Source organism: Sphingomonas phyllosphaerae (genome assembly GCF_036946485.1).
GTDB lineage: Bacteria > Pseudomonadota > Alphaproteobacteria > Sphingomonadales > Sphingomonadaceae > Sphingomonas > Sphingomonas phyllosphaerae_E.
Map to the genome: position 1 here is coordinate 975,001 of NZ_JAQIJA010000005.1, position 57,671 is coordinate 1,032,671.

A 57,671-nucleotide genomic window follows, 5' to 3' on the forward strand; every position below is an offset into this window, starting at 1 on the left:
GAGTATCTCGTTACTGAATACATAGGTTTCGAGAAGCGAACCCGGGGAACTGAAACATCTCAGTACCTGGAGGAAAAGACATCAACCGAGATTCCGTTAGTAGTGGCGAGCGAACGCGGACCAGGCCAGTGCCATTCATTCAAGTAGCAGAACACTCTGGAAAGTGTGGCCGTAGCGGGTGACAGCCCCGTATGCGAAACTGATGTGAATGGACTCGAGTAGGGCGGGACACGTGTAATCCTGTCTGAACATGGGGGGACCACCCTCCAAGCCTAAATACTCGTATGCGACCGATAGCGAACTAGTACCGTGAGGGAAAGGTGAAAAGCACCCCGATGAGGGGAGTGAAACAGTACCTGAAACGGATTGCCTACAAGCAGTTGGAGGGTCCTTGAGGCCTGACAGCGTACCTCTTGCATAATGGGTCTGTGACTTAATGTTTCAAGCGAGCTTAAGCCGATAGGTGTAGGCGCAGCGAAAGCGAGTCTGAATAGGGCGACATAGTTTGAAGTATTAGACCCGAAACCCGGCGATCTATGCATGACCAGGATGAAGGTGTGGTAACACACACTGGAGGTCCGAACCGATTAACGTTGAAAAGTTACCGGATGAGTTGTGCTTAGGGGTGAAAGGCCAATCAAGCCGGGAAATAGCTGGTTCTCCGCGAAAACTATTGAGGTAGTGCCTCGGATGGACACCCTAGGGGGTAGAGCACTGGATGGATGCGGGGGTCGCGAGATCTACCAACTCTAACCAAACTCCGAATACCTAGGAGTGATATCCGGGAGACAGACGGCGGGTGCTAAGGTCCGTCGTCAAAAGGGAAACAGCCCTGACCTACAGCTAAGGTCCCCAAGTCACGTCTAAGTGGGAAAGCATGTGGGAATCCCAAAACAACCAGGAGGTTGGCTTAGAAGCAGCCATCCTTTAAAGAAAGCGTAACAGCTCACTGGTCTAGCTAAGGGTTCCTGCGGCGAAGATGTAACGGGGCTCAAGACGTGCACCGAAGCTTAGGGTGTGGATTTATCCACGCGGTAGCGGAGCGTTCCGTAAGCCTGCGAAGCGATCTGGTAATGGGTCGTGGAGGTATCGGAAGTGCGAATGCAGACATGAGTAGCGATAAAGAGGGTGAGATGCCCTCTCGCCGAAAGACCAAGGGTTCCTGCGCAAGGCTAATCCGCGCAGGGTGAGCCGGCCCCTAAGACGAGCCCGAAGGGGGTAGTCGATGGGAATGCGGTTAATATTCCGCAGCCTGGTGGTGTGTGACGGATGGCGTGTGTTGTCAGCTCTTAACGGATTGAGCTGGCTTCGAAGCTGTCCCGGGAAATAGCCCCACCGTATAGACCGTACCCGAAACCGACACAGGTGGTCTGGTAGAGTATACCAAGGCGCTTGAGAGAAGTGTCCTGAAGGAACTCGGCAAATTGCCTCCGTACCTTCGGAAGAAGGAGGCCCCATGTCAGCGCAAGCTCTCATGGGGGGCACAGGCCAGGGGGTAGCGACTGTTTAGCAAAAACACAGGGCTCTGCTAAGTCGGCTTCAAGACGACGTATAGGGCCTGACGCCTGCCCGGTGCCTGAAGGTTAAGTGGAGGGGTGCAAGCTCTGAAATGAAGCCCAGGTAAACGGCGGCCGTAACTATAACGGTCCTAAGGTAGCGAAATTCCTTGTCGGGTAAGTTCCGACCTGCACGAATGGCGTAACGACTTCCCCACTGTCTCCAGGACATGCTCAGCGAAATTGAATTCTCCGTGAAGATGCGGAGTACCCGCGGTTAGACGGAAAGACCCCGTGCACCTTTACTGCAGCTTCAGAGTGGCAGTGGACAAGAACTGTGTAGCATAGGTGGGAGGCTTTGAAGCATTGGCGCCAGCCGGTGTGGAGCCATAGGTGAAATACCACCCTGTTGTTGTCTACTGTCTAACCTCGTACCGTGAAACCGGTACAGGGACCCTCTGTGGCGGGTAGTTTGACTGGGGCGGTCGCCTCCTAAAGAGTAACGGAGGCGCGCGAAGGTGGGCTCAGGCCGGTTGGAAACCGGCTGTTAGAGTGCAATGGCATAAGCCCGCCTGACTGCGAGACTGACAAGTCGAGCAGAGACGAAAGTCGGTCATAGTGATCCGGTGGTCCCTCGTGGAAGGGCCATCGCTCAACGGATAAAAGGTACGCCGGGGATAACAGGCTGATAACCCCCAAGAGCTCATATCGACGGGGTTGTTTGGCACCTCGATGTCGGCTCATCACATCCTGGGGCTGGAGCAGGTCCCAAGGGTTTGGCTGTTCGCCAATTAAAGTGGTACGTGAGCTGGGTTCAGAACGTCGCGAGACAGTTTGGTCCCTATCTGCCGTGGGCGTCGAAATTTGAGAGGAGTTGACCCTAGTACGAGAGGACCGGGTTGAACGTACCTCTGGTGTACCTGTCGTCGTGCCAACGGCGCAGCAGGGTAGCTATGTACGGACGGGATAACCGCTGAAAGCATCTAAGCGGGAAGCCTCCCTCGAGATAAGATTTCTCAGGACGGTCGAAGACCACGACCTTGATAGATCGGATGTGGAAGCGCGGTAACGCGTGAAGCTAACCGATACTAATCGTCCTATTCGCGCTTGAGAGCACACACCCCCAACAACAGCGTTGGAACGCAGGTGATGACACCTCAACCAGACATGAAAGTGCATCGATTTGAACCAGATCCTCCCGGCCACAAAGCCGGGCAGGACACATGTGCAGGCTCCATTGCCTGGTGGCCATAGCGTCGGTGAACCACCCGATCCCATCCCGAACTCGGACGTGAAACCCCTCTGCGCCAATGGTACTATCGCTCAAGCGATGGAAGAGTAGGTCGCCGCCAGGCATTGCAGCTCGCACACACAAAGAACCCATCCACAAACCCTCAACACCTCGGCGCGGGGTGGAGCAGCCCGGTAGCTCGTCAGGCTCATAACCTGAAGGTCACAGGTTCAAATCCTGTCCCCGCAACCAACACACACCAACAGCCGCGTCTCGACAGAGACGGGGCTAACGGCGTTCGGAGGGATAGCCGCAGCTCGATCCCCCGCCACCCGCTCCGGCCGTAAAATGGGGGGAGGCTCCACGCTCAGCCTTCCCCACAGCCGCCTCAGCGGTAATGACCCATCGTCACCTTGAGTACCTGCGGGCGGTCCGTCAGGTTGATCCCGTAATCCGTCTGGTCGCCGTTCCACACCCGCGACGTCACCCAGCGACCCTTGTCGAAGCCGCCCTCTTCCACCCGCAGCATCATCGCCCCGGGCGCCTTGTCGTTCGCCTCGATCTGAACGCGGACATGATCCCCGACGATCAGGAATTCGTCGGCGGAGAGCTGCGCCACCGCCATCCCGCCGACCGGCTCATTTGCCCACGGCGCGGGATCTGCCTTGAGCCACGTCCAATCGCGCATCCCGAATTGCCACTCGCCCCACGACGCCTTGATCGTCCACGCGCCCATGCGGGTCGACTGCGCCGCCCCGTCGTCGGGCTTCGCAACGCCCCAGGTCGGGCGCTCATAGGCAATCCGCGCCCAGTCGCGCATGATCGAGCCGAACATCGCGTAGGTCAGCGTGAGCGGCGCGACCGTCGCTTCGCTCAGGTCGCGCGCGCCGAGCGGAAAGTTGAAATAGCCGCTCTCGTCCATGCCGAACGGTGCGTAACCGATCGCACCGCGGCCGAGCGCGGCATAGGCGTACCGGTGAAAGTCGCGCGCATTGCCGACTTCGGGTACCATCAACGCATTGTCGGGTCGCGCATATTGGTCGAGATACGCCGTCGCGTTGGCGCTCTTGCGGTCATAGATGTCCGGCGCGGCGAAATCGACATGCGGCGCGGCGGCCTTCCAGATGTCGAGCACGTCCTGCTGCGGTCCGCCGCTCGCCACGCCGTCCGGGTCGGGGACGTTCGACGGTCCGGCGAGTGCGGCATTGACGTACATCGGCAACGGTTTGACGGCCTTGCCCGCGGCCGCGATCGCGTCGACGTAGGATGCCACGTACCAGGTGTTGAAGGCGCGGTCGGCCTGCGCGCCGAAGACCTGCGACCACGTTCCGCTGCGACCGACCCGCTTGGCGAGCGGCGCGGGAATGGCCTTGGCGAACAGCGCGTTCGCGGCCGGGGCGTAATCGCGCGGGTTGCGGTAGCTGCCGGTTTCGTTTTCGGGCTGGACCATGATCACCGTGTGCTGCGCATCATGGTCGCGCAGATATTCCATGACCTTGACGAACGCCGCGCGATCCGCCGCCAGCGTCGCCGCGCCGTGAGGGCTGAGTACGCCGTGATCGCTACCATCGCGCTTCTTCATCCGCGGGAAGCGGCGGTTGTCGAGCTTCACCCAATCGGGCGTGTAGCTGGGCGACGTGTTCTTCCACGTTCCGAACCACAGGAGGACGACGCGCTTGTCGTGCGCCCGGGCCTGATCGAGCAATTGCTGGAGGAAGGACAGGTCGAAGCGCCCCTCCTGCGGTTCGACCTGTTGCCAGGCGATCGGCACCTCTACGGTATTGGCGTGAATGCGATCGAGAACCGGCCACGCGCTCTTCAACACCTCCGGGTAATTGCTCGAATTGTTCACCTGACCGCCGAGGATCGTGAACGGCGCGCCATCGACAATCAGCGCGTGACGACCGTTGCGGCTCTCCAGCCGCGGCAGCTGCGCGGCAGCGACATTCGCGGTCGCGAGCAGCAGCCCCGCGGCGATGGTGGTACGTCCGATCATTCCCTCTCCCCCGCCACCTCGGTCGAGGTCGGCTTGTGCGGCGGATCATCCTGCCGCAAAGGAATGGTAGCGCTACGAACGCTGAACGCAACGGGGAGTGGGTGATGATCGAGCAAGCGGATCGAGTCGGGAGCGGGCGGGCGTGGCGCGCGGCGCTGTTGGGGGCCGCTGCGCTCGTCGCGTCCCCGGCGGTGGCTGCGCCGCTTGCCACCGTCGATCGCAACGGCGCGCTGGTCGCGGTCGAACCCTATGCGCCGAACATCGTCCGTGTCACGATCGCGCTGGAGCGCAAGCTGGCCGACGCCCCGCCGGGCGATGGGCCGAACGCGAGCGCAGACTTCGCCGGCTGGCAGCATCGCAGTGACGCGAGTGGCGACGTTTTTGCCTCCTCCGCGATGACCGTCACCGTCAAGGCGCAGCCGTGGCCGGGCGCGCCGTCGCAGATGCAGCGTTATTTCGCGCCGTCGTTGCCGCCGGTTTCGATCAGCTTCGCGGATGCCGGGGGGCGTGCGCTGACCGAGATGAAGGGGTGGGAGCGTGCGCCGCATACCGTGACGGGTGAGCAGACGTTCAAGGTCGGCGCCAGCTTCTCGGTGCAGCCCGATGAGCATTTCTATGGGCTTGGGCAGAATCAGGAAGGTATTCTGGACCTTAAGGGGCGCACGATCGATTGCCGGCACAATTACGATGCGCCCGCTGGCGAGACGGTGTGCGTGCCGTTCATGGTCACGAACAAGGGCTATGGGATCGTCTGGGACAATCCTTCGGCACTCACGGTGTCGGCTGGTCTCAACAATGCCACCCATTTCCAGTCGAACGTGGGCGAACGGGTCTCGTTTTTCGTCATCACGGGCGCGACGACGGACCAATTGTACGCAGGCTATGCAAAACTGACGGGCACGACCCCGCTGCCGCCCAAGGCCGCGTTCGGGCTGATCCAGTCCAAGGCGCGTTACGAGACGCAGAAGGAGCTGCTCGATATCGCCGACGGCTATCGGCGGCGTGGCTATCCGCTCGACGTGATGGTGCTCGACTGGTTCTACTGGACGCGCATGGGGCAGCTGGACATCGACCGGAACTTCTTCCCCGACCCGAAGGGAATGAACGACGCGCTGAAGGCCAAGGGGATGCGCTCGATCATCAGCGTGTGGCCGCGGTTCGAGAAGGAGTCGCGCTATTACGACATGCTGGCGGCGAAGGGGTGGTTGCTCCAGCATAAGGACGGCACGCCCGTCGACGGGCTGGCGGTCCGCTCCGACCGCGCCGGGGCGCTGATCGATTCGACGAACCCGGAGGCGCGCGCGTGGTTCTGGGAGAAGATCCGCGACAACCTCGGCTCGCAGGGGTTCGAATGGTATTGGCTCGACGAGACCGAACCCGATCTCGTGCCCGACGGCTATCATTATTCGATCGGGACCGGTGACCGGTTTCACAACCTGTTCCCGCTGGTCCACACCGGCGGCGTGGCGCAGGGCAGCGCGCGCGATCGGCCGAACCTGCGCAACCTGATCCTGTCGCGGGCGGCCTATCTGGGCGTGCAGCGGACCGGGGCGTTGTTCTGGTCGTCGGACGTGCAGTCGACGTGGGAAGTGCTGAAGCGGCAAGTGCCGGCCGGGCTCGGCTTCACCGCGAGCGGCATGGCCTATTGGAGCAGTGATACCGGCGGCTGGCAGTGGCCGAACGGCCCGGTCGCGCCGCGCCCGGTGCTGCTCGATCCGGCCGGCGCGACCGCGATGGGAGCGAACTATCCTGATTATCCGGAGCTGTTCGCCCGCTGGTTCGCGTATAACAGCTTCACGCCGACGTTGCGTATCCACGGGCAACGCCCGGCGACCGCAATATGGGAATATGGCGCGGCGGCCGAGCCGGTGCTCGCGAAGTTCCTGAAGCTGCGCTACGCCCTGATGCCGTATCTCTATTCGCTGGGGTACGGCACCTACAAGACCGGTGCGCCGTTCATGCGCGCGCTTTTCATGGACTTCCCCAACGACCCGAGCGTGGCGACGATCGGCGATCAATATATGTTCGGACCGGCGTTCCTCGTCGCGCCGGTGACCGATCAGGGGATCACCGAGCGCAAGGTGTATCTGCCGGCGGGCGCGGACTGGTACGATTACTGGACGAACCGGCGCTACACCGGCGGGCAGACGATCACGGCTGCGGCACCGATCGACCAGATCCCGCTGTTCGTCCGCGCCGGGTCGATCGTGCCGTTCGGCGCGGCGGTGCCGAGCACCGCGACCGACCAGAAGCTGGAGCAGATCCGCGTCTATCCGGGGCGCAGCACCAGCTTCACGCTGTACGACGACGACGGGACGACCAACGATTACCGCACCAAGGGTGGGCGTAGCGCGACGCTGACATGGGACGACGCCGCGGGTCGGCTGAGTGCGTCGGGGAAGCTGCCGAGCGGGCAGGATGCGGCGGGGTTGGTGCAGGTGGTGAAGTAGGGCGTTGCCTTTGCTGGAGAAGAAGAAGCGGGGCCCCGGATCAAGTCCGGGGCGACGGAAACGAAAATACGTCATTGCTTCGCTACGCTCGCAATGACGGAGGGATCATGCCCTTTCAGCCGTTCCCCGGCGGAGGCCGGGGTCCAGTTGGGAAGGTTTTTCTGATAGTTGCAGGCGTCCCCCAACTGGGCCCCGGCCTTCGCCGGGGAACGGGATGCGGGTTTTGGGAAGGTTTGCCTTCGCGGGGGAGGCGAGGGCGGAGCGGTTAGCGGCGTCGCGCCGCTTCGCCATCGATCGACCATTCCCACAGGGCGGCGCCGGGCGTCGCGACGGTCAGGCGCAGATAGCGGGTTGTGACGGGGTGGCGCAGCGTTACCGGGGAACCCTGATGCTCGCCCGGCGCGAGCAGCGGCGTCCAGCGTTTGCCGTCGCGCGAGGCGTCGAGGGCGTAGCGGTAGCGGCGGGTCGCGAACTCCGGGCGGAGGCGGCTGCCCGCGATCTGACGGATCGCGCCCAGATCGGCGACGATCGTGCCCGCCTCGTTCGCGGGGGCGCGCCACAGCGTCGCGTAATTGTCGTCGGCTGCCTTGACCGCCTCACCGCCACCGACCGGCGTCCACGTCAGGCCGCGGTCGCGCGTCGCGGCGAAGCCCGCGACCGCGCCGCCGTGCGTCGGACGGACCGGCGCGAAGGTGCCGTCAGCGGCGATCGTGAGCGGATCGACGGCCACCTGTCGCAGTACCGTATCGCCCGATTGCGGCCAGGGCAGCGCCTGACGGTGGTAGAGGATGTAGCTCCTGCCCTGCGAGCGGAACACGGCGTGGTGCCCGGGGCTGACGACGTCGCGCGCGGCGTCGGTCTGGAGCAGCGGACTATTCGAAGCCTCGTGGAACGGGCCGAATGGCGTCGCGCCGATCGCGTAGCGGACCTTGTAGGTGTCCTTGGTGGTGTTGCCGTCGCTGTAGGTCAGCAGGTAGCGACCCCGAACCTTCACCATGAACGGACCTTCGAAGTAATTCTCCGGGGTGACATCGCGCGGGGTGCCGTCGAAGGTGACCATGTCGGGCTTGAGCCTGACCACGAAGCAATGGCCGTTGGTCCAGTTCAGCCCCGATCCCCAATAGAGATAGGCGCGACCATCGTCGTCAATGAACGCCTCTGCGTCGATCATGTGATAGGCGGGGGCGAAGTCGCGCGCGATCAGCGGTTTGCCGCCGTTGGCGTCGCGCCACGGGCCGGCGGGCGACGCGGCGGTGCCGACCCACACCTCGCTGCCGACTGAGACGTACATATACCAGCGGCCGTTCTTCGCCCGGACGACCGACGGTGCCCAGACCTTCGAATCGCCCGAGGTCGGGCTGGTCGCCGCTGCCTTGGTCGGCCAGTTCGGGGTGGAGAAGCGCCAGTCGCGGCCGTTCTCAGACGTCCACAGCCCGAGCCGGTCGTCGCCCCATGGATCGATGGTCGCAAAAATGTACCAGCGGTTGCCGTCGCGGACGATCGAGGGGTCGGCGAAATAACCGGGGAGCAGCGGATTGCCGGCGCCCGGTGCGTTCCAGCGCGCGGGTTCGTCGGCGGCGAGCGTCAGCGGGGTGGCGAGCAGCAGCAGCGCGGGCGCGAAACGGTGCAGGCGGCCGGTCAGGCGGGGCATGGCAGGTCCTTTCCGCCGTCGCGGCGCAGGATGAGGGTGACGATCGCACGCGCGGGGGCGAGCGTCCCCGCGACGCAGGCGGCGCGATGCGTGGCGTCGGTGACGACCATTTGCGTCGTCCAGCCGGCGGGCACCGCCAATCGGCGGGGTGTGATGCCGGCGTTGACATGGACCAGCGTCAGCCGCTTCCCGTCCGGTGACAGCGCGCCGATCGTGTCGAGATCGTCGACCGGCACCAGCCGGTCACCGGGGCGGACGTAACGACTGAATTGCGCCATCGCCCAATATTTCTGCGTGACGTGGATCGCGTGCGCGGCGGTTGCGGGCGCGCGCAGATCGGCCTTGACCAGCCCCCAGTTCGATCCCTTGCCACCGTCGCGGGCGCTCAGATCCTCGACGGCTTGCCAGAAGACCCAGGCGGCGGGCTCCAGCCGCTTGATGTCGAGCACGATATGCTCGGCCATCGCCAGCGGCGAGGCCATGCCCGCGAAATCCTCCGGGTCCTTGTCGAGCGGCGCGTCATTCTCGCTCATCCACAGCCGGATGCCAGCCGCGCGTGCCGCATCGCGGACCCCGGTCTGGTGGATGTTGCCATAGCTATGGACGTTGATCTGCCCGATCCGCGCGCGGGTCGCGCCGCGGTAGGCCGCCCAGTCGGCGAGGAAGAGCACCGAATTGGTCTCATCGGGCGCGGCGACGACCGTCTTCAGCCCCGCAGCCTTCAGCGCGGCATCGGTCGCGTCGATCATCGCGGCCTGTCGCGCCGGGCTCCAATGTGCGCCTTCCTGCTTGTTGGCGGCGAACCAATAATCGGTGTTGGGCTCGTTGACCGGTGAGAGCGTGCGGAAGGTGATGCGGTGCCGTTTCTGCAACTCGGCGACGCTACGCGCGAGATAGGTCGCGAAGGCATTCTCGAAACCGGGGCGCAGATTGTCGTCCGTCGCCTTCTCGGCGCCCGAGACGCGGCCGGAGACGGTCATGAACCATGGCGGTGAATTGGAGAACGCCTCGAAGATCGGCGCGTTCACGCGGTCGCGGATCGCGTCGAGCCACCAGCGCTGGCGCTGGTCCTGCGACCAGTCCCACATCGCCGGATCGTCGGCGCGCCACCAGTCACGCCCCTGCGCCCCCGCCGGCCGTCGCCAGAAGCCCGGTACCGCGCCGCCGGGGCGCAGGTACGGCGGGGTGCCCGCGGCATTGCCGCCGCCGATATTGTAGCGTGCGATCGTCCAGCCGAGCCCGTCCGCGCCGTAGAAGAGATCGGCGAGCCGCGCGCGGTCCGTGTCCGGCCAGCCGCCGGTGACGTCGGCGAACCAGGCGAGCGCGGTGCCCCAGCCTTCGAAGGTGGTGGACGGTCGATCGACCGCCGGCCGCAGCGTGACGGTGACCGGGCGCTCCTGCGCGGCGGCGGGAACGGCGAGGGCGGCGAGCGGCAAGGCTGCCAGAAACGATCGACCCGAAACAGCATTTCTCCCGCTTTTTGTAAGACAATAAGCGTGAGCGCGGCGTGGTCAAGGAAGAGTGGTGACATGCACTCGCCCGCCATCCCGGACTTGATCCGGGATTCCGCTCTCTCCTCCGATCGTAACGACGAAGCGGGGCCCCGGATCAAGTCCGGGGCGACGATATAGAGAGCGTCAGTCAAACCTTAGAAGCGGTAATCATATTCCTCGTCGGGGCCGCCGTCGTCCTCGCGGGGCGGTCCGCGATCGTCGGGGTAGCGTTCGACGGGCACGCGCTGGCGCGGTTCGGGTGGTTGCGGCAATTCGATGCCCAGCTCACGCAGCCGGTCGACCGCGTCGTTGATCGACGGTTGCGTGCCGTCGATCGCGCGACCGAACTGGTCGAGGGCGTCGCCCATATTGTCGAGCGGCACGCCCATCTCGTCTGCTTCGGGCGCGACGACGACCGGGATGTGCAGCGCCGACATCATGAACTGCCGCCAGATCTGCGCCGGGATGCCGCCGCCGTGCAGGCCGGGGTTGGGCGAGCTGTCGTCCTTGCCGACCCACACGCCGACGACGAGATTGCCCGCGAAACCGATGAACCAGCCGTCGCGCCCGCCCTGGCTGGTGCCGGTCTTGCCGAACGCATCGACGGGCAGGTTGGCGTCGCGCCCGGTGCCGCGGATCGACGAGCCGAGCAGCGAGCGCATCTCGTCGCGGACCTTGCCGGGCATTTCGGTGTCGCGGCCGGCGATCTTCTCGTACCAGCTCGCGCTGCGGTTGCCCTCGACCCCGCGCGGGGTGACCGGATAGCGGCCGTTGGCGATCGCGGCATAGGCGCCGGTCAGTTCGAGCAACGAGACTTCGGCAGTGCCGAGCCCGATCGTCGCCTCGTTGGGGATCGGCGTGGTGATGCCCAGATCGCGCGCGGTCCTGATGACGTTGCGCACGCCGACCTCCTGCGTCAGCCGCGCGGCGACGACGTTCGAGGAGCGCGCGAAGGCGCGGCGCAGCGTGATCGGGCCGAGATAGCGGCCGTCGTCGTTGCGCGGCTTCCAGCCGGCGATCTCGACCGGCGAGTCGTCGCGGACGTCGTCGGGGGTCAGCCCGGCGCGCAGGGCGGCGAGATAGACGAACAGCTTGAAGGTCGAGCCGGGCTGGCGCTTCGCCTGCACCGCGCGGTTGAAGGCGCTGGTGTTATAGTCCTTGCCGCCGACCATCGCGACGACCTCGCCGTCGGGGCGCATCGCGACCACCGCCGCCTGCAGCCCGCGCAGGCTCGCCTGCCGCACGACGCGCTCGGCGGTCGATTGCAGCCCGCGGTCGAGCGTGGTCTTGACGGTCGCCTCGGTGCCCGAATCGCCCGCGACCTCGCGCGCGGTGGGGAGCACCCAGTCGGCGAAATAGGTGCCGGTCGGCAGCGTGTCGGCGCGCGCGGCGAGCACGCGCTGCGGCTGGACGGTCGCGGCCTCGGCCCTGGTGAGGAAGCCGGCATCGACCATCGCGCCGACCACCACCGCCTGTCGCGCGCGTGCGCCCTTCAGGTTGCCGGTGGGGGCGAGCCGCGACGGCGCCTTGACCAGACCCGCCAGCATCGCCGCCTGTCCGACGTTCAGCTTCTGCGGGGTGCGCCCGAAATAATGCTTCGACGCGGCGGTGATGCCGTAGACGTTGTCGCCGAAGTACACGTTCGACAGATAGCGCGAGAGGATCTCGTCCTTGCTGAGCCATGCCTCCAGCCAGAAGGCGATCATGACCTCGCGGATCTTGCGCGCGGCGGTCCGGTCCGAATCGAGGAAGGCGTTCTTCGCCAGTTGCTGCGTGATCGTCGAGCCGCCCTGCCGCACGCCGCCCGAGCCGACGTTGGCCCACGCCGCGCGCGCGATGCCGCGCGGGTCGATCCCCCAGTGCGAGTAGAAGCGGCGGTCCTCGATCGCGAGGAAGGCCTCGCGGACGTGCGGGGGCAGCGTCTTGGCGTCGACCGGCGCGCCGATGATCGCCCCGCGTCGCGCGATCGGCGTGCCGTCGGCGGCGGTCAGCGTGATCGAGGGCGGGGTCGGCGGCTTGAGCGAGCGTGACAAGGGCGCGGTGACCGCCAGCCAGATGACCGCCAGGACAAACAACACGATCGATGCCGCCAGCCCGCGCACGATCCACTTGCCCCAGGCGATGCGGCGGCGGGGCGGGGGCGGATCGCCACCATCGTCGTAGCGCGGCGGGGCATATCGCTCGTCGGCGTCGCGCGTGTCCTCGTGCCACGCGCCGAACGACGGCAACGGCTCCGACGGAGCGCCGGGCGTATCGCCGCGTGCGTGGTTGTAGCGGACGCGGCCGGTGTCGTAGGGGTCGGGGCGCATGGCTGTTGGTGTCTTACGCTGATATAACAGTTGTCGCAAGCCTCGCCCGCGTGAACCAAGGATAGCCAAATGCAGGATGATGCGAAAGGCGCGCTGGCGCCGCTGGTGGTGGGGATCGGGGGAACGATCGGCGGCGTGTCGTCGACCGAGCGCGCGCTGAGGATCGCGCTCGGCGAGGCGGCGGCGCAGGGCTTTCGCACGCAGATGTTCGGCGGTGCCGACATGGCGCGGCTGCCGCTCTACGACCCGCGCGCAACCTCGCGTACGCCCGAGGAGCAGGCGTTCGTCGAGGCGGTGCGGCAGGCGTCGGCGGTGATCATCTCCAGCCCCGGCTATCACGGCAGCATCTCGGGCGTGGTGAAGAATGCGCTCGACCTGCTGGAGGAAACCGCGCGCGATTCGCGGCCGTACCTTGCCGACATGCCGGTCGGCCTGATCGCCACCGCTTATGGCTGGCAGGCGACGGGCTCGACGATCGCGGCGCTGCGCTCGATCGTCCATGCGCTGCGCGGCTGGCCGACTCCGTTCGCGGCGGCGATCAACACGCAGGTGACCCGCTTCGACGACGAGGGTGGCGCGAGCGATCCGGCGGTGGTCGAGCAATTGCGGTTGATCGGTCGACAGGTCGCGCGGTTCGCGCCGCTGTCGGGCGGTGGCGTGGCGGCATGAACGACGCGGTGCGCCCGCGGCGGAGTGCGCTGTTTCTGCCGGCCTCCAATGCGCACGCGATCGAGAAGGCGCGGACCTTGCCGTGCGATGTGGTGATCCTCGATCTGGAGGACGCGGTCGCGCCGGCGCAGAAGAAGGCGGCGCGCGAAGCGGCGGTCGCCGCGGTGCGTGACGGCGGATTCGGCGCGCGCGAGTTGGTGGTGCGGGTGAATGCGCCCGACACGCCGTGGGGCGCGGACGATCTCGCGGCGCTTGCCGGGGCGGCGGCGGAGGCGGTGCTGCTGCCCAAGCTGGAGGACCCGGCCATCTTGGCGGATGTGCGGGCGGCGCTTGGCGGTGGACCGGCGCTTTGGGCGATGATCGAGACCTGTGAGGGGGTTCTGCGATTGCCCGCGATAGCCGCCGTCGCAGCGGAACGCGGACTGACGGCGCTGGTGGCCGGCACCAACGATCTGGCGCGCGAGCTGCGGTGCCGGGTCGGCGTCGACCGCGCGCCGTTGCTCCCGGCGCTGGCGCAAATCGTGCTCGCGGCGCGGTCGAAGGGGTTGGTGGCGCTCGACGGTGTGATCAACACGCTCGACGATCAGGCGGCGATCGCGGCGGAATGCGCGCAGGGGCGCGCGTATGGCTTCGATGGCAAGACGCTGATCCATCCGGCGCAGATCGCGGCGGCGAACGCCGCGTTCGGGCCGTCAGACGATGAGGTCGCGGCGGCGCGGGTGCTGGCGGCCGCCTTCGACGGACGCGAGGACGAGGGCGCGATCCGCGTCGAGGGGCGGATGGTCGAGCGGCTGCATCTGGAGGAGGCGCGGCGGACGCTGGCGCTGGCAGCGGCGGTGGCGGCGCGGTAGCGAGGTCGCTGTTCCCGCGCTGGCGAGAGCACCGCGAAAACTCCCATCGTCATGCCGGACTTGTTCCGGCATCCACGGTTCCGCAAGCGCATAAGCTCTTGATGTGGCGGTGGACCCCGGAACAAGTCCGGAGGTGACGAATGGTTGGGAGATGCTGGCGGACTTTCGCAAAGGTCTTGCGATGGCGGGAATTTGGCGTGTGATCCATCAACGCCGAAGCGTCACCCCGGCGAAGGCCGGGGCCCAGTCGGAGGACGCTGATGATGCGCGTCACGCTTCATTCGATCGGCCTTCCCGACTGGGCCCCGGCCTTCGCCGGGGTACAAGACGGGGAAGTTTTGTACAGGTATCGCCAGCGCGGGAATGACGTGTGGGCGCGCTACGGTCGGCAATAGCCCTCGCCGGGTCTGACGATCAGGCAATCCTTCTTGCCCGCCAGCCATTTGAGCCCGGTCGCATCGCCGTTGCCCGGCACCGCGGTTTCGGCGATGCCGTTGCGCAGGAAGCGCAGCCCCTCCGCGGTCACCGATCCGTCGAAGGTGCCACGATGGTCGAGGTCCCATTGCATGTCGAGCGTCACCCCGCCTGCCTCGCGACGGGTGACGTTCAGGTACATGCCCTCCACCCCGACCCAGCGGCCGAGATAGCGTTCCTCCAGCGCGGCGGTGGCGGCGGGTTCGACGGCATTGCCGCGCATCTGGCCGCCGCCCGGCTCGTCGCGCGGGGCCGCGACGGGGCCGACGCGTTCGGTCGGCGTGCCGCTGGGCGAAGGGTCGGGCGCCGGTTGCGCGCAGGCAGCGAGCGCGAGCGGGGCGAGCAGGAGCGGGAAACGCATCGTCATGGTACATCAACCAGCAGCCAGGGCGCTGCGTTCCGGGTAGCTTTGGCGCGCGCGGATCGCTAGAGCGCGGCCATCCTATCATTCCGGGAGTCGATCCTTGCGTATCGCCATCGCCTGCGACCATGCCGCCGTTCCGTTGAAGGACGATCTGCGCGACTGGCTGGCGAGCGAGGGGCATGAGGTGATCGACCTGGGCACGCACGGCAGCGCGAGCGTCGACTATCCCGATTACGGCCGCCGCCTGGCCGACACGCTGGCGACAGGCGAGGCGGAGCGCGGCGTCGCGATCTGCGGATCGGGAATCGGCATCATGATCGCGGCCAACCGCAACCCGGCGGTGCGGTGCGCCTTGGTCAGCGAGCCGCTGTCGGCGGAACTGGCGCGCGCGCACAACGACGCCAACGCCATCGCATTCGGCGCGCGGCTGATCGGCCCCGAGATGGCGCGCGCCTGCCTTCGCAGCTTTCTGTCCACGGATTTCCTCGGCGGGCGCCATGCCGCGCGCGTCGACATGCTCAAGGAGCCCGCATGAGCACCAACCCGACCTCGCTTTCCGACATCCAGCCGGATGGTTTCTTCACCCGCGGCCTCGCCGACGCCGACGCGGCGGTGTTCGCCGGCGTCGCGCACGAACTGACCCGCGAGCAGACGCAGATCGAGCTGATCGCGTCGGAGAATATCGTCAGCCGTGCGGTGCTTGAGGCGCAGGGCTCGGTGTTCACCAACAAGTACGCCGAAGGCTATCCGGGCAAGCGTTACTATCAGGGTTGCCACCCGTCGGACGAGGTGGAGCAGCTCGCGATCGATCGCGCCAAGCAGTTGTTCAACTGCGGTTTCGTCAACGTCCAGCCGCATTCGGGCGCGCAGGCCAATGGCGCGGTGATGCTGGCGCTGGTCAAGCCCGGCGACACGATCCTGGGGCTCAGCCTCGACGCGGGCGGGCACCTGACGCACGGCGCGCGCGCGGCGATGAGCGGCAAGTGGTTCAACGCGGTGCAATATGGCGTGACCGCCGACACGCATCTGATCGACTATGACGCGGTCGAACGCCAAGCAGTTGAGACGCAGCCGAAGCTGATTATCGCCGGCGGTTCGGCGTACCCGCGCCACATCGACTTCGCGCGCTTCCGCGCGATTGCCGACAAGGTCGGCGCGTTCTTCATGGTCGACATGGCGCACTTCGCCGGGCTGGTCGCGGGCGGCGTCCACCCGACGCCGTTCGGTCATGCGCATGTCGTGACCACCACCACCCACAAGACGCTGCGCGGCCCGCGCGGCGGGATGGTGCTGACCGATGACGAGGTGATCGCGAAGAAGATCAACTCGGCGGTGTTCCCGGGGCTGCAGGGCGGGCCGCTGATGCACGTCGTCGCCGCCAAGGCGGTGGCGTTCGGCGAGGCGCTGCGCCCCGAGTTCAAGAGCTATGCCGCGGCGGTGGTCGAGAACGCCAAGGTGCTGGCGGCGACGCTGAAGGAGCGCGGTGCGGACCTCGTGTCGGGCGGCACCGACACGCATCTGGCGCTGGTCGACCTCACCCCGCTCGGCATCACCGGCCGCGATGCGGACGAGGCGCTGGAGCGCGCGGGGATCACCTGCAACAAGAACGGCATCCCCAACGACCCGCTGCCCCCGGTCAAGACCAGCGGCATCCGCGTCGGCTCGCCCGCCGGCACGACGCGCGGCTTCGGCACGGCCGAGTTCCGCGAGATCGGCAACATGGTCGCCGACGTGCTCGATGGCCTGCGCGAGAAGGGCGAGGGCGGCGACGCCACCGTCGAGGCGAACGTGCGGGAACGTGTTCGCGCGCTGTGCGCTCGGTTCCCGATCTACAGCTAAGGAGAACGATCGGTGGCCGATTTCGACAGCAAGGTGAACGAAGTGCGCGGCACGGTGAAGAATACGCCGGGCCTGGGCAAGAGCATGGCGAAGTGGAGCGCGCTGGGTGCGGTCGTCGCGATCCCGTTGCCGGTGGTCGGGCCGATCTTCGGCGCGATCGCGGGTGCGGTCTATGCCTATCACAAGGGCACCAAGAACAAGTGACCCGTTGAATGCGCTGCCCTTTTTGCGGTCATGACGCCAGCCAGGTGAAGGACAGCCGCCCCACGGACGATGGGGCGGCGATCCGGCGGCGGCGGCAATGCGAGGGCTGCGCGGCGCGCTTCACCACTTTCGAGCGCATCCAGTTGCGCGACCTGACGGTGGTGAAGAGCGAATCGCGGCGCGAGCCGTTCGATCGCGAGAAATTGCTGCGCTCGATCGCGATCGCGGCGCGCAAGCGGCCGGTGGAACCCGTGCGGCTGGAGAAGCTGGTCAGCGGGATCCAGCGACAGCTGGAGACCAGCGGCGAGGCCGAGGTGTCGGCCAAGCGGATCGGCGAGATGGTGATGGACGGGCTGAAGGGGCTCGATTCGGTCGCCTATATCCGCTTCGCGAGCGTCTATCGCGACTTCAGCGAGGCGCGCGACTTTGAGGAGTTTGCGGGGAGCGTGGAGGAAGCCGGGCGCGGGTGACCGGCTCGATTTGACATCCCCCCCGTTCGTCCTGAGGAGAGGCTGAGCTTGTCGAAGCCTCGTCTCGAAGGACCTGCCCCGCGTGAGTTTCCACACCTACCTCCTGCGCTGCGCCGACGGCAGCTATTATGTCGGGCATAGCGACGATCTCGAGGCGCGGATCGGCGCGCATCAGGCCGGCGCGCTGCCCGGCTATACGCAGAATCGACGCCCGGTCGAGCTGCTCTGGTCGCAGGACTTTCCCACGCGTGATGAGGCACTCGGCGCCGAGCAGCAGATCAAGGGCTGGTCGCGTGCCAAGAAGGAAGCGCTCGTGCGGGGTAATTGGGAAGCGATCCGATCGCTCGCGAGCCGGGCGGTCCTTCGAGACGAGGCTTCGACAGGCTCAGCCTATCCTCAGGACGAGCGGACCGTAGAGAAGTCCCTCCCGCCACCCCCCGTCATCGTGCTCGTTCGCCCGCAACTGGGGGAGAATATCGGCAAGGCGGCGCGGGCGATGCTCAATTTCGGGCTGGTCGAGCTGCGGCTGGTCGCGCCGCGCGATGGCTGGCCCAATCCGCAGGCCGGGCCGGCGGCTTCGGGTGCGGATATCGTGCTGGAGCGGGCGACGGTGTTCGAGAGCGTGGCCGACGCGGTTGCGGATTGTGCGCATGTCTATGCCACCACGGTGCGCAAGCGCGGCGTGACCAAGCCGGTGGTGACCCCGGCCGAGGCGGCGGAGACGATCCACGCCGGACCGGGGCGATCGGCGATCCTGTTCGGGCCCGAGCGATCGGGGCTGGAAACCGACGATGTCGCGGTGGCGCGGACGATCATCACCGTGCCGATCAATCCCGAATTCGGCAGCCTCAACCTGGCGCAGGCGGTGATCCTCGTCGCCTATGAATGGTCGAAGGGGCAGGCGCTGGCCAGTCCGCCGGCAGTCGATGTCGATCCGCCCGCGCCGCAGGTCGAACTGGACGGGATGATCGCGCAACTCGATGCGCTGCTGGAGGAGGGCGGGTATTTCTTCCCACCCGATCGCACCCCTGCGACGCGGCGGATGCTGCGGACGTTGCTGACCAAACCCGGCTGGTCCAGCCAGGAGGTGCGGACCATGCGGGGCGTGCTGTCGGCGCTGGTCCCCAAGCGGCCACGGAGCGGCTGAGGTCAGTCGATGCGGGGCGAGGGCGGGCGGCCGTCGCAATAGGATCTCGCCGGATCGCGCAGCGACAGACCGGCGGCGATCGCACGATGGATGATGAGGCGGATCGAGCCATGCTTCGCATTGTTGCTCTCGCTCGGCCGGCCGCACATGGCCAGGCATTCGGTCGACACCAACAGCCCGCTCGGCGTGCGCTTGTAGGGGCCGTGTTCGCCGGTGAGGGGCGCGACCCGTCGCCGGACGGTCGTGTCGGGCGTCGATAGGGCGCGGGCGATCTGCGCGACGCGCACGGCATGGCGCGGCAGCAGGCCGGCCGACGCGTTGAAGCCTCCCATCGCGCGGTCCGCCTTCAGCAACTGGTGATTGGCGTGAAGCACGACCGAGAAGATCGCGAGATCGATCGGTTCGGCACATAGCGAGCGATTGCTGTCGACCAGCGCGAGAAAGAGGTCGATCGCGGCGCAGACGCCGTCCGTCAGCGAAAGGCCCGTGTTGCTGCCGCTTGGTACGGTCGTGGTGTCGATCAACCCCATCGCCATCGCATCGTCGATCAGCCGCACGAAGCAATCGTGCGAGTACCGCAATTGCTGCCAATTTTCGGGGCGGTTCCAGAAGGCGCTCGACAGCGTGACCCCGTTGCGGGTCCGCTCACACACCCGCGCATCGAGCAGGGCGCAGATATGGCGCCGCACCGTTTCGAAGGGTCGACCCAGCGACATTGCGGCGGAGTGGACCGAGATCGTGCCTCGATGGTCCGCCTGCGACATGCTGGTGCGAAGTAGCAGACAAAAAACAAGAAATCGGTCGACATTGCCGCTGAAGTACCGAAGTCCGGTCATGTTCATGCTGCTGTGGAATTCGGCCAGAAACACCGCCATCGGGGGCACGGCCGAGAGCTGCCGCGGCAGGGCATAGGCGTTGTTCAGCGGAACGGCGTGCTGCAGTGCGACCGCGTAGTTCGGCACCGTTTCCATTCCCCTTTGGGCGTCCTCTTTGAGCGCCCTGTCACACGTTTGAAGTACTTTCACACTTCACCGATCTGAGTCACCCGATACAGCGCTTCTACAAATATGTAGTGGGTGCGCAAGAAAGGTTGGCCTGCCTTCGGTCAAGTTCTTGTTACTACGGCTATCCTCACGAAGCACGCGCAATTGATGGTAAACACGATGGCGTTATTGGGCTTTTACCGCGAACAGAGCGACAAACAGCCTTTTCAACTTTGCCTGCGATTTACAAGCTAAGTGCCGGAAAAATCGGCGAAAGTATACACATTCTTCGCCTGTTACCGGTATCGAAATGGGACGACGCCGTGGCGCCGCCCCACAAGAAAGTGATGGGTTATTCCGCGGGTAGCGCCTCCGGCGCGGAGATCGGGCGACCGGCCAGCGCTGCGTCGAGCGCCGTGCGGTCGAGCTTGCCTTCCCAGCGCGCGACGACGATCGCCGCGACCGCATTGCCGACGAAGTTGGTGAGGCTGCGGCATTCGCTCATGAAGCGGTCGACGCCCAGAATCAGCGCCATGCCCGCGACCGGCACGGTCGGGACGATCGACAGCGTCGCCGCCAGCGTGATGAACCCGGCGCCGGTCACCCCCGCCGCGCCCTTCGACGAGAGCATCGCCACGCCGAGCAGCAGCAATTGCTGCCCCAGCGACAGGTCGACGTTGCACGCCTGCGCGATGAACAGCGCGGCCAGCGTCATATAGATGTTGGTCCCGTCGAGGTTGAACGAATAGCCGGTCGGCACGACCAGCCCGACGACGCCGCGGTCGCAGCCGGCGGCCTCCAGCTTGGTCAGCAACCCCGGCAGCGCCGGCTCGGAGGAGGAGGTGCCGAGCACCAACAGCAATTCGGCCTTCAGATAGGCGATCAGGCGCAGGATCGAGAAGCCGTGCAGCCGCGCGACCAGCCCGAGGATCCCGAAGACGAACACCGCCGAAGTGAGATAGAAGGTGGCAACGAGCCCGCCGAGATTGACGAGGCTGCCGACGCCGTACTTGCCGACGGTGAAGGCGATCGCGCCGAACGCGCCGAGCGGGGCGACGCGCATCAGGATCGCGACGACGCGGAACACGACGATGTTCAACCGCTCGATCAGATCGAGGATCGGCGCGGCGGGCGCGCCGACCAGACTGATAGCGACGCCGAAGAGGATGGCGACGAGCAGCACCTGCAGGATGTTGCCCTGCGTCAGCGCGGAGATCAGCGTGTCGGGAATGATGTTGAGGATGAAGCCGGTCAGCGTCGTGTCATGCGCCTTTTCGGCATAATCGGCGATCTTGCCGGCATCGAGCGTGGCGGGATTGATGTTCATCCCTGCGCCCGGCTGTGCGACATTGGCGACGATGAGGCCGACGATCAGCGCCAGCGTGGAGAAGAACAGGAAATAGCCGAACGCCTTGCCCGCAACCCGGCCGACCGCGCTGAGTTCGCGCAGGCCGGCGATGCCGCTGACCAGGGTCAGGAAGATGACGGGGGCGATCACCATCTTCACGAGCTTGATGAACCCGTCGCCGAGCGGCTTCAGCGCCTCGCCGAGTTGCGGGTAGAAATGGCCGAGGATCGCACCGGCGACGATCGCGATCAGGACCTGGACGTAGAGATGATGGTGAAGGCGGCGCGGACCTTCGGCGTGGGGGGGAATGATGGTGCTGTGCATAACCTCTCCTCGCGTCCGCGCACAGCGGACGTCTTGGCGGCGAGGCTAACCCGGAACGGTGATGCCGCAAACTGGCGGGAGAGGCCCAGTCAAGCTATTGTAATTACAATGGATTTCTTCGGCCCACGAGAGGCTTCGTGCGGGATTTCGCCCGGGTCGCGCGATCCACGTGCCACAATCCGCACGGGCTGGCCGTCGGTCGGCGGGGTCGCGAAGCGGGTGCCGTCAGGGGCGGCCGGCCCGCTCCCAGGCGGCGATGTCGGCGACTCCTTCCGCCAGCGTGATCTTGGGGGCGAAGCCGGTCGCCAGCATCCGGTCGATCGCGTAGCGGACCGGGGTGCCGAACCGCGCGACCTCGTCGTGCGAGGGGGTGCGCGCCACGAAGCGTTCGAGCGGCGCGAGCGTCACGCCGGCGCGCGCGGCACCGGCGCCCAGCGCCTTGGCGAGCTTGCGCGCCGCCAGCGTCGCCTTGCCCGGCAGCGAACCCGCGCCGGCCGGTGCCTGCACCGCATCGCGCAACGCCTCCAGATAGGCATCCCATGTCGGGACATCGGCGCCATTGACGTTGAACGTGCCGGCGATCGGCGTCGCGCTGGTCGCCAGATGCGTGACGAAGCCGGCCAGATCGTCGACATGGACGAGATTGGCGTCGCCACGCCCGGCGGCGCCGAGCCGCGGCCAGCCATGATGCAGGCGATCGAGGTAGAGCGTGGTCCATGCCGCGCTGCGCGGGCCGTAGATCAGCGTCGGGCGAAGGACCGCCACCGCCAGCGCGTCGTTCGCCTGGCGGCAGGCCGCCTCGGCCGCGACCTTCGCCGCGCCGTACGCGCCATGCGGATGGTCGGTCGGGGCATCCTCGTCGATGGTGCCGGTCGCCGCGCCATAGACCGCGACCGAGCTGAGCTGGATGAAACGCTTCACCCCGGCGGCTTGCGCCGCGGCGAGCGTGTTGCGCGTGCCGTCGACGATCACGCGGGTGTCGCGCGGGCCACCGACCGCGGTGTGGACGACCGTTTCGACACCGGGCATCGTTACCGCCAGCGCCTTGGGATCGAGCACGTTGAGCGCGGTGCCGCCGGGCGGCGGACGGCGATAACCGGCGACGACCGGCACGCCTGCCGCCTCCAGCGCGGCGACGACGCGCCGTCCGACGAAGCCGCCCGCCCCGGTTACCAGCACCGTGCCCGTCATGCGTGACGCTCCTTGAGATGATCCGCCAGCCGCAGCGCCAGCGCGATCGCGGTCAGTGTGGGATTGGCCTGGCTGGAGGTCGGGGTGACCGACGCGCTCGCGACGTACAGCCCCGCGACGCCATGGACCCGGCAATCGCGGTCGACGACCCCGTCGCGCGGATCGTCCGCCATGCGTGTCGTCCCGCTGTGATGCCCGCCGTAAGCGGCGGCGTCGAGCAGGGCGTCCTCCAGCGCCGCCTCGTCATAGTCGAGCGTGCCGGTGCCGGTGCGCGCCATCTCGTCGCGGATCAGCCGATAGGTGGCGCGCGCCGAATCGAAGTCGGCGGGGGCGACGCGCCAGTCGACCTCGAGCCGGCGCATCCCCAGCGCGTCGCGCTCGGAGGACAAGGCGACGCGGCTGTCCCAATTGGGCGATTGCTCGCTGACGAACTCGAACGGATAACGATTGTCGCGCGACGGCAGCGCGATCGACGGAATGCGCCGCGAGGTGAGATAGCGCTTCACGCCCCAGGTGCGCACGAAGTTGAACAATTGCACCGGATGGCGCGCGATGTTGCCGACGTGGCGCAGATAGGGGCCGAGCGAGCGATCGGCCTCGCGCGCGGCGCGGCTGTATTCGTATTTCACCGCAAAGGCGGCGAGGAACATCAGCGACAGCACCGGATCGCCGTGCGCGGGATCGTTGGCGTCGCGGATGTGCAGCCGCACGGTGCTGTTGAGCAATTGCCGCGCACGCTGCGCGGCGGGCGTGGGCGCGAGCCGGCGGCGAATGTAGATCCCCTCGGCATCGCGTTCATAGTCGAAGCCGATCTTCTTCGGATCGCCGGTGAAATGCGCCATGCCGAACGTCGCGGCGAGGTGACACATGTAACCGCGGCCCAGCCAGCCACCGGCATTGCCCGGCCCCGCGGGCAGCACATCGTCGGAGGCGAGCAGCAGCCGTGCGGTCTCCAGCCCGCCCGCGGCGAGTACGTAATGCTTCGCACGGACCGGCCAGTTCGTGCCGTCCGGCGCGCGGACCTCGAGATGGTCGACGCTGTTGCCATCGTGCGCCAGCCGGATCGCGGTGACCGGCGCATGGGTGAGGACGCGGACGTTGGCGGCGGCGGTCAATTGCTGGCCGTAGCGTGTCCAGAAATTGGTCGGGCGGCTGAACCGCTCGATCGTCGTGTGGAGCCACTCGCCGTCGAGCCCGGGGACGATCGGCGCGGAAGGCGTGTGATCGAACGCCCCCGCCTCCGCCGCCTCCATCGCGGCCGGATAGTAACGCGCGACCTCTTCATAGCCGATCGGCCAGCCCGAATGCGCGACCCACGGCCGCGGTTCGAAGTCGATCGGATCGAACGGGATCGACCGCCCGCCCCACAAGGCGGTGGTGCCGCCGAGCGCGCGGACCCGATAGGTGTCGAGCGGCCAGTGGACGCGCGGATCGGCGACCCGGCCGGCATAGGCATCCTGCACCGCCGGATCGGCATTGGCGCCGCCGGCCTCCAGCACCAGCACATCGAGCCCCAGCGCAGCGCAGCGCGCGGCGAGCGTCAGCCCGGCGGCGCCCGAGCCGACGATGCAGATGTCGGCGGGGGCGGGTGGGGCGGTCAGTTCGCTGGCATCGGCGCGCACGCTGTCTCCTCCGGGGCTAGTCCGGGAGGGCGTAGCATGGTGCGGCGCGGGAGCAAGCATTGCGGCTCCGCCCGCGAAGGGCGGAGCCGTGTCATTTTGGGCGGTTAGAGGATCGCGCGCGCGATCGCCGCTGCCTGCACGTCATAGGCCCAGGCGGCCTCGTGAAGACTGTCGGCGAAAGCGCCGCTCGCCTGCGCGGTGGCGCGGCCGCCGAGCATCGCCTCATCGTCGATGAACAGGCATTCGTTCTCCAGTGCGAACGCGCGCAACGCGTTCCGCCACAGCGCCCGGTTCGCGTCGCTGCCGCCCGCCGGATTGCCGCCGCCGACCGCGGGCCAGGTCAGGATGACGCTGCCGCTGATCCGCGCCTGCTGGACGATGGTGCGGATGTTGGCCAGCCACGTCCCCATCGCCACCCCCTGCGCGCTGTCGTTGGTGCCCAGGTTCACGACCGTCAGATGCGGCGCATATGCGGCGAGCGCATTGGCGGGAGAGAAGGCGTTCGCCATGTCCGCCTGGAACCCGGAGACGACGCCGTAGACCCCGAAATTGGCGATCTCCACGCCGGGACGCGAACTGTCCCACGCCATCATGCCCGCCAGTTGCAGACTGCCGGACGTGCCGGCCCGCGCGATCGCGATCGGCGCGGCGTCGCGCGTGGCGAAGGTCGCTTCCAATCGCGCAAAGCCATTGATCGGGCCCGACGGCGTCAGTGTCACGCTTTCGCTGCCCTTGGTCACCGTGATCGCGGGCCGGTCGCTGCCGTTGCGGACGAACACCGAGCAGCGATCGACCGCACCACCGGGCTGGAACTGCCCCGGATTGGCGTTGCCGGCGTTCATCATCGCGCCGCCCAGCGAGTTGCCGCCACCGCCCCAGCCGGAAAAGCCGCTGCGTCGCGGATCATAGGCGAGCACATCGGCGATGCTGCCGAACCCGGCACAACCGAAGAAGGCGTCGGCACGAACGGTCAGCCCCGCGGCCGACAGCAGTGCGGCGACCCGCACCGGCCGCGAACGCGCGAAGGCGCCGACGGTGAAGGTGGCGCCGGTGCCCGCGCCGGCACCCACCGTCTTGCTGTCGCCGACGAAGGCGATGCGCGCCGCATCGGCCATCCCGCTGCGCACCCGGCCGCGCGCCGCCGCCCAGGCGAGCAATGCAGTGGTCGAGGGCGCCTCGACCAGCGGCACGGGCGCACCGATCCGGGCGAGTGCGGCGGCGGTGACCGCGCCGCCGAGCGATCCCGAGGTCCGCGTCATCTCAGGCCTCCGCGATCAGGTTGGTGGCGGTGGTGCCGGTGGCGCGGACGTAAAGCGCGCGAACCGCGACGTAGCTGGCGTCGGGAAGGTTGCGATAGGTGACGTCTTCGCTTCCCTCGACACCGCGCAGCACGATCGAGCCGCCACCGCCGACGTAGATGCCGCGCGGCACGCTGGGGAGCGGGGCGGTGTCGTCGGGCTGGATCGCATAGGGCGCGGTGGATGGCGCGCTGGCGCTGTCGGCGCTGTTCTGGAACTTGTCGGGCATGTGATGTCCTCCGTTGTCGAGAACGTTCCCTTTATGTTCGGATCGGGCATGTAGGACAGCCCCCTTGATGTGCCGAACCGCAAACGCCTTTTTGGTTGGCGGCCGATCGCTTACGCTCTAGCGTCGCCGCGATGACGGGTCGTTTTGCGATCCGCCGGTTTGCCATGACCAGGGATTGCGTAACACGATGGCTCGATCGTTGACCCTCGACGCTGCCCCGATCGAGGGCATGGAACGCGCCGCCCGCGAGCCGGCCGAGCGTCGCCCGCGCAGCGATGCGCCCGCCGCGCCGCCGAGCTTCGACGACAAGGTCATCCTGGCGATCTTCACGATCGGGCTGATCGGCAACGTCGTGCTGCAGAAGATCGCCTTGCCGCTGAAGGCGGGCGGGTTCGTGCCACTGGTGCTGCCGCTGTTCGTCGCGGCGATCGCGCTGGGGCCGATCCTGGTCCGGCCGAAGTTCGATGCGGTGCGGATCGGCGGGTTCTTCCTCGCCTTTATCGTCGCGTCCTTTTCCACCTTCTTCCTGGCGCCGCGTTACAGCGCGTCGAGCCTGATGCTGTTCGCCGCGCTCTATGCGCCGTTCATGATCCAGTATGAAACCAGCGCCGCCAATTACCGGCGCTGCATGAACCTGTTCATCACGCTGATGCTGGGGTATGTCGGCGTCACGCTGGCGCAGCACCTGATCCAGCTTGCGATTTCCTGGCGCGCGTGGCCGAACCTGAACCAGCTGCTGCCCAAGGCGTGGCTGGTCCCGGATTACGTTTACATCCAGCCGATCATCTACGGCTCGCGCTACATGAAGCCCAATGCGGTGAGCTTCCTGGAAGTGTCGCTGCTGTCGCAATTCATCGCGCTGGCACTGGCGTTCGAGCTGACGCTGTTCCGCCGTCCGATCCGGTTGATCGTGCTGGCGGCCGGATTGCTGATGACGCTGGCGGGCACCGGCGCGCTGCTGATGGCGCTGACGCTGCCGGTGCTGCTCGGCCGGATGCGGATGCGCAATGCGGTCGTGATGCTCGCGATCCTGCTGGTGGTGTGCGTGATCGCGTTCCGGCTGGGCTGGTTCGACATCGTCAGCACGCGCATGGACGAATACAAGCACAACGGCACCAGCGCCAACATGCGCTTCATCCTGCCGCTGGAGCGACTGCTGGAGTTCCTCCACGATCCACGCGGCCTGATCGCGGGGATCGGTGCGGGACAGATCGAGAAGGGCGGTAATTTCATCTGGTGGCCGTTCGTCAAGACGGCGATCGAATATGGCCTGGTCTGCGCGATCATCTTCTACGCCTGGGTGATCTATTGCCTGTTCCGGCGTGCGCCGCAGGGGGCGATCGCCTTCGTGCTGATCGTATGGTTTTCGTTCGAGGGTACGTTGCTGACCGCGCACAACGTATTGTCGCTGGTGTTGTTCGGCACGCTGCTGCGCGTCGCCCCCGAGGAAGGCCGCCGCCGCCGCGACAAGGAGGCGCGCCCGCTGCCCGTCGCGCCGAGCACCGCCGAAGCGACGCCGCCGCCATCGCTGCGCAGTGCGCCACCGCTGCCGGAACCCGTGCCCGCCGGCGATGTGACCGGCGAGGCGCTGGTGCGCGTGCTCGGCACCCCTGACACCGGCGGGCGGTTGATCTATGCGATCGGCGACCTGCACGGGCGCGTCGACCTGTTCGACCGGCTGATCGCGCGGATCCGCGACGACATCGCGGCCCATCCCGGCGGGTATCAGGGCAAGCCGATGGTGGTCTTGCTCGGCGACTATATCGACCGCGGCCCGGCATCGGCGCAGCTCATCGACCGTATCCTCACCCTGCGCGACGACGAGGCGATCGAGTGGCGCGCGGTGCTCGGCAATCACGAGGATGCGATGGTCGCCTTCCTCGATGCGCGCAGCAGCGGGCAGAGCTGGGGCCGTCACGGCGGCGCGACGACGCTCGCTTCCTATGGCGTCGCGGTGCCGGAAACCGCGGAGGGATGGGACGCGACCCGTGAGCAGTTGCGCGCCGTGGTGCCCCCGACGCACGACGCATGGCTGCGCGGGCTCGATCATTATATCGTCCAGGGCGGGCTGATCTTCGTCCATGCCGGGCTGCGCCCCGGCGTGCCGCTGGAGAAGCAGCGGATGAAGGACATCCTGTATATCCGCGAGGAGTTTCTCGGCGCGCCGGTCGACAGCGATTTGCTGATCGTCCACGGCCATACGCCGCAGGACGAGGCTTACGGCGCGCCGGGGCGGATCTGTCTCGACAGTGGTGCCTATGCGACCGGCGTGCTGACCGCGGCACGCTTCGACGGCGGGCCGATCAAGCTGCTGACGTCGCGATAAGCGGCTGATCCGGCGGCGTCAGCGCCGCCGGACGGGCCGCATCGGGCGAAGCCGGACCGCGAGGCAGATGACGGTCGGCCAGAACAGCGTGTTGATGACGTCGGGGATCGTGTCCCACCAACGCCAGCTGTGATAGTGGAGGCGATCGAGCACTTCGTTCGCCAGCTCGGCCGCCACCACCACCGACAGCGGGATGAACGTGCCGAGCGAGCGGCGCGTGACGATCCGCGCGATCATCAGCACCGCCATCCCGGCGTGGATGTGCAGGACCGTGTCGGTGGTACCGGTGCCGTCGCCGATCCAGTTGATGAAGCGGGCGTACAGCCCCGGTACGTCGATCACCGGGTTACTTCTGGCAGGCGACGATCGCGGTCACGACGCTGATCGTTTCCTGCGGATCGCGGACGCGCACGCAATCGACCCCCGCCTCGTGCGCGGGATAATCGTTGCCGCCCGGGAAGATCGCATCGCCGATGAACAACATTTCCGACAGGTCGAAGCCGCTCTCTTTGGCGAGCTTGCGCAGGCCATAACCCTTGTCGACGCCCTCGCGCGTGATGTCGATCGAGGTCGCGCCGCCCATGTTGATCGCGAGCCCCGGCAGCCGCTGGCGCAGATCGGCCTGGATCACCTTGCGCTTGGCGAAGTCGGGATCCCAATGTTCCTTGGCCTCGATCGGCGCTTCCTGGCCGAGCGCGGAGAAGGTGATCTGGCTGCCGCGATCCTCGATCCGCTCGCCCCAGGTCTGTTCGGGGACGAAGCCGGTCGCCTCCAGCGATTCACCGAAGGCCTTGATGATCTTCTGCTTTTCGGCATCGTCGAACAGTTCGGCATAGACCGTCTGCCACGCACCGTCCTTGTGGACGTAGAGCTTGGTGCCGGTGGTCGGCATCAGCCACAGCCGCGACCGGTCGGCGCGTTCCGGCAGGCGGCTGGCGACCTGCTTCTCGAACTGCGGCCAGTCGCCGCCCGAGATCACCGCGACATCGGCGACCGTCAGCAGATCGGCCAAAGTCTCGCCCATATCGTCCTTCAGCGGTTGCTTGCTGAGCGCGAGCGTGCCGTCGAGGTCGAAGGCGACGAGCTTCTTCATTCGGTATCTCCGGTGCGCAGGATGATCGTGTCGATGGCGTGCGCTACGCCATCTTCGTCATTGGCGCGAGTGGTTGCGTGCGCCCTGGCCTTCACCGCGTCCGGCGCGTTGCCCATCGCGATCGACAGGCCGGCGCGCGCCAGCATCGGCAGGTCGTTGGCCTGATCGCCGATCGCGGCGGTGTCGGCGAGGTCGACGTGCAGCGCCCCGGCGAGCGCGGCGATGCCGTCGCCCTTGTTCGCGGTCAGCGCGGTGACGTCGAGATAATAGGTCTGCGATTGCGCGACGGTCGCATCCTTGCCGTAGCGGGCGTGGACGCGTTCGTAGAGCGCGTGGAGCGCGGACTCGTCGTCGCTGACGAAGGTGATCTTGTCGGCGCGGTCGAGCAGGTCGTCGAAGGAGGCGACCACCACCGGCTCCTGCGCGCTGCTGCGGCGCTCGCTTTGCGTGTGCGGGCCGTCGCCGTTGCTGGCAAACCATTGGTCGTCGGCGAAGACCCAGGTGTCGACGCCGTCGGCCATCGCCATGACGCCACGCGCGATGTCGGCGGGGATCGTGACGTGGCTGACGATCGTGCCGTCGCGACGAAAGACGATCCCGCCGTTGAATGCCGCGACATCGCCGTCGAGTTCAAGTGGTTCGAGCAGCGGACGGATTCCCGACATCGGCCGCGCGCTGATGACCGTGAAGCCAACCCCCGCCGCGCGCAACCGGTCGACGGCGGCAATCGTGGCAGGGGTGAGGTTCTTGTCCTTGTCGACCAACGTGCCGTCGAGATCCGACACCAACAGCCGGATTGCCATCACTGCGGCATCTCGACATGGCCGCCGAAGCCGAAGCGCATTGCGGACAAGACCTTCTCGCCAAAGGTATGTTCGACGCGGCTGCGGTAGCGCGCGAAGAGCGCGGTGGTCAGGACGTTGGCGGGCACCGCCTCTTCCATCGCGGCCTCGATCGTCCACTGTCCCTCGCCCGAGTCGGCGACGTTGCCGCTGAACTTCTCGAGCTTGCCATCGGCGGTGAGCGCGTCCGCGGTGAGATCGAGCAGCCACGACGAGATCACGCTGCCGCGCCGCCACACTTCGGCGATGTCGGCGAGATCGAGGTCATAACGTTGATCCTCGGGCAGTTTCTCGGATGCCTTGCCCTTCAGGATGTCGAAGCCCTCGGCATAGGCCTGCATCAGGCCGTATTCGATGCCGTTGTGGACCATCTTGACGAAATGGCCCGCCCCGGCGGGGCCGGCGTGGATGTAGCCGTTCTCGGCGCGCGGGTCGGTGCCGTCCTTGCGGCCGACCGTGCGGGGAATGTTACCCATTCCGGGCGCGAGGGCAGCGAAAATCGGGTCAAGATCCTGCACGACGTCCTTGGGGCCGCCGATCATCATGCAATAGCCGCGCTCCAGTCCCCAGACACCACCCGACGTGCCGACGTCGACATAGTGGAGGCCCTTTTCGGCGAGCGCCTTGGCGCGGCGAATATCGTCCTTGTAGAAGCTGTTACCGCCGTCGATCACCACGTCGCCCGCGCTGCCGCCGGCCGCGATCTGGTCGACCATGCCGTCGGTGATCTCGCCATGCGGGAGCATCACCCACCAGATCGCCGGACTGCCCGCCTTCGCCCGCGCGTCGTCGACCGAATTGGCAGCGATCGCGCCGTCGGCGACAAGCTTTTCAACGGCTTGCGCATCACGATCGAAGGCGACGATCTCGTGCCCGGCCCTCATCAGGCGACGCGCCATGTTGCCGCCCATCCGGCCGAGGCCGATCATCACCAGTCGCATTGCAAACTCCCTCGCTGGCCGCTTAATCACCCGACCATGCGTCAGGTTCCGCTGGCGCAACAACCCCTGGGAGCGTTCCCGCGTTGCATCGGCCTCGCTTGCTCGTCGTCTTCGGGACACGTCCGGAGGCGATAAAGATGGCGCCGGTGGTCGCCGCGCTGCGCGATCGGCCGCAAATTGCCACGCGCGTGCTGGCGACGGGGCAGCATCCGATGCTGTTGAAGCAGGCGCTGGACGCGTTCGGGATCGTTCCCGACGCGCAAATAGCGCCGAGCCGCGCAGCCGGTTCGCTGGATGCCGCGCTGGCGCACCTGCTGGTCGCGATCGGTGGCGCGATGGAGCGCGAGCGGCCGCAGCGGGTGGTGGTGCACGGCGACACGCTGACGACGCTGGCCGCCACGCTGTCGGCGCATCTGCGCGGCATCCCGGTGGCGCATGTCGAGGCGGGGTTGCGGAGCGGCGACCTGTCCGCGCCATGGCCCGAGGAGGGCAGCCGGCGCGTCGCGGGGGTGCTGGCCGACCTGCACCTCGCGCCGACCGCGGCGGCGGTGGCGGCGTTGCGCGCGGAGAACGTGCCGGCGGGGGCGATCCACCTGACCGGGAACACGGTGGCGGACGCCTTATGCGCAATCCGGACGCGGATCGCGGCCGAGCCGGCGTTGACCGCCGGGGTCGAGCCGGTGCTGGCGCGCTTCGCGGGCAAGCGGATCGTGACCGTCACCGTGCATCGGCGCGAGAATCACGGCGCACCGCTGGAGAGGATCGCCGAAGCCCTCGCGCGGCTCGCGATGCGGGAAGACATCGGCATCGTGGTGCCGCTCCACCCGAACCCGGCGGTGGCGGGGCCGTTGTCGGCACGGCTGGGCGGCGGTGACCGCGTCGCGCTGCTCCCCGCGCTCGACTATCCGGCGTTCGTGCGGCTGATGGCGGCGAGTGCGCTGATCCTGACCGATTCAGGCGGCGTGCAGGAGGAAGCGCCCGCGCTGGGCGTGCCGGTGCTGGTGCTGCGCGACGTCACCGAGCGGCGCGAGGGCGTGGTGGCCGGGGGTGTGCGCGTGATCGGGACCCAAACCGCGCACATCGTCGCGGCAGCGGGCGCGTTGCTCGACGACCCCGCTCAGCACGCGGCGATGGCGGTGGCGCGCGATTGCTATGGCGACGGACACGCGGCGCGGCGGATCGCCGACATCCTGCTGGCCGTGATGACGGGTAACATGGGTTGAGCCATCGCGGCCCCAAGCTTTTCTGCAGTTGCTCCGAGGGCGGGCGTCGGCGCAGGTATGGCCGATGAACGGGGGCAGGCCGCTTTGGACGCACTGAGCACGCTGGCTGGATTTCTCGTCGGCACGATCGTCGGGCTGACCGGGGTCGGCGGCGGGTCGCTGATGTCGCCGCTGCTGATCCTGTTGTTCGGGGTCGCGCCGACGACGGCGGTCGGCACCGACCTGTGGTTCGCGGCGATCACCAAGATCGTCGGCGGGACGATGCATCACCGGCAGAACAACGCCGACTGGGCGATCGTCAAGCGGCTGTGCTGGGGCAGCCTGCCGGCGGTGGCGATCACCCTGTGGTGGCTGTCGAGCCATGGCCACAAGGCGGAGAGCAACGGGCTGATCGTGCGCGTGCTGGGCGTGACGTTGGTCATCTCCGCGCTGCTGACGCCGTTCCGCGCGAAGCTGGCGCGGCGGTTCGCACGAGCCGAGGGGGCGCGGACCGAGGCGCTGTTGCGCTGGCAGCCGCTGCTGACCGCGGCGGCGGGGGCGTTGCTGGGGACGCTCATCACGCTGACCTCGGTGGGGGCGGGGGCGCTGGGGGCGACGTTGCTGCTGATGCTCTATCCGTTCCGGTTGAACGCCAAGCGGCTGGTGGGGACGGATATTCTCCATGCGGTGCCGGTCGCGCTGATCGGCGGGATCGGCCATGCGGTGATCGGGAACATCAATCTGCCGCTGCTGGGGTCGTTGTTGCTCGGGTCGGTGCCGGGGGTGATCCTCGGCGCGAAGCTGACCGACCGGCTGCCGGAGCGGGTGGTGACGCCCGCGCTGGCGGTGGTGTTGCTGATCGTCGGGGTGCGGTTGTTGGTGTAAACGTTGCGGCGGGCGGCGGCGGTCGGGCTTCGCCGTCGGCCGTCATTGCGAGCGTAGCGAAGCAATCCAGGGCGTCCTGGTCCGACTCTGGATTGCTTCGCTGCGCTCGCAATGACGGGTGGGGTTGACCGCCGCACCAGAGCCGTAACCATGAGGAAGAAGCGGGATCCCGGATCAAGTCCGGGATGACGAAGGGACGAGGGGCGGTGGCTGCGTAAGCTCACCCCAGCGCCGCCTTCACGCGGTCGGCGAGGCGGAGGATCGCGGCGTCGTGGATGCCGGCGGTGCTGACCAGCACGCCATAGGCGCGCGGATCGGGTTTGTTGAACACCAAGGGCGCGCCGACCGCGTCGCTGACCGACGCGCCGGCCGCGCTTGCCACCAGCACCGCGGCGGCGATGTCCCATTCATTGCCCCAGCGCAGCGTCGCGACCAGATCGGCGTGGTCGGCGGCGACCATCGCGACGCGCAAGGCGATCGAGTTCGGTTTCTCGACGGCGGTCAGATCGCGGTCGACCTTGGGCAAGGCATCGACCGGGACGCGTGCGCCGGGCAGGGACGCGCGTCCCCCGGCGGTGACGCGCACGCCGTTGCGGGTCGCGCGGCCGGGGGCCGTGGCGCACCACACTTCCTCCCGCGCGGGGGCATCGAGCACGCCGATCACCGGGCGGCCGTCCTCGACCAGCGCGATCGATACGCACCAGCCGGTGCGCCCGCGGATATAGTCGCGCGTGCCGTCGATCGGATCGACCACCCAGACGCGGCGGCACGCCAGCCGGTCGGCATTGTCGGCGGTTTCCTCCGACAGCCAGCCGGCGTCGGGAAGCAGCGCGCCCAGCCGCGCGCGGAGCATCCGGTCGGCATCGAGATCGACCTCGCACACCGGGCTGCCCTCCGATTTCTCCCAGCGCGCGAAATCGGTGCGCCAGCGCGCGAGCGCCATCTGCCCGGCGTCGCGCGCGACCGCGGCGACCGCCTCGACCAGACCGGGGTCGGGGGCGGGAGCAGGAACGGCGGGGTCAGCCACCGGCGACCGTCATCCCGTCGATGCGCAGCGTCGGCACGTTGACCCCTTGTCGGAACACGAGGTCGTTGGCGGGGGTGAGCGCGCGGTACATGGCGAGCAGATTGCCCGCGATCGTGAAGCCGGCAACCGGCGCGACGATCTCGCCACCGCGGATCGCGAAGCCGGCCGCGCCGCGGCTATAGTCGCCGGTGACCGGGTTGACGCCCTGACCGATCAGTTCGGTGACGTAGATGCCGTCCTCGACATCCTCGATCAGCGTCGCGACCGGCACCTTGCCGGGCTCCATATAGAGGTTGCTGGTCGACACGCCCGGCGAGCCCGCGATCCCGCGCGCGGCATGGCCGGTCGGCTCCAGCCCCAATTGCCGCGCCGAGGCGCTGTCGAGCAGCCAGCTTTCGAGCACGCCGTTCTCGATGATCGCGAGCGGCGAGACCGGCAGCCCCTCGCCGTCGAACGGGCGCGAGCGCAGCCCGTGCGGGCGGTGCGGATCGTCGCGGATCGTCACGCCCGGCGCGAACACCTCGGTGCCGAGCGAATCGAGCAGGAAGCTGGTGCGGCGGGTGATCGCGCCGCCGGTGATCGCGCCGCTGAGATGCCCGAGCAGGCTGGCGCCGACGCGCGGATCGAAGACGATCGGCATCGTGCCGCTGCGCGCGACGCCCGGATCGAGGCGGGCGACGGCGCGCTCGCCGGCGAGCTGGCCGATCGCCTCGGGGGTGTCGAGGTGTGCGAGGTGGCGCGCGGAGTGGAAGGCATAGTCGCGCTGCATCGCGCTGCCCTCGCCCGCGATCACGCTCGCCGAGACGCTGAACCCGGTGGTGGCGTAGCTGCCCGCGAAGCCGTGGCTGGTGGCGAGCGCCCAGACGCTCTCCGACGCCGCGGCCCCGCCGCCCTCGCTGTTGGTGACGCCGTCGACGGCGCGCGCAGCGTCCTCGGCGCGCTGCGCGGCGGTGCGGAGCTGCTCGGGGGTGCAGGCGTGGCGGTCGGCGAGGTCGAGCGCGGGCGGCGCGCCGTGGAGCAGCCGTTCCTGCGGGGCGAGCCCGGCCCAGCGATCCTCGGGGGCTTCGCGTGCCATCGCCACCGCGCGTTCGACCAGCGCGTCCATCGCGGCGGACGAGAGGTCGGAGGTCGAGACGCTCGCCGAGCGGCTGCCGACGAACACGCGCAGCCCGAGGTCCTCGCCCTCCGAGCGGCCGACATCCTCGAGCTTGCCGAGCCGCACCGACACTTCGGTCGAGGCGCTGGCGGCGAACACCGCGTCGGCGGCGTCGGCACCGGCGGCGGTGGCGCGGCGGACGATGTCGTGGGCGCGATCCTGCGCTTGGGAGGGCGTGAGCATCGGATCGACTTAGGGGCGAAAGGTTGCGGTTGCCATATCGCGGAGAACGTCGCGGCGGCGTTATTGGATGCGCGTGCCGACGACGACGCAGGCGAGGAACATCAGCAGCCCGGCGGTGCGGTTGCTGCGGAAGCGGTCGAGCGCGCCTTGGCCGTCGTCGTCGCGCAGCGTCGCGACCTGCCAGAACAGGTGGAGCGCGAGCGGGGCGAGCGCGGCGAGGATCAGCGGGTCGGCGCGCACCTGCCACAAGGCCGCCGCCCAGAGCGCGAGCGCGAGCGCGTAGCAGGCGGTCACCCCGGCGCGGACGTGGCGGCCGAGCGCGAGCGCCGAGGAGCGGATGCCGACCAGCGCATCGTCCTCGCGGTCCTGCAGCGCGTAGATCGTGTCGTAGCCAATTACCCAGAAGATCGTGCCGGCGTAGAGCGTCAGGCCGGGCAGGGTGAGCGCGCCCCAGGTCTCGGTCCAGCCGACCAGCGCCGCCCACGAAAACACCAGCCCCAGCCATGCCTGCGGCCACCAGGTGATGCGCTTCATGAACGGATAGGCGGCGACCGGCGCGATCGCGGCGAGCGAGACGAGCGCGGCGGGCAGGTGGAGCTGGAGCAGCACGACCAGCCCGATCAGGCAGAGCGCGAGCAGGAACGCCCAGGCCGCCTTCGCCGACACCGCGCCGCTGGCGAGCGGGCGCGTGCGGGTGCGCGCGACGCTGGCGTCGAGATCGCGGTCGACGATGTCGTTGTAGACGCACCCCGCGCCGCGCATCGCGATGCTGCCGAGCAGCACCCAAAGGATCAGCGGCCAGCGCTCGATGATGCCGCCGGCGAGCGCGACGCCCCACGCGCCGGGCCAGAACAGCAGCCACCAGCCGATCGGCCGGTCGAAGCGCGCCAGCGACGCGAACAGCCGCGCGCGCGGGGGCAGGAGCGACAGCAGGCCGCGGTGCTGGGTGTCGGGGACGATGTCGGTCACGTCGTCTCGATAGCGGGGGATGGGGCGGGCGTCAGCGGCTATCGTGTGTGCGGGTGGCGAGTCCTTTTCACTTCCGCCCCTCCCGTTCGTCGCCCCGGACCCTTCGGCAAGCTCAGGAGAGCCTTGATCCGGGGCCCCGCTTCTTCCTGGCGACGAAGCAAGAAGAAGCGGGATCCCGGATCAAGTCCGGGATGACGGGGTGAGGCAATGATTTGGTTGACTGAACCCGGTCGCGCCGTGTGACGGAAGGATGCGGGTGAACGGTTCACGCCACCGTCAACCGCGCCTACATACAATGCCACCGGTTTGGTAAGGATCGTGCGTATGTTGACCCTTCTTGCAATGCTCGCCGCCGCTGCCACCGATCCGCTGGCCGGGACGTGGCGCAATGGCAGTGACAGCGTACGGATTCGTGTCGCGCCGTGTCGTGGCGAGCCGGGAATGTGCGGCACCGTGGTGTCGGCGAGCGAGAAGGCCAAGGACGATGCCGCGGCGGGCGGGACCGAGCGGCTGGTCGGCACGTCGCTGTTTCGCGGGTTCGAGCGCGACGGCGACGGGACGTGGGCGGGGACGGTGTTCGTCCCCGACATCGGGCGCGAGGTCGACGGCACGTTGCAGCTCGACGGGCGCAACACGCTGATCGCGCAGGGGTGCCTGTTCGCGGGCTTCGGGTGCAAGGAGCAGCGCTGGACGCGCGTCTCGGCGAAGTGATCCATCTGTCGGTCGCGATCGGCCGGTTTTTCGAGGCGCTGTTCTATGCCATCCTGCGCGTCGCCGGGGTGGTGACGGGCGTGGTGCTGGTCGTCGCGCTGGCGGGGGCGCTGTTGTTCCTGATCGCGCGCCTGTTGATCGGACGGGGAAGGAAGAAATGATGGGGGCGGTGCCCGCCTGGCCGCCGCGCTCGACGCCGCGGCTGTTCGTCGAGACGGCGCTCGCGCCCGGCGCGCTGACGCTGTCGGGGCCGCAGGCGCATTATCTGATCGCGGTGATGCGCACCAAGGTCGGCGATCCGGTCAAAGTGTTCGACGATGCCAGCGGCGAATGGCTGGCGGTGGCGCGCGCGGTCGGCAAGCGCGACCTGACGCTCGACGTGCAGGAGCGGCTGCGCGAGCGCGAGGCGGTGCCCGATCTGTGGCTGGTGGCCGCGCCGCTCAAGAAGGGCCGCGTCGACTGGATGGCGGAGAAGGCGTGCGAGCTGGGCGTCGCGCGGCTGGTGCCGGTGGTGACGCGGCGGACGGTGGTCGACAAGCCCAATACCGAGCGGCTGCGCGCGCATATGATCGAGGCCGCCGAGCAATGCGGGCGCACCGCGGTGCCGGAAGTGGCGGAGATGGTGAAGCTGCCGGCGCTGCTGCGCGACTGGCCGGCGGAGCGCGCGTTGTTCTTCGCCGACGAGCTGGGCGGGGAACCGGCGGCGGCGGCGATGCAGGCGCGGCGCGGGCCGGCGGCGATCCTGATCGGACCGGAGGGCGGGTTCGACGATGAGGAGCGCGCCGCGATCCGCGCGCACCCAGCGGCGGTGGGGATCGCACTCGGCCCGCGCATCCTGCGCGCCGATACCGCGGCGGCGGCGGCGGTGGCGGTGTGGATGGCGGTGGCGGGGGATTGGTAGCCTCCCCCTTGTCGCCCTGGCCCCTTCGGCGAAGCTCAGGAGAGCCTTGATCCGGGGTCCCGCTTTCCGGCAACGGCAAGAAGAAGCGGGATCCCGGATCAAGTCCGGGATGACGGTGTGGGGCTGGGCTCTATCCCCGACCGGTCGGGGCGACCCGCTTTACCCATCGCAGTCCGATCCGCTCTAGCGCAGGTGTTCATCGCGGCGTAAGGCGCGGCCATGACGACCAAGACGGTTTCGGACACGCGCGCGAGCGTTATCGAATCGCGCGACCAGCTGATCGCCCGCTTCGCCAGTGGGGAGAAGCCGGCCGAGCGCTGGCGGATCGGCACCGAGCACGAGAAGTTCGTCTACGCCACCGGCGATCATCACGCGCCGTCCTATGACGAGGCCGGCGGAATCCGCGCGCTGCTCGGCGAGCTGGAACAGCATGGCTGGCGGCCGGTCACCGAAGGCGGCAACGTCATCGCGCTGAGCGGTGCGGACGGGTCGGTCAGCCTGGAGCCCGCCGGGCAGTTCGAGCTGTCGGGCGCGCCGCTCGAGAACCTCCACCAGACCTGCGCCGAGACCGGGCGGCATCTGGCGCAGGTGAAGGCGGCGGGCGAGAAGCTGGGGATCGGCTTCCTCGGGCTGGGCATGTGGCCCGACAAGACGCGCGCCGAGCTGCCGATCATGCCCAAGGGCCGCTATGCGATCATGCTGCGCCACATGCCGCGCGTCGGCTCGATGGGGCTCGACATGATGCTGCGCACCTGCACGATCCAGGTGAACCTCGATTACGCCAGCGAAGCCGATATGGTGAAGAAGTTCCGCGTCGGGCTGGCGCTGCAACCGCTCGCCACCGCGCTGTTCGCCAATTCGCCGTTCACCGAAGGCAAGCCCAACGGCTTCCTGAGCTATCGCAGCCATATCTGGTCGGACACCGACCCGGCGCGGACCGGGATGCTGCCGTTCGTGTTCGAGGACGGCTTCGGCTATGAGCGCTATGCCGAGTATATGCTCGATGTGCCGATGTACTTCGTCTACCGCGACGGGCGCTACATCGACGCGGCGGGGCTGAGCTTCCGCGACTTCCTGCGCGGCGAGCTGTCGGTGCTGCCGGGCGAGAAGCCGACGATCGAGGATTGGGACGACCATCTGTCGACCGCCTTCCCCGAGGTGCGGCTCAAGACCTTCCTCGAGATGCGCGGGGCGGATGGCGGGCCGTGGAACCGGATCTGCGCGCTGCCGGCTTTCTGGGTCGGGTTGCTGTACGATGGCGTCGCGCTGGATGCGGCGTGGAATCTGGTGAAGCACTGGACGCTCGACGAGCGGCAGGCGCTGCGCGACGCGGTGCCGAAGCTGGGGCTGGCGGCGCCGATCCCCGGTGGCGGACAGTTGCGCGACATCGCGGGGGCGGTGCTCGACATCGCGCATGGCGGGCTGAAGGCGCGCGCGCGGGTCAGCGCGGCGGGCGAGGATGAGACCGGGTTCCTGGAGCCGCTGCGCGAGATCGTGCGGTCGGGCAAGGTGCCGGCGGAGCGGCTGCTCGACCTGTATCATGGCGAGTGGGGCGGGGACGTGTCGCGCGTGTATCGGGCGGCGAGTTTTTGATGTCGTCGCAATTCCGGTAGGCGCTTCGATGCCTGAAGCACATTGTTCGTCATTGCGAGTGTAGCGAAACAATCCGGGACCGGATCAGGACGCCCTGGATTGCTTCGCTACGCTCGCAATGACGGGTGACATCATTACGCCTCGACGAAGAAGCGGGGCCCCGGCTCAAGGCCGGGGCGACGGTTGTTGGGGCAGGGGCTGGGTTATTCCGCGTGGGGCCAGCCTTCGGCGTCCCAGCGGAGCCGCTGGATGCGCAGCGTCGGGGTGCCGTTCCGTTGCCTGTCATAGGCGTGGTAGACGATGTGGTCGCCGTCGGGGCCTTGCAGGATGGCATTGTGGCCGCGTCCGACGAAGCGGCTACCGGTGCCCTGTCCCGAGGCGAGCACCGGGGTGCCGCCGCCCTTGAGCATCGGCGTGCCGGCGCGATCGCTATACGGGCCGGTCGGCGCGGTCGCGCGGCCGACGACGGTGTTGTAGCTGCTCTTCGCGCCGCGACAGCAGAAGTCGAACGACGCGAATAGATAATAATAGCGGCCGTGGCGGATCACGAACGGCGCCTCGATCGCGCCGGGCGACGGGCGTCGGGCGAGGCTGTGCATCGGCGTGCCGGGCTGCCGCAGCCCGGTGGCGGGGTCCAGCGCGATCAGCTTGATCCCGCTCCAGAAGCTCCCGAACGCCAGCCATTGCTTGCCCTCGGCATCGGTGAAGGCGGCCGGGTCGATCGCATTATAGTCGCCGCCGGTGGCGGACTCGACGACCGGGCCCTTGTCGACCCAATGGGCGGCGGGCGCTTCGGGGTCGAGCCGGCGCGCGGTGGCAAGGCCGATCGCCGAGCGGTTCTTCCCGAAGGTCGAGAGCGAATAATAGAGACGGTATTCGTCGCCCACCTTGGTGATGTCGGGCGCCCACATGCCGGCGGTGCCGGGGACGTGCTTGCTTGCCCATGCCGGGAGCGCGGGAAAGGAGGCGCCGCGCAGCGTCCAGTGGGTGAGGTCGGTCGAGGTGCGGAGCGGGACCAGCCCGTCGCGGCTGCGCACATGGCCGGTGACGAAGAGGTAATAGGTGCCGTTGTCGGCGATGATCGTCGGGTCGTGGACGGGGGTGAGGTCGCCGGTCAGCGGCGGCGACACGGTCGCGGCGGGGGCGGCGGCGAGCAGGAGCAGCGCGCCGGCGCTGCGGAGGAACGTGCGCATCGGAGGACTCCTGCGGAGGTGCAGAAATGGTCTGCAATACTCATACAATAGATGGCTTGCCCGTCACCCCGGACTTGATCCGGGGTCCCGCTTCTTGCCGGCGTCCAAGAAGAAAGCGGGGCCCCGGATCAAGTCCGGGGCGACGGGAGGAACGTGCTACGACCTCCTACGCCCGGCGCGGCAGCGGGCCGTTGGCGACAGGCGGGTCGAATTGCGGGACGCCGGCCGCATCGTAGCGGATCGGCTGGACGCGGGTGTGGCGGTTGGGGTCGAACAGCGGATCGCCGACGATCTTCTCGTAATCGCGCGCGTGGAAGACCAGCATGTCGCGCCCGCGCTCATCGACGGTGAAGCTGTTGTGGCCGGGGCCGAAGATCTTGTGTTCGCGAGAGGTCTTCATCACCGGTTCGGGCGATTTGGTCCACACCGCCGGATCCATGATGTCGGCGTCGTCGCGCGCGGTGAGCATCCCCAGACAGTAACGCGCGTCGGTGGCGCTCGCCGAATAGGTCATGAACAACCGGCCGTTGCGCGCCAGCAGCGCGGGGGCCTCGGCGACCTTGAAGCCGCGGATCTCCCACGGCAGCTCGGGGATCGTCAGCCGCGCCGGCTTCGCCGCGAAGGTCAGCGGCGTGGCGAGCGGGGCGAGGTAGAGGTTCGAGTTGGTGTCGATCCCTTCCTCGCGCTGCGCCCATGCCAGATAGCGCTGGCCGCGGTGGACGAAGCTGGTCGAATCGAGATTGAAGCTGTCCCACGGCGTCTGGAGCTGGCCGAGCACCGTCCAGTTGCCGGTCATCGGATCGGCGCCGTCGCAGACCACCGCATGGGTGCGGATGCGGAACACGTCCTCGCCGCCGCCGCTGGGGCCGGCGGCAAAATACATGATCCACTTGTCGTCGATCAGGTGCAGCTCGGGCGCCCAGAGGAAGCCCGAGAGCGGGCCGCTCTTCTCGTGCCGCCACAGCACCTTTTCGGTCGCGTTGGTCAGGCCCGCGATCGTCTTCGACCGGCGCAGCACCAGCCGGTCATATTCGGGCACCGAGCCGGTCATGTAATACCAGCCGTCGGTGTGGCGGAACACCTGCGCGTCGGCGCGCTGGCGGACCAGGGGGTTGACGATGGTGCCGGCGCCGGCGCGGGTGCGGGCCAGCGCGGGGGCGGCGGCAAGCGCCGCGCCCCCGGTTACGAACAGGCGGCGCGAGAGCCGCGACAGCGTATCGGTCATCAGTTGAGGTCCAGCATGACCACCGACTTGGCCGGCAGCGTGACGGTGAGCTGTCCGCCGCTGAGCTGCGCGCCGTTGAAGGCGGCGGGCACGACGGTGTTGGGCTGGTCGAAGGTGTTGAGCGAATTGACCTTCGGCCCGGTCAGGATCGTGCCGCCGACGCGCGACGCATTGACCCCGGTCAGCGTGGTGGTGACGGTGATCGTGCGGTTCGGATCGGCGTTGGCGAGCGCGACGTGCGTCACCCCGGCCTTGTCGCGGACCGCCGAGGCGCTGACCGCCGGGATCGTCCACTGGTCCTTGTTGTACCACGGCGACTTGATGTCGATCGGCAGCACCGTGCCGTCCATGTACGGCTTGTACATCTTGAAGACGTGATAGGTGGGCGTCAGCACCATCTTGTTGCCGTCGGTCAGGATCATCGCCTGCAGCACGTTCACCATCTGCGCGATCGCGGTCATCTTCACGCGATCGGCGTGCTTGGCGAAGATGTTGAGGTTGATCGCGGCGACCAGCGCGTCACGCAGGCTGTTTTGCTGGCGCAGGAAGCCCGGATGCGTGCCCGGATCCTGACCGTACCACGTGCCCCATTCGTCGACCGCCAGATACACTTTCTTCTGCGGATCGTATTTGTCCATGATCGCGCTGTGCTTGGTGACCAGCTCTTCCATCTTCCACGTGCCGGCGAGCGTCTCCGCCCAGCCCGCCTCGTCGAAGTCGATCGCCGACGCCTTGGGCGCCCAGCCGCCGGGAACGGTGTAATAATGGAGCGAGAGGCCGTCGAGCATCCCGCCCGCCTCGCGCATCATCACCTCGGTCCAGTTGTAATCGTCGACGTTCGCGCCCGAGGCGATCTTGTCGATCTTGGTGCCCGCCGGCGCCTTGATGAAGGTGGCGTAGCGGCGCGTGACGTCGGCGGCATATTCCGGCTTCATGTTGCCGCCGCAGCCCCACAGCTCGTTGCCGATGCCGAAATAGGGCAGCTTCCACGGCTGCTTGCGGCCGTTCTTCGCCCGCTCGTCCGCCAGCGAGCCGGCCGGCGAGGTGATGTACTCGACCCACTCGGCCATTTCCTGCGGCGTGCCGTTGCCGACGTTGCCCGAGATGTAGACGTCGGCGCCGATCTGCTCGGTGACGTCGAAGAATTCGTGCGTGCCGACGGTGTTCGGCTCGGTGACGCCGCCCCAGTGCGTGTTGATCTTGATCGGGCGCTTGTTCTTCGGACCGATCCCCTCGCGCCAGTGATATTCGTCGGCGAAGCAGCCGCCGGGCCAGCGGATGACGGGGGTGCCGAGATCGCGCAGCGCGCCGACCACGTCGTTGCGGAAGCCGCGCGTGTTCGGGATCTTGCGGTCGTTGCCGACCCACAGCCCGCCGTAGATGCCATTGCCGAGATGCTCGGCGAACTGGGTGAAGATGCGCTTGTCGTAGACCGGACCCGGCGTGTCGCCGTGCACCGCGAGCGTCGCGGCTTCCGCCGTGACCGCAGGGGCGTCCTGCGCGGTGGCGGGCGCCAGCGCGGCGCACCCGATGGCCAGCGCTCCGGCATAAGCGAACAGACGTGCCTTCATCCTATCCTCCCGAAAGAAGCGCGGCGGGGGCATTGCCCACCTCGCTGTTTTTGCTCATTACTCGGACATTAGGTTTCGGAATCGAGCATTGCAACGACCATTTCCGCGGCGGGGGGCGCTTGCCACGGCGCAATAAAGCAGGTCACAAAGGAGGGGTGATGGCGGATCGGGAGAGCGGCGTGCCGCAGCGGGAGGGCGACACGCCACCAGCCGGAGGCGAGGCGACGGAGGTGGCGCGCGCGTCGGTGCGCGGCACCGGACGGCGGCTGCATGGTGCGATCGCGCACAAGCTGGGCACCGCGATCGTCTCGGGCGAATATGCGCCGGGCGACACGCTGTCGGGCGAGGTCGCCTTCTCCGAGGCGCTCGACGTGTCGCGCAGCGCCTATCGCGAGGCGATGCAGGTGCTGGCGGCCAAGGGGCTGGTCGAGAGCCGGCCGAAGGCGGGGACGCGCGTGCTGCCGCGCGAGCGCTGGAACCTGCTCGACCCCGACGTGCTCGCCTGGGCGTTCGCGGGCGCGCCCGACATCCAGTTCGTCCGCGCGCTGTTCGAGCTGCGGGCGATCGTCGAGCCGGCGGCGGCCGGGCTGGCGGCGCAGCGGCGCGACCGCAACGACCTGAAGGCGATGAAGGACGCGCTGGCGGCGATGCGGCGGCATACGCTGGCGACCGAGCCGGGGCGCGCGGCCGACAAGGAGTTCCACAATGCGGTGCTGCGCGCGACGCGAAACGACGCGCTGATGGTGCTGAGCGCGAGCATCGGCGCGGCGATCCACTGGACGACGCAGTTCAAGCAGCGCGCACGGGCGCTGCCGCGCAACCCGATCCCCGACCATGTCCGCGTCCACGACATGATCGCCGCCGGGGATGTGGTCGGCGCGACCGCGGCGATGCGGACATTGGTTGACCTCGCGCTGGAGGACACCAAGTCCGCGATGGAGGGATAGCCGCGTAGCCCGAAGACGCTGGCGATCCGCGCAGGCTTCTGCCACGGAGCGGAAATGATTCCGTTTGCGTTGCTCCTGCTCGCCGCGGCCCCGGTGCAAGATACGCCGCAGGATGGCGACATCACCGTCCGCGCGCCGCTGCCCGCCACCCCGCAGACCCCGGCGACGATGGTGGTCGAGCCGGTGGCGATGATGATCGCCGCCTGCGACCGCGACGGCGACGCCAAGGTCGAACGCTACGAACTGGAGGAATGCGTCGCGGCATCGTTCGCGGCGCTCGATCCGAACAAGACCGGCAAGCTGCGCTACATCGCCTTTGGCGACTGGGCGCTGCGCTATCTCGGCGACCGCGCCGCGTTGCCGAGCCCCTATGAGGTCGATCGCGACAATGACGGCGAGGTGACGCTGGCCGAGTTGCAGGACCATTTCTCGCGGCTGTTCGCGCGCTATGACCGCGACGGCGATCATGCGATCAGCCGCGCCGAATTGCTGACTTATCGCACGATGCCGGTCGATGCGCGCGGCCCGACCGCGGGACGGCGGCCGGAGAAGAAGGACGACAAACCCGACGCTGACAAGCGGCCGCGGGGAGGGCGGCGATGACGCGCTTCGCGTTCGCGATCGCCGCGACCGATGGCGCGGCGCGCACCGGCACGATCACGATGCAGCGCGGCACGATCCGCACGCCGGCGTTCATGCCGGTCGGCACCGCCGCGACCGTCAAGGCGATGAAGCCCGCCGATGTCGAGCGCGCGGGCGCGGATATCATCCTCGGCAATACCTATCACCTGATGCTGCGCCCCGGTGCGGAGCGGGTGGCGCGGCTGGGCGGGCTGCACCGCTTCATGGGCTGGGACAAGCCGATCCTGACCGATTCGGGCGGCTATCAGGTGATGAGCCTGTCGGCGCTGACCAAGCGCTCCGAGGAAGGGGTGGCGTTCGCCTCGCACCTCGACGGGACGCGGCACATGATCTCGCCGGAGCGCTCGATCGAGATCCAGCGGCTGCTGGGCAGCAACATCGTGATGGCGTTCGACGAGCTGGTGCCGACCACCTCGACGCGCGAGGTGCAGGCGGCGGCGATGGAACGCTCGATGCGGTGGGCGAAGCGCAGCCGCGACGCCTTCGATGGCGGCGGCGACCATGCCGCGAACAATGCGATCTTCGGCATCCAGCAGGGCGCGCTCGACGAAGGATTGCGCAAGGCGAGCGCCGACGCGCTGATCGACATCGGCTTCGACGGCTATGCGATCGGCGGGCTGGCGGTCGGCGAGGGGCAGGCGGCGATGTTCGGCTGCCTCGACTTCGCGCCGGGGCAATTGCCGGCCGATCGCCCGCGCTACCTGATGGGCGTCGGCAAGCCGACCGACATCGTCGGTGCGGTCGAGCGCGGGGGTCGACATGTTCGACTGCGTGATGCCGACGCGCTCGGGGCGGACGGGGCAGGCGTTCACGAGGCAAGGGCCGATCAACATCCGCAATGCGCGGTTCGCCGAGGATCAGGGGCCGCTCGACCCGGAATGCGCGTGTGCGGTGTGCACGACGTGGACGCGCGCCTATGTGCATCATCTGGTGCGGGCGGGCGAGATGCTGGGCGCGATGCTGATGACCGAGCACAATATCGCCTTCTACGAGGCGATGATGGCCGATCTGCGCGCCGCGATCGCCGAGGGGCGATTGGCGGCGTTCGCCAACGACTTCCGCGCGCGCTATGACGCGCCAAAAGGAGAGTGACGTGAGCGACGAGCAACCCAACGAGATCCTGGAAGCCGCCGCGGCCGCCAAGGCGCACGAGGAAGCCGGCGCGCCGGGCGCTGCCGCGCATCAGCGCAAGGGGCGGTGGCAGCCGGGCAAGACGTGGCTGGGCGTCGGGATCGGTTCGGCCGCGGTGGCGGCGGCGGTGCTGTTCGCGAATTCGCGGAAGGATGAGGGGAAGAAGTAAGCGCGGGACAGAGCTGAACGCTTACTACCGGCCTTCTTCGTCGCCCCGGACTTGATCCGGGGCCCCGCTTCTTGCTTGCGGGTGGTCAAAGGAAGCGGGGCCCCGGATCAAGTCCGGGGCGACGAGTGAAGTACGTCATTGCTTCGCTGCACTCGCAATGACGAGATGAGATGACTCGCGCCTAAGCGGTTCGGCCGCCGGCGTGGGGGGCACGCCGGCGACCCCGACTGTCGCAGCCACGGGGCGACCCGAAGGGCTGTTCGGCCGGTACAAGGAGGAAGGGACCGGGCGGCGGCCGACTGGCCACCGCCCGGTCCCTCCCAATTCTTCAACGGCTTGCTAGCCGATCTCTCAGTGCGTGACCAGATCAAAACGATCCGCGTCCATCACCTTGGTCCAGGCGGTGACGAAGTCGGCCACGAACTTTTCCTTCGCATCGTCACAGGCATAGACCTCCGACAGCGCGCGCAGCTGCGAGTTGGAGCCGAACACCAGATCGGTGCGCGACGCGGTCCATTTCTGCGCGTGCGTGCTGCGATCGGTGCCGACGAATTCCTCGTCGCTTTCGTCGCTGACCTGCTTCCACGCGGTGTTCATGTCGAGCAGGTTCACGAAGAAGTCGTTGGTGAGCTGACCGACGCGCTTGGTGAACACGCCATGCTCGCTGCCCTGCGCATTGGCGCCGAGCACCCGCAGCCCGCCGACCAGCACCGCCATTTCCGGCGCGGTGAGGCCGAGCAATTGCGCACGATCGACCAGCAACTCCTCGGTCGGCACGTTGAACTTGACCTGCAGATAGTTGCGGAAGCCGTCCGCCTTCGGCTCGAGCACGTCGAAGCTCTCGGCGTCGGTCTGCTCCTCGAGCGCGTCGGCGCGACCCGGCGTGAACGGCACGGTCACGTCATGGCCGGCGTCCTTGGACGCCTTCTCGATTGCGGCGCTGCCGCCCAGCACGATCAGGTCGGCGATCGACACCTGCTTGCCGCCGCTCGCCGCACCGTCGAACTCGGCCTTCACCTGCTCGATGACGCCGAGCACGCGGGTGAGGTTCTCGGGATCGTTGACCTCCCAGTTACGCTGCGGGGCGAAGCGGATGCGCGCACCGTTCGCGCCGCCGCGCTTGTCCGACCCGCGATAGGTCGAGGCCGAAGCCCAGGCGGTCTTGACCAGATCCTGCACCGACAGGCGCTCCAAGAGCGTCGTCTTGAGCGAGGCGATGTCGGCGGCGTCGATCAGCGGGTGGGTGACGGCCGGGATCGGATCCTGCCAGATCAGGTCTTCCTGCGGCACCTCGCTGCCGAGGTAGCGGATCTTCGGCCCCATGTCGCGGTGGGTCAGCTTGAACCACGCGCGCGCCCACGCCTCCGCGAAATAGGCGGGGTTGGCGCGGAATTTCTCCATGACCGCGCGATACTTCGGGTCGACCTTCAGCGCCATGTCGGCCGAGGTCATCATCGTCGGCACCTTCTTGCCCGGCGTGTGCGCGGCGGGGGCGAGCGTGTCGTCGGGGTTGCCGACCGGCTGGAACTGATGCGCGCCGGCCGGGCTCTTCACGATCTCGTACTCGTGATCGAGCAGCATGTCGAAATAGGTCATGTCCCACGTCGTCGGGGTCGGCGTCCACGCACCCTCGATCCCCGAGGTGATCGTGTGATCGCCCATGCCGCTTTCGTGCGTCGACGCCCAGCCAAGCCCCTGCGCGGCGATGTCCGCGCCCTCGGGCTCGCGGCCGACCAGCTTGGGATCACCCGCGCCATGCGCCTTGCCGAAGGTGTGGCCACCGGCGGTGAGCGCGGCGGTCTCCTCGTCGTTCATCCCCATGCGCGCGAACGTCTCGCGCATGTCGCGCGCCGAGCCCATCGGGTTCGGACAGCCGCCCGGCCCTTCCGGGTTCACGTAGATCAGGCCGTGCTGGATCGCGGCGAGCGGGCTTTCGAGCGCCAGCCCGGCTTCCTCGTCGATGCGGGTCTGGCCGAGCCATTCCTCCTCGGTGCCCCAATAGACGTCCTTCTCGGGCTCGAACACGTCCTCGCGCCCGCCGCCGAAGCCGAAGGTCGGGCCGCCCATCGATTCGATCGCGACATTCCCGGCGAGGATGAACAGATCGGCCCAGCTCAGCGCACGGCCGTATTTCTGCTTGATCGGCCAGAGCAGGCGGCGCGCCTTGTCGAGATTTCCGTTGTCCGGCCACGAATTGAGCGGGGCGAAGCGCTGCTGACCCGCCGACGAGCCGCCGCGGCCGTCGCCGGTGCGGTACGTGCCCGCCGAGTGCCAGGCCATGCGGATGAAGAACGGGCCGTAATGCCCGTAATCGGCGGGCCACCATGGCTGGCTGTCGGTCATCAGCGCGGTGAGATCGGCCTTCACCGCCTTGAGATCGAGCTTGAGGAACTCGGCGGCATAGTCGAAGTCGTCGCCGAACGGATTGCCGCTCTTGCCCTGCTGGTGAAGGATGTCGATCGACAGCGATTCCGGCCACCAGTCCTTCGACGTGCGCCCGAGCAGCGTGCGCATCGCGGCGGGCTGCTTCTTGGGGTCGTTGATCGGGCTACCTTCGGTGATGGCGTCCATGTCTCGTCTCCTCTTGCGACCGGTGTCCGGTCTGCTGCTGCCCTTACGCACGGGCGCGCACGACCTTTCCCGCGATCCGTGACGATGGTGGTAGCGGACGGAGATTGATCGGGAAAATGCGAAAAGTCGGACGGTATGATCGAGAGCGTCGATCAGGGGGCGGCGTGGAGCTTGCCCGGCCGGATCGCGCCCGAGGCGGGCAGCGCGACGCCATGTGGCGGCACGTCGTGGCGGACGAGCGCGCCGGCGGCGATCGTCGCGTCATGGCCGACGGTGATCTCGCCGGTGACGATCGCGCCGGCGTAGATGATCGTCCCGTCCTGGATGATCGGATAGACCGCCTCGTTCGCGGCGCGGCGGCCGAAGGTGACGTTCTGGTAGACGGTGACGTCGGCGCCGATCACCGTATCCGCGCCGATCACGATCCCGACCGGGTGCGGCAGCCGCAGGCCGGGGCCGATCTTCGCACTCGGATCGATATAGCAGCCGTAGCCGAAGGCGATCCGTCGCCACACCAGCTTTTCGACCAGCCGCCAGAACGGGCCGCCCTTCAGATAGGCGAAGCGCATGATGCGGTAGAGCGTGACGACTGCGAAACCGGGGTTGAGGAACCAGCCGATCAGCGCGCCCTTGACGCCGTGGCGCGAGGCGTTGGCGTAAAGGTCGCGCCGCCAGCTCATCGCGCCGCCACCGCTGCAATGGCATCGGTATAGGCGGCGCGGTTCTCGGCGACGATCCGGTCCTCCGCGAACCAGCCGAGCGCCTGCGGGTCGCTGAGCCCGCCCGCCCGCCACGCCGCGGCATCGCCGAGCGCGGTGTCCATCGCGGCGGCGAGCGCCTCGACATCGGTCGGCTCGTAGGTGATGGCGTGGCGGGCGAGATCGGCGATCTCGGGGATGCCGCCCGCCTCGGCGCAGATCGCCGACAGGCCGTAGGACAGCGCCTCGATCAAGGTGCGCGGCAACGGCTCGGGCCAGACCGAGGCGATCAGCACGGTGTCGATCGCGCGGTAGAAATCGCCGGCCTGCGAGAAGCCGAGCCATTCGATGCGCGGATCGGGGTAGCGCGCCTTCAGCTCGGCGACGTATTCGGGCACGCCGACCCCGGCGATGCGCAGCCGCCAGTCGGCGCGGGTGACGCGGGTGGTCGCCTCCAGCACCACGTCGATACCCTTTTCGGCTTCGATGCGGCCGATGAAGCCGAACACGAACGGCGCGTCGGGCGCTTTGGCGTCGCGCGGCTGTTCGTCGAGCGGGACGATGTTGAAGATGCGCCGCGCGGGCACGCCGGGGAAGTAGCCCTCCGCATGGTGGCGACGGATGACATAGTCGCTGTTCGAAACGAGCTGGTCGACGTTGGCCGACTCGGTCTTGCCCGGCGCGGTCAGCACGCGGCATTCGAGGCAGCGCGTGGTGCAGTTCGCGCCGTTCTTGAACAGCGCCGAACGCGTGCACATCACGCCGTAATCGCGCAGCGTCTGGACGAGCGGCAGCTTGCGCTTCTTGATCTCGCGCCAGATCGCCGGGCTGAATCCGGTGATGACGTTGCAATGGACGACGTCGGGGCGGACCTCGTCGAGCAGCTTGCCCATACGGCGCGCGGCGGCACGATTCCAGCGGTTGCGCGCGTGCCATTGCAGCCGCTTCAGCTTCGGCTGCGCGGGCGCGTCGGGGTTATAGGGCCAGTAGATATTGTCGATCGGCAGGCGACGGAGCGTCACGCCGTTCTTCACCTCGGTGACCGGCGCGGCGATGTCGTCGAGCGTCGCGACCACCACCTCGTCGCCGGCGCGGACCAACGCCTCGGCGAGCAGCGACACCGACTTCTCCGCGCCGCCGATCTTGTGCGGCGGATAGAGGACGTTGACGATCAGCACCTTCATCGCGCGGCGACCTTCGCGCAGGCGTCGGCGAGGATCTGCGCCGAGCCGCGCCATGTGTAGCGCGCAACGCGCTGTTTGCCCTTCGCCAGCCGGTCGCGGCGCAGTGCGCCGTCATGGTCGTCTAGCAGCGTCTGCATCAGCCGGGCGAGCGTGGCGTCGTCATGCGGCTCAAAATAATCGGCGGCGTCGCCGCACACTTCCTGCACGGCCGGCGCGGTGCTGGCGAGCACCGGGCATTCGTTGACGAACGCCTCCAGCGGGGGGATGCCGAAGCCCTCGTAGATGCTCGGGAAGATCAGCGCGCGCGCGCCCTGCATCAGCCCGGCGACCTCGGCATCGTCGAGCCGGCCCGGGAGCAGCACGTCAGCGCCCGGTTCGGGCAGCCCGGCGGAGCCGAACACCGACCGGTCCATGCGCCCGACTGCGACCAGCTTCGCGCTGCCGGGTGCAAGCCGCGCCAGTGCGCGGAGCGCCACCGCGAGGTTCTTGTTGCGGGTGAGATTGCCGAGCGTGAGGAAATAGCCGCCCTTGGTGAGCCCCAGCCGTTCGACCACGCCGGCATCGGGCGCGATCGACAGATGCTCGGCACCATTGGGGGCGACGACGATGTCCTTCGCCGCGACCGGCAGCACGTCAGCGAGTTCGCGGCGCGAGAATTCGGAAACAGTCGCCACCACCGCGCGGCGTGCGAGCAGCCGGTCGAGCCAGCTATGCGCGAAGACGTATGGCTTGCTGAAATGCTCGGGATGGCGCTGGACCGCGGCGTCGTGGATCACCACCACCTGCCGGCGCAGCGCGACCGGGCCGGTCATCGCGAGGCACAGAGCGGTGCCGCGGCTGGCGGCGCGCGCATAGTCTACCTGATCCCAATAGTGACCGGCGCGCTTGCCGATCGTGCGCGTCTCGATGTGCCGCAGCGGCAGCGTGCGCGCGCCGGGCGGGGTGAGCAGGACATAAGGGCCGGGCAGCGCGCCGTCGCCGGCCAGCGCGTCGAGCGCGGTGACGATCTCCTGCGCATAGCGCTGCACGCCGCTGACCGGCTGGGTCAGGAAGCGGCCGTTGATGAAGACGCTCTGCATCAGCGCGCGCCGACCAGGTGACGGTAGAGCTGTTCGGTTTCGTCGATCATGCGCATTCCGTTCACCTCGTTGCTGCGCCGCGCGGCGGCGGCGGCCATCGCGGCGCGCGCGTCCGCATCGGTGCCGATCAGGGTCGCGGTCTCGACCAGCCGGTCGACCACCGTTTCGTCGTTCGGGACGATCACGCCGCAGCCGGTGTCGCCGATCACGTCCTGCGCGCCCGCCACGTCGGTGGTGACGATCGGGACATGCGCGGCGAGGCTTTCGAGCAGGACGTAGGACAGCCCTTCGTACCGGCTGGTCATCATCACCGCGTCGAAGGCGGGCAGATAATCCTGCGCCTTTGCCGAGCGTTTCCAGATGAAGCGATCCGCCATGCCGGTGGCGGCGAGATCGCGTTCGACCGCTTCGGCACATTCGCCGTCGCCCAGGAGCACGGCGCGCAGCGTCGGCACCTGCGCCATCGCGCGGCGCATCGCCTCGATGAAGCGTTCCGGCGCTTTCTGATACGACAGGCGGCCGACGAAGCCGATCACCGGCGCATCGTCCGGAAGGCCGAGCGCGGCGCGCGCCTGTGCGCGCGTGACGTCGGGGATGTCGATGACGCCGTTGCGGATCAGGTGGCAGCGGCCATCGGCGATGTGCAGCTTGCGCGCGAACGCGAGTTCCTCGCTCGACACCGCGATCAATGCGTCGGTGCGTGTCGCGCCCAGCGCGATTTCCGCCCCGTTGAACAGGAGCCGCGCGGGCAGCGATGCGCCACCGTCGAGGCCGCGGAAGGCGTGCGGCGTGTAGACCCGCTTCGCCCCGCCGACATCGGCGAGGCGGACGAGGGCGCCGGCCTTGGAGCTATGGCCATGGACGATGTCGAACGGGCCAGCGCGGCGCACCGCCACGCCGAGCGCGCGCGCCGAGGCGAAATCGTGGAGGCCGAGCGAGCGATGCATCTCCAGCGGCTCGGCCGTGATCGGCAAGGCGGCGATTTCGGCGAGGTGCCGCGCCTCGGCCCGCACCGCCGAATAGATCAGATGGACATGATGGCCGCGCGCCTGGAACGCGCCGGCGAGATCGAGCACATGACGGCCGGCACCGCCGCCGCCGGCCTCGATCACGAGGCAGATGCGCAAGGGCGCGCCCGTCGTCATCAAATCGCCTTCGCCACCGCGCAGTGCCCGGCGCTTGCTCGCGACGACATTCCACGCTTGGGCACAACCCGTTGCACCAGCTCAAACTCCCTGCCGTATCATGAACACGGCCGCTCGTTCCGGCGGCAGCCTCGCACGCGGCGTCTTCTAGCCGCGTGGTTCCGTCGCGCGCAAGCGTAACGATCCGGATCGGCGGTCAGCGCGACGTGTCGGCGTTCACCCGCGTGGTGGAGCCGGGGTCGATCCACACGCCCGAGCCGCCCGCGACATAGGCACTCTTGGCGGGCAATCGGGCGAGGCTGGTGGACAGATTGGCGCGGTCGGCGAGCATCCGCATCGTGCCGGGCTGGCGTCCGAACCGCGCGCAGCTATTGTCCTTCAGCACGACATCGGCGGCGTTCGACACCGCGATACAGCCCTGGTCGACGCCGTCGATCTGGTTGTCGCGGATCAGCAGCCCGGCGTTGAGCGGGCCGGGGGCGAGCGGGGCCTGGCCGCCGGGGCCGTTGCTGGCCAGCTCGCCAAACACCGTGATCGCCGCCCAGACGCGGCCGGGCCGCGTATCCTGCCCGGTATCGGCGATGCGGTTGCCGGCGACGACGACATTGTACGCGCCGGTGCCTTCTTTCCACGCCGCGCTGGTGAGCAGGCGGATCGCATTGTAGCGCAGCCCGGAGAATTGATTGTCCTGAATCAGTCCGTTGGGAGTCTGCGCCAGCACGCCGTGGCACACGCAATCGGCCATACGGTTGCCGACGATCGCATAGCGTTGCGACAACAGGTCCATGTTGCGTGCATAACGGACCGCCCCGGCGCCGACCGGTGCCGTGAAGGTGACCTGCATCCGCCCGGCGGGGTCGCGCGGGGCACGGGACGCGACCTCGGCGGTGCCCAGCAGTTGCAGCCCGGCGTCGAACAGCGCCAGTCGCGCGCCAGGATAGACGCGCGCCGACACGCCCGACAGCGTCGCGGTGCGCCCGCCCGCGTCCAGGGTGGCGTCGATGATCGGGCTGGCGATGTTGATCGCATCATCGCCGGAGCCGATGAAGTCGCTGTCCTCGACGAGGATGTCGCCGCCGGCGGCGGTGACGTGGAAGGCGTCGTAAGCGATCGCGCTGTCGCCGTCGCCGCCCAGCTTCGCGCCGACGATCGCGAGCCCGCGGCCCATCAGATCGGCGACGATCCCGCCGCCCGCCGAATCGCGGATCGTCACATGATCGAGCGTGATGTCGTGCGAGACCGGCTTGTCGCCGGGATCGGCGATGCGGATCGCACCGCCCTTGTACCAGCTTAGATTCACCCGCACCGGCGCGTCGGGCGCGAAATCGCCCAGTCCGCCGCCGACCGTCCCGTTCGCGCCGAGCGGCCGCCCCTGCCGGCCCAGCAGCGTGCGCGTCCCGGCGGTGCCGGGGCCCGCCACCTGATAGATCGGCGCACCGGCGTCGGGCGCGGGGCCGGTGAACGCGAGCCGCCCGCCGGACACCCGCGCCTTCACCACCGGCGGCCGCGCATAGCCGAGCGAAAGGCCGCGCAGCTTCAGCCGCGCCGCGCGGGAGATCAGGATGCCGTCACCCCACTGGCCGAACACCAGCTGCGCGCCCGGCCCGTCGATCAGCACGTCGCTGAGCCCGTCGAGCGCCAACCCCGGCGGACCGCCGGCGATCGACCAGGTGCCGGGGGCCAGCCGCAGCGTGCCGCCGCCCGCGGCGCGCAGCCGCGCGAGCGCTGCGGCGATCGCCGGGCCGTTGTCGCCGGCCGCGGGATCGAGTGCGATCACCGGGCGCCCCTCCACGTTCGGCGCGAGCACCGCGACGGTCACGGGACGCCCGTCCGCCCCGTTCCAGCTACGGCGCAGGCCATCGCCGCTGGCGGGTGACTGTCGCGCGGCGGTCGCCAGCGCCGACCAGTCGGCGGTCGCACTTTGCGACGGCACCGGTGCGCAGCAGGTGGCGATCAGCACGCCAAGCGCGGCGGGGAAGCGAAGTGCGTTGCTCACGCGCCGAGCGATCGCTGAGCAAGTGTTGCAGGGCGCGAACGGGATGTGAGCAAGCGGATCAAGGGACCCTCCACGACAAATCAAATAGCTGCCGCAACGACGACAGCAATGGCGACCGCGCAGTCAATAGCAGATCGGACGGCACCTGCGCCATCGTTCAGTTACTTGATGATTTACCTGAAACCGAAGTGAAATTGGGGTGAACGAGAATTTGCGACGAGTGCGGGCAGCATCGGGATAACTGGAGCGGCCGGGGATGGTCGCGGCACGACGGGCAACAGGGCGCGCAGCCGGTCTGCGTGGAAAAGGAACCGCCGACGCCGGCTGTAAAGAAGATTTCCCGGTCGGTCAGCGAGATAAGGGCGGTTGCCGGCGTGATGGCGCTTTTCTCGAGGCAAAACGAAGCTGGAGCGCGCTAAAGCGTCGGTAATGTAGTTAACCTGCCATAAACCCTGTTTATAAAGGCGATCGTTGGGGCGTGCTTGGTATCGGGGGATATCAGGCATGGGTGGGAAGTATTCGGCATGTTGAGCTCGGTGTACAACGCATACAGCGTTGACGATTACTTGAAGGATCAGGCGTGGGCCGGGGGAAAGCTGGATGCGATCCAGTTGCACGGCGGGACCGCCGGGTGGAAGGACTGGCTGTCGTCGGTGCAATGGCAGGCCGATATGTTCGCCAATCAGGACGTGTCGATCATGTGGTCGATCCCGCTGATCCCGTACGGCGCCAATCTGGGCGACGCGGGCGCGGGCAAGTATGACGCCAGCTTCCTGGCGATGGCCAAGCAACTGGTGGCCGCCTCGTCGGGGGACGACAAGATCTATGTCCGGCTGGGCTGGGAGTTCAACGGCAAGAACTGGAATTCTTCGTCGGCGGTCGGCGATGCCGACAATTATGTCGCGGCGTTCCGCAAGTTCGTGGATGCGGCGCGGACCGTGTCGGACAAGTTCGTGTTCGAATGGTGCCCGGCGCTGGACACGTGGGACATGAATCCCGCCGACGCCTATCCCGGCGACAAATATGTCGATGTCATCGGCGTCGACATGTATTACAACACGGCCTGGCACGACAAGGATCCGGTCAAGGCGTTCGACTGGTTCGTGAAGCAGCCCTACGGCCTGCAGTGGCAGCAGGACTTCGCGGCCGCGCATGGCAAGGAAACCGCGATCGGTGAGTGGGGCATCAACACCGATTCCCCCGAGTTCGTGAAGCTGGCCATGCAGTGGATGGCCGACCACGACATGGTGTATCAGAACTATTGGGATTCCAATGCTGCGTTCCAGGGCGAACTGAGCCAGGGCCAGTACAAGCAGGCCGCCGCCGCTTATCTGTCGATGCTCGATCAGGTCGCCAAGCCCGCCGATGTGGTGACGCGCGTCTCGGCGACCGACAATTACCTGCGCGCCGGCGAAGTCGCGCTGACGCTGACCGGCGATGCGATCAAGGGTTCGGGTAACGCCGATCACAACGTCATCACCGGCAACGCCAAGGACAATGACCTGTTCGGCGGTGCGGGCAACGACAAGATGTATGGCGGCGCGGGCAACGACCGCCTCGACGGCGGGCTGGGTGCCGATACGCTGGTCGGCGGGACCGGCAACGACACGTATGTCGTCGACAATCTCGGCGACAAGGTCGTCGAGCGCGCCGGCGAGGGCACCGACACCGTCTATGCCCGGATCGACTATACGCTCGGCGACAATGTCGAGAACCTGTATCTGATCAGCGGCGCGACCAAGGGCACCGGCAACGCGCTGGACAATGCGCTGTACGGCACCGCCGCGGGCGACGTGCTGAGCGGGCTGGACGGCAACGATACGCTCAGCGGCTACGCCGGTGACGACGCGCTGTTCGGCGGCAACGGCGACGACAAGCTGTTCGGCAACGAGGGCAACGACTATCTCGACGGTGGTGCCGGCGCGGACACGATGGACGGCGGCACCGGCAACGACACCTATGTCGTCGACGATGCCCGCGACGTGGTGCGCGAGACGATCGCGGGCACCAGCGGCGGCGTCGACACCGTCTATAGCTCGATCGACTATACGCTGACCGCGAACGTCGAGCATCTGTACCTGACCGGCAACGCGCGGGTGGGGACCGGCAATGCGCTGAACAACGGGCTGAACGGCACCGCCGGCAACGACATCCTGCACGGCATGGGCGGCGACGACTACATCTGGGGCAATGGCGGCGACGACCAGCTTTTCGGCGACCAAGGCAACGACTGGCTGTACGGCGGCGCGGGCAACGACCGGCTCGACGGCGGCAGCGGCGTGGACCGGATGGACGGCGGTGCGGGCAACGACACCTATGTCGTCGACAATGCCGGCGACGTGGTGATCGAGGGTGTCGACGGCGGCTATGACACCGTCAACACGCTGGTGAACTATACGCTGAGCGCGAATGTCGAGGCGCTGTACCTGCTCAACAATGCGCGGATCGGCACCGGCAACGCGATCGACAATGCGCTGTACGGCACCAATTTCGCCGACACGCTGTCCGGGCTGGGCGGGAACGACGTGCTGAAGGGCTATGGCGGCGACGATACGCTGCTGGGCGGGGCCGGCGACGACACGCTCTATGGCCATGAAGGCGACGACTATCTCGACGGCGGCACCGGCGCCGACACGATGGAAGGCGGCTTCG

The 57,671-nt window shown here is 67.9% G+C and carries 45 protein-coding genes, 1 tRNA gene, 2 rRNA genes and 2 pseudogenes (2 of these 50 only partly in view); 23 read left to right on the top strand and 27 right to left on the bottom strand.

Features of this window, described 5'->3' with window-relative positions; all coding sequences use genetic code 11:
- The 3 genes from PGN16_RS13310 to PGN16_RS13320 all read left to right on the top strand — a co-directional run.
- Positions 1-2,608, top strand: a 23S ribosomal RNA gene (locus PGN16_RS13310); it begins 215 nt to the left of the window's first position.
- Between the two features lie 128 nt (positions 2,609-2,736).
- Positions 2,737-2,851 (top strand): 5S ribosomal RNA (gene rrf, locus PGN16_RS13315).
- A 51-nt stretch (positions 2,852-2,902) separates the two neighbouring features.
- Positions 2,903-2,979: transfer RNA gene (locus PGN16_RS13320), tRNA-Met, on the top strand.
- Between the two features lie 136 nt (positions 2,980-3,115).
- On the opposite strand, the gene PGN16_RS13325 is transcribed toward PGN16_RS13320, so the two are convergent.
- Positions 3,116-4,723, bottom strand: a complete 1,608-nt coding sequence (locus PGN16_RS13325; RefSeq protein ID WP_335309866.1) for a DUF5597 domain-containing protein — start codon at positions 4,721-4,723, stop codon at positions 3,116-3,118.
- Between the two features lie 104 nt (positions 4,724-4,827).
- Here PGN16_RS13325 and PGN16_RS13330 point away from each other — a divergent pair, with 104 nt between their 5' ends.
- Complete coding sequence (locus PGN16_RS13330; RefSeq protein ID WP_335309867.1) at positions 4,828-7,173, top strand: glycoside hydrolase family 31 protein; 2,346 nt, start codon at positions 4,828-4,830, stop codon at positions 7,171-7,173.
- 265 nt (positions 7,174-7,438) lie between these two features.
- Here the strand turns inward: PGN16_RS13330 and PGN16_RS13335 are convergent, their stop codons facing one another.
- From PGN16_RS13335 to PGN16_RS13345, 3 genes are all read right to left on the bottom strand, one after another.
- Positions 7,439-8,824 carry a family 43 glycosylhydrolase gene (locus PGN16_RS13335; protein ID WP_335309868.1) on the bottom strand — a complete coding sequence of 462 codons (1,386 nt, stop codon included), beginning with the start codon at positions 8,822-8,824 and terminating at the stop codon, positions 7,439-7,441.
- Entirely contained in the window at positions 8,812-10,260 is a 1,449-nt protein-coding gene (locus tag PGN16_RS13340; RefSeq protein ID WP_335309869.1) for a glycoside hydrolase, read from the bottom strand. The genes PGN16_RS13335 and PGN16_RS13340 overlap by 13 nt, the downstream gene beginning before the upstream one ends.
- A 212-nt stretch (positions 10,261-10,472) precedes the next feature.
- Entirely contained in the window at positions 10,473-12,626 is a 2,154-nt protein-coding gene (locus tag PGN16_RS13345) for a transglycosylase domain-containing protein (RefSeq protein WP_335309870.1), read from the bottom strand.
- 69 nt (positions 12,627-12,695) lie between these two features.
- Between PGN16_RS13345 and PGN16_RS13350 the strand changes: the two genes are divergently transcribed.
- Together PGN16_RS13350 and PGN16_RS13355 are read left to right on the top strand one after the other, a co-directional pair.
- Positions 12,696-13,295, top strand: coding sequence for an NADPH-dependent FMN reductase (locus PGN16_RS13350; protein ID WP_028967553.1), 600 nt, complete (start codon positions 12,696-12,698; stop codon positions 13,293-13,295).
- On the top strand, positions 13,292-14,146 hold the full coding sequence (locus tag PGN16_RS13355; protein ID WP_335309871.1) for an HpcH/HpaI aldolase/citrate lyase family protein: 855 nt from the start codon (positions 13,292-13,294) through the stop codon (positions 14,144-14,146). The genes PGN16_RS13350 and PGN16_RS13355 overlap by 4 nt, the downstream gene beginning before the upstream one ends.
- Positions 14,147-14,525: 379 nt before the next feature.
- On the opposite strand, the gene PGN16_RS13360 is transcribed toward PGN16_RS13355, so the two are convergent.
- Entirely contained in the window at positions 14,526-14,987 is a 462-nt protein-coding gene (locus PGN16_RS13360; RefSeq protein WP_335309872.1) for a hypothetical protein, read from the bottom strand.
- Positions 14,988-15,084: 97 nt separating this feature from the next.
- Between PGN16_RS13360 and rpiB the strand changes: the two genes are divergently transcribed.
- The 5 genes from rpiB to PGN16_RS13385 all read left to right on the top strand — a co-directional run bounded on the left by rpiB (position 15,085) and on the right by PGN16_RS13385 (position 18,644).
- On the top strand, positions 15,085-15,519 hold the full coding sequence (gene rpiB, locus PGN16_RS13365; protein ID WP_335309873.1) for a ribose 5-phosphate isomerase B: 435 nt from the start codon (positions 15,085-15,087) through the stop codon (positions 15,517-15,519).
- Positions 15,516-16,823, top strand: a complete 1,308-nt coding sequence (glyA, locus tag PGN16_RS13370; RefSeq protein WP_335309874.1) for a serine hydroxymethyltransferase — start codon at positions 15,516-15,518, stop codon at positions 16,821-16,823. Before rpiB ends, glyA begins: the two co-directional genes overlap by 4 nt.
- A 12-nt stretch (positions 16,824-16,835) precedes the next feature.
- Positions 16,836-17,027 (top strand): hypothetical protein, encoded by a 192-nt coding sequence (locus PGN16_RS13375; protein ID WP_335309875.1) that lies wholly within the window; start codon positions 16,836-16,838, stop codon positions 17,025-17,027.
- An 8-nt stretch (positions 17,028-17,035) separates the two neighbouring features.
- Positions 17,036-17,497: a transcriptional regulator NrdR gene (gene nrdR / locus PGN16_RS13380; RefSeq protein WP_335309876.1), complete on the top strand. Its 462-nt coding sequence runs from the start codon at positions 17,036-17,038 to the stop codon at positions 17,495-17,497.
- Positions 17,498-17,579: 82 nt separating this feature from the next.
- Positions 17,580-18,644: a TrmH family RNA methyltransferase gene (locus PGN16_RS13385; RefSeq protein ID WP_335309877.1), complete on the top strand. Its 1,065-nt coding sequence runs from the start codon at positions 17,580-17,582 to the stop codon at positions 18,642-18,644.
- A gap of 2 nt (positions 18,645-18,646) precedes the next feature.
- On the opposite strand, the gene PGN16_RS13390 is transcribed toward PGN16_RS13385, so the two are convergent.
- The 6 genes from PGN16_RS13390 to PGN16_RS13415 form a co-directional block, all read right to left on the bottom strand.
- Positions 18,647-19,615 carry a hypothetical protein gene (locus tag PGN16_RS13390; protein WP_335309878.1) on the bottom strand — a complete coding sequence of 323 codons (969 nt, stop codon included), beginning with the start codon at positions 19,613-19,615 and terminating at the stop codon, positions 18,647-18,649.
- Between the two features lie 364 nt (positions 19,616-19,979).
- Complete coding sequence (locus tag PGN16_RS13395) at positions 19,980-21,299, bottom strand: dicarboxylate/amino acid:cation symporter (protein ID WP_335309879.1); 1,320 nt, start codon at positions 21,297-21,299, stop codon at positions 19,980-19,982.
- A 225-nt stretch (positions 21,300-21,524) separates the two neighbouring features.
- The gene (locus PGN16_RS13400; RefSeq protein ID WP_335309880.1) at positions 21,525-22,490 is read right to left on the bottom strand and encodes an NAD-dependent epimerase/dehydratase family protein; all 966 of its coding nucleotides are present in this window, start codon (positions 22,488-22,490) and stop codon (positions 21,525-21,527) included.
- The gene (locus PGN16_RS13405) at positions 22,487-24,112 is read right to left on the bottom strand and encodes a GMC family oxidoreductase (RefSeq protein ID WP_335309881.1); all 1,626 of its coding nucleotides are present in this window, start codon (positions 24,110-24,112) and stop codon (positions 22,487-22,489) included. The genes PGN16_RS13400 and PGN16_RS13405 overlap by 4 nt, the downstream gene beginning before the upstream one ends.
- A gap of 104 nt (positions 24,113-24,216) precedes the next feature.
- Entirely contained in the window at positions 24,217-25,371 is a 1,155-nt protein-coding gene (locus tag PGN16_RS13410) for a GDSL-type esterase/lipase family protein (protein WP_335309882.1), read from the bottom strand.
- Position 25,372: 1 nt separating this feature from the next.
- Positions 25,373-25,639 carry a spike base protein, RCAP_Rcc01079 family gene (locus PGN16_RS13415; RefSeq protein WP_335309883.1) on the bottom strand — a complete coding sequence of 89 codons (267 nt, stop codon included), beginning with the start codon at positions 25,637-25,639 and terminating at the stop codon, positions 25,373-25,375.
- Positions 25,640-25,826: 187 nt separating this feature from the next.
- On the opposite strand from PGN16_RS13415, the gene PGN16_RS13420 reads away from it, so the two are divergent.
- Positions 25,827-27,965 carry a metallophosphoesterase family protein gene (locus PGN16_RS13420; protein ID WP_335309884.1) on the top strand — a complete coding sequence of 713 codons (2,139 nt, stop codon included), beginning with the start codon at positions 25,827-25,829 and terminating at the stop codon, positions 27,963-27,965.
- A gap of 18 nt (positions 27,966-27,983) precedes the next feature.
- Here PGN16_RS13420 and PGN16_RS13425 read toward each other — a convergent pair whose 3' ends face one another.
- From PGN16_RS13425 to gnd, 4 genes are read right to left on the bottom strand one after another with little or no spacing between them, the layout of a single operon-like run.
- Positions 27,984-28,307, bottom strand: a complete 324-nt coding sequence (locus PGN16_RS13425) for a hypothetical protein (RefSeq protein WP_335309885.1) — start codon at positions 28,305-28,307, stop codon at positions 27,984-27,986.
- A 4-nt stretch (positions 28,308-28,311) separates the two neighbouring features.
- Positions 28,312-29,058, bottom strand: coding sequence for an HAD-IIB family hydrolase (locus PGN16_RS13430; RefSeq protein WP_335309886.1), 747 nt, complete (start codon positions 29,056-29,058; stop codon positions 28,312-28,314).
- Positions 29,055-29,861, bottom strand: a complete 807-nt coding sequence (locus PGN16_RS13435; protein ID WP_335309887.1) for a Cof-type HAD-IIB family hydrolase — start codon at positions 29,859-29,861, stop codon at positions 29,055-29,057. Before PGN16_RS13435 ends, PGN16_RS13430 begins: the two co-directional genes overlap by 4 nt.
- A complete protein-coding gene (gene gnd, locus PGN16_RS13440; RefSeq protein ID WP_335309888.1) occupies positions 29,861-30,841 on the bottom strand; it encodes a phosphogluconate dehydrogenase (NAD(+)-dependent, decarboxylating) in 981 nt (326 codons plus the stop codon). Before gnd ends, PGN16_RS13435 begins: the two co-directional genes overlap by 1 nt.
- Positions 30,842-30,924: 83 nt before the next feature.
- Between gnd and wecB the strand changes: the two genes are divergently transcribed.
- The gene (gene wecB / locus PGN16_RS13445; protein ID WP_335309889.1) at positions 30,925-32,064 is read left to right on the top strand and encodes a non-hydrolyzing UDP-N-acetylglucosamine 2-epimerase; all 1,140 of its coding nucleotides are present in this window, start codon (positions 30,925-30,927) and stop codon (positions 32,062-32,064) included.
- Between the two features lie 57 nt (positions 32,065-32,121).
- Positions 32,122-32,928: a sulfite exporter TauE/SafE family protein gene (locus tag PGN16_RS13450; protein WP_335309890.1), complete on the top strand. Its 807-nt coding sequence runs from the start codon at positions 32,122-32,124 to the stop codon at positions 32,926-32,928.
- Between the two features lie 220 nt (positions 32,929-33,148).
- Here the strand turns inward: PGN16_RS13450 and PGN16_RS13455 are convergent, their stop codons facing one another.
- From PGN16_RS13455 to ubiA, 3 genes are read right to left on the bottom strand one after another with little or no spacing between them, the layout of a single operon-like run.
- Entirely contained in the window at positions 33,149-33,955 is an 807-nt protein-coding gene (locus tag PGN16_RS13455) for a 3'(2'),5'-bisphosphate nucleotidase CysQ (RefSeq protein WP_335309891.1), read from the bottom strand.
- Positions 33,948-35,294, bottom strand: a complete 1,347-nt coding sequence (locus PGN16_RS13460; RefSeq protein WP_335309892.1) for a TldD/PmbA family protein — start codon at positions 35,292-35,294, stop codon at positions 33,948-33,950. The genes PGN16_RS13455 and PGN16_RS13460 overlap by 8 nt, the downstream gene beginning before the upstream one ends.
- 60 nt (positions 35,295-35,354) lie before the next feature.
- Positions 35,355-36,263 carry a 4-hydroxybenzoate octaprenyltransferase gene (gene ubiA / locus PGN16_RS13465; RefSeq protein WP_335309893.1) on the bottom strand — a complete coding sequence of 303 codons (909 nt, stop codon included), beginning with the start codon at positions 36,261-36,263 and terminating at the stop codon, positions 35,355-35,357.
- 324 nt (positions 36,264-36,587) lie between these two features.
- Here ubiA and PGN16_RS13470 point away from each other — a divergent pair, with 324 nt between their 5' ends.
- The 4 genes from PGN16_RS13470 to PGN16_RS13485 all read left to right on the top strand — a co-directional run bounded on the left by PGN16_RS13470 (position 36,588) and on the right by PGN16_RS13485 (position 39,468).
- Complete coding sequence (locus PGN16_RS13470; protein ID WP_335309894.1) at positions 36,588-36,974, top strand: DUF2147 domain-containing protein; 387 nt, start codon at positions 36,588-36,590, stop codon at positions 36,972-36,974.
- Positions 36,971-37,135 (top strand): hypothetical protein, encoded by a 165-nt coding sequence (locus PGN16_RS13475; RefSeq protein WP_028967579.1) that lies wholly within the window; start codon positions 36,971-36,973, stop codon positions 37,133-37,135. The genes PGN16_RS13470 and PGN16_RS13475 overlap by 4 nt, the downstream gene beginning before the upstream one ends.
- A complete protein-coding gene (locus tag PGN16_RS13480) occupies positions 37,135-37,875 on the top strand; it encodes a 16S rRNA (uracil(1498)-N(3))-methyltransferase (protein WP_335309895.1) in 741 nt (246 codons plus the stop codon). Before PGN16_RS13475 ends, PGN16_RS13480 begins: the two co-directional genes overlap by 1 nt.
- A 219-nt stretch (positions 37,876-38,094) precedes the next feature.
- Positions 38,095-39,468: a glutamate--cysteine ligase gene (locus PGN16_RS13485; protein WP_335309896.1), complete on the top strand. Its 1,374-nt coding sequence runs from the start codon at positions 38,095-38,097 to the stop codon at positions 39,466-39,468.
- A 203-nt stretch (positions 39,469-39,671) separates the two neighbouring features.
- Here the strand turns inward: PGN16_RS13485 and PGN16_RS13490 are convergent, their stop codons facing one another.
- From PGN16_RS13490 to PGN16_RS13500, 3 genes and pseudogenes are all read right to left on the bottom strand, one after another.
- Positions 39,672-40,661 (bottom strand): arabinan endo-1,5-alpha-L-arabinosidase, encoded by a 990-nt coding sequence (locus tag PGN16_RS13490; RefSeq protein ID WP_335309897.1) that lies wholly within the window; start codon positions 40,659-40,661, stop codon positions 39,672-39,674.
- Between the two features lie 172 nt (positions 40,662-40,833).
- A pseudogene (locus PGN16_RS13495) lies at positions 40,834-41,886 on the bottom strand (glycoside hydrolase family 43 protein); the annotation flags it as partial.
- Positions 41,886-43,457: an alpha-N-arabinofuranosidase gene (locus PGN16_RS13500; RefSeq protein WP_335309898.1), complete on the bottom strand. Its 1,572-nt coding sequence runs from the start codon at positions 43,455-43,457 to the stop codon at positions 41,886-41,888. The pseudogene PGN16_RS13495 and the gene PGN16_RS13500, both read right to left, overlap by 1 nt.
- A gap of 158 nt (positions 43,458-43,615) precedes the next feature.
- Between PGN16_RS13500 and PGN16_RS13505 the strand changes: the two genes are divergently transcribed.
- The 4 genes and pseudogenes from PGN16_RS13505 (at position 43,616) to PGN16_RS13520 (ending at position 46,346) form a co-directional block, all read left to right on the top strand.
- Positions 43,616-44,404: a FadR/GntR family transcriptional regulator gene (locus tag PGN16_RS13505; protein WP_335309899.1), complete on the top strand. Its 789-nt coding sequence runs from the start codon at positions 43,616-43,618 to the stop codon at positions 44,402-44,404.
- Between the two features lie 54 nt (positions 44,405-44,458).
- Positions 44,459-45,007, top strand: a complete 549-nt coding sequence (locus PGN16_RS13510; RefSeq protein ID WP_335309900.1) for an EF-hand domain-containing protein — start codon at positions 44,459-44,461, stop codon at positions 45,005-45,007.
- Positions 45,004-46,138, top strand: a pseudogene (gene tgt, locus PGN16_RS13515) (tRNA guanosine(34) transglycosylase Tgt). The gene PGN16_RS13510 and the pseudogene tgt overlap by 4 nt, the downstream one beginning before the upstream one ends.
- Position 46,139: 1 nt before the next feature.
- Positions 46,140-46,346: a hypothetical protein gene (locus tag PGN16_RS13520; protein ID WP_238303133.1), complete on the top strand. Its 207-nt coding sequence runs from the start codon at positions 46,140-46,142 to the stop codon at positions 46,344-46,346.
- A gap of 351 nt (positions 46,347-46,697) precedes the next feature.
- Here the strand turns inward: PGN16_RS13520 and katG are convergent, their stop codons facing one another.
- The 6 genes from katG to PGN16_RS13550 all read right to left on the bottom strand — a co-directional run bounded on the left by katG (position 46,698) and on the right by PGN16_RS13550 (position 55,019).
- A complete protein-coding gene (katG, locus tag PGN16_RS13525; RefSeq protein WP_335309901.1) occupies positions 46,698-48,917 on the bottom strand; it encodes a catalase/peroxidase HPI in 2,220 nt (739 codons plus the stop codon).
- A gap of 152 nt (positions 48,918-49,069) precedes the next feature.
- A complete protein-coding gene (locus PGN16_RS13530) occupies positions 49,070-49,597 on the bottom strand; it encodes a serine O-acetyltransferase (protein WP_335309902.1) in 528 nt (175 codons plus the stop codon).
- A complete protein-coding gene (locus tag PGN16_RS13535; RefSeq protein WP_335309903.1) occupies positions 49,594-50,799 on the bottom strand; it encodes a glycosyltransferase family 4 protein in 1,206 nt (401 codons plus the stop codon). The genes PGN16_RS13530 and PGN16_RS13535 overlap by 4 nt, the downstream gene beginning before the upstream one ends.
- Complete coding sequence (locus tag PGN16_RS13540; RefSeq protein WP_335309904.1) at positions 50,796-51,878, bottom strand: glycosyltransferase family 4 protein; 1,083 nt, start codon at positions 51,876-51,878, stop codon at positions 50,796-50,798. The genes PGN16_RS13535 and PGN16_RS13540 overlap by 4 nt, the downstream gene beginning before the upstream one ends.
- Entirely contained in the window at positions 51,878-53,023 is a 1,146-nt protein-coding gene (locus PGN16_RS13545) for a glycosyltransferase (RefSeq protein WP_335309905.1), read from the bottom strand. Before PGN16_RS13545 ends, PGN16_RS13540 begins: the two co-directional genes overlap by 1 nt.
- A gap of 196 nt (positions 53,024-53,219) precedes the next feature.
- Positions 53,220-55,019 (bottom strand): hypothetical protein, encoded by a 1,800-nt coding sequence (locus tag PGN16_RS13550; RefSeq protein WP_335309906.1) that lies wholly within the window; start codon positions 55,017-55,019, stop codon positions 53,220-53,222.
- Between the two features lie 524 nt (positions 55,020-55,543).
- On the opposite strand from PGN16_RS13550, the gene PGN16_RS13555 reads away from it, so the two are divergent.
- Positions 55,544-57,671 carry the 5' portion of a glycosyl hydrolase gene (locus PGN16_RS13555; protein ID WP_335309907.1) on the top strand. It continues 476 nt past the right edge of the window, so the window shows 2,128 of its 2,604 coding nt (coding positions 1-2,128); its start codon is at positions 55,544-55,546; its stop codon lies beyond the right edge, outside the window.

Bases quoted from the DNA above. Each gene is read 5' to 3' on its own strand.
- PGN16_RS13395 (WP_335309879.1), bottom strand. From the start codon at position 21,299: ATGCACAGCACCATCATTCCCCCCCACGCCGAAGGTCCGCGCCGCCTT.
- PGN16_RS13355 (WP_335309871.1), top strand. From the start codon at position 13,292: ATGAACGACGCGGTGCGCCCGCGGCGGAGTGCGCTGTTTCTGCCGGCC.
- PGN16_RS13360 (WP_335309872.1), bottom strand. From the start codon at position 14,987: ATGACGATGCGTTTCCCGCTCCTGCTCGCCCCGCTCGCGCTCGCTGCC.
- PGN16_RS13470 (WP_335309894.1), top strand. From the start codon at position 36,588: ATGTTGACCCTTCTTGCAATGCTCGCCGCCGCTGCCACCGATCCGCTG.
- PGN16_RS13400 (WP_335309880.1), bottom strand. From the start codon at position 22,490: ATGACGGGCACGGTGCTGGTAACCGGGGCGGGCGGCTTCGTCGGACGG.
- PGN16_RS13500 (WP_335309898.1), bottom strand. From the start codon at position 43,457: ATGAAGGCACGTCTGTTCGCTTATGCCGGAGCGCTGGCCATCGGGTGC.
- PGN16_RS13335 (WP_335309868.1), bottom strand. From the start codon at position 8,824: ATGCCCCGCCTGACCGGCCGCCTGCACCGTTTCGCGCCCGCGCTGCTG.
- PGN16_RS13530 (WP_335309902.1), bottom strand. From the start codon at position 49,597: ATGAGCTGGCGGCGCGACCTTTACGCCAACGCCTCGCGCCACGGCGTC.
- PGN16_RS13480 (WP_335309895.1), top strand. From the start codon at position 37,135: ATGGGGGCGGTGCCCGCCTGGCCGCCGCGCTCGACGCCGCGGCTGTTC.
- PGN16_RS13330 (WP_335309867.1), top strand. From the start codon at position 4,828: ATGATCGAGCAAGCGGATCGAGTCGGGAGCGGGCGGGCGTGGCGCGCG.
- PGN16_RS13435 (WP_335309887.1), bottom strand. From the start codon at position 29,861: ATGGCAATCCGGCTGTTGGTGTCGGATCTCGACGGCACGTTGGTCGAC.
- PGN16_RS13410 (WP_335309882.1), bottom strand. From the start codon at position 25,371: ATGACGCGGACCTCGGGATCGCTCGGCGGCGCGGTCACCGCCGCCGCA.
- PGN16_RS13345 (WP_335309870.1), bottom strand. From the start codon at position 12,626: ATGCGCCCCGACCCCTACGACACCGGCCGCGTCCGCTACAACCACGCA.
- PGN16_RS13545 (WP_335309905.1), bottom strand. From the start codon at position 53,023: ATGACGACGGGCGCGCCCTTGCGCATCTGCCTCGTGATCGAGGCCGGC.
- glyA (WP_335309874.1), top strand. From the start codon at position 15,516: ATGAGCACCAACCCGACCTCGCTTTCCGACATCCAGCCGGATGGTTTC.
- PGN16_RS13505 (WP_335309899.1), top strand. From the start codon at position 43,616: ATGGCGGATCGGGAGAGCGGCGTGCCGCAGCGGGAGGGCGACACGCCA.
- PGN16_RS13450 (WP_335309890.1), top strand. From the start codon at position 32,122: ATGGCCGATGAACGGGGGCAGGCCGCTTTGGACGCACTGAGCACGCTG.
- PGN16_RS13510 (WP_335309900.1), top strand. From the start codon at position 44,459: ATGATTCCGTTTGCGTTGCTCCTGCTCGCCGCGGCCCCGGTGCAAGAT.
- PGN16_RS13535 (WP_335309903.1), bottom strand. From the start codon at position 50,799: ATGAAGGTGCTGATCGTCAACGTCCTCTATCCGCCGCACAAGATCGGC.
- PGN16_RS13415 (WP_335309883.1), bottom strand. From the start codon at position 25,639: ATGCCCGACAAGTTCCAGAACAGCGCCGACAGCGCCAGCGCGCCATCC.
- PGN16_RS13460 (WP_335309892.1), bottom strand. From the start codon at position 35,294: ATGCTCACGCCCTCCCAAGCGCAGGATCGCGCCCACGACATCGTCCGC.
- PGN16_RS13390 (WP_335309878.1), bottom strand. From the start codon at position 19,615: ATGGAAACGGTGCCGAACTACGCGGTCGCACTGCAGCACGCCGTTCCG.
- PGN16_RS13350 (WP_028967553.1), top strand. From the start codon at position 12,696: ATGCAGGATGATGCGAAAGGCGCGCTGGCGCCGCTGGTGGTGGGGATC.
- PGN16_RS13430 (WP_335309886.1), bottom strand. From the start codon at position 29,058: ATGAAGAAGCTCGTCGCCTTCGACCTCGACGGCACGCTCGCGCTCAGC.
- katG (WP_335309901.1), bottom strand. From the start codon at position 48,917: ATGGACGCCATCACCGAAGGTAGCCCGATCAACGACCCCAAGAAGCAG.
- nrdR (WP_335309876.1), top strand. From the start codon at position 17,036: ATGCGCTGCCCTTTTTGCGGTCATGACGCCAGCCAGGTGAAGGACAGC.
- PGN16_RS13485 (WP_335309896.1), top strand. From the start codon at position 38,095: ATGACGACCAAGACGGTTTCGGACACGCGCGCGAGCGTTATCGAATCG.
- PGN16_RS13540 (WP_335309904.1), bottom strand. From the start codon at position 51,878: ATGCAGAGCGTCTTCATCAACGGCCGCTTCCTGACCCAGCCGGTCAGC.
- PGN16_RS13325 (WP_335309866.1), bottom strand. From the start codon at position 4,723: ATGATCGGACGTACCACCATCGCCGCGGGGCTGCTGCTCGCGACCGCG.
- gnd (WP_335309888.1), bottom strand. From the start codon at position 30,841: ATGCGACTGGTGATGATCGGCCTCGGCCGGATGGGCGGCAACATGGCG.
- PGN16_RS13490 (WP_335309897.1), bottom strand. From the start codon at position 40,661: ATGCGCACGTTCCTCCGCAGCGCCGGCGCGCTGCTCCTGCTCGCCGCC.
- PGN16_RS13420 (WP_335309884.1), top strand. From the start codon at position 25,827: ATGGCTCGATCGTTGACCCTCGACGCTGCCCCGATCGAGGGCATGGAA.